This is a genomic window from Streptomyces sp. AC512_CC834 (assembly GCF_019049325.1).
Lineage (GTDB): Bacteria > Actinomycetota > Actinomycetes > Streptomycetales > Streptomycetaceae > Streptomyces.
On record NZ_JAGMUO010000097.1, the window covers coordinates 974,356 to 1,019,605 of the forward strand.

Consider the following 45,250-nt stretch of genomic DNA (forward strand, 5'->3'; position numbering starts at 1 on the left):
AGGTCGGTGTGGCGCTGCGGGTCCGGGATGCGCAGGCCGTCGGCGACCCGGGTGAGCGTCGCCGGGGTGCGGGTCTGCAGGTGCAGTTCGACCCCGGGCAGGACGGCGAGCACCGGCAGGTAGGCCTTGCGCGCGATGTCGCCGAGTCCGATGCAGCCGACCTTCACGGGGTGTGCTCCTCTAACGCTCGTCTAACTTTCGTCGACCTGGGTCCGCTGGGAAGCATACGGGGGCTGCGGGGGCCGCCAGTCGGCGATGCCGTCGAAGCTCCGCAGGAACAGGGCGGGTCCGGCCTTGGACAGTACGGAGATCGCGGCGTTGCGGGCCGCGATGCCGGCGCGGTTGCTCATCAGGTTGAGGCGGGCGACCTTGACGGCCTGGCGGGTGACGGCGGTGGTCCTGGGCTGCCGGGCGGCGGTGTAGGCGGCGAGGTCCTGGCTGTGGTGGGCGAGCACGACCGCGTCCTCGATGGCCTGGTTGCCGCCCTGGCCGAGGTTGGGCGGCATGGCGTGCGCGGCGTCCCCGAGGAGGGCGACCCGGCCGCGGTGGTGGGCCGGCAGCGGCTCGGCGATCTGGTGCACGTCGTGGCGCAGGACGTCCTCGGGGCGGGCGGCGGCGAGGACTTCGGGGATCGGGTCGTGCCAGTCGCCGTAGCGGTGCAGCAGTTCCGCCTTCTCGTCGGCCGCGTGCCCGCCCGCCGGTGTGACGGCGGCGGCGTACGCGTAGACCCTGCCGTCCTTGAGGGGGTGCGTGCCCCAGATGCGGCCCCGGCCCCAGGTCTCGTGGGAGGCGAACTCGACGCCGGGCAGGGGGATCACCAGCCGCCAGGTGGTGAAGCCGGAGTAGACGGGTCCCGGGTGATCCGGGAACAGGGTGCGGCGTACGGCGGAGTGGATGCCGTCGGCCGCGACGACCAGGTCGGCCTCCAGCTCGCCGCCCGGGGTGCGGACCCTGGCCGGGCGGTCGTGGTCGCCGGGGTCGGCGAGCATCGCGTCGGCGGATGTGCGGACCGCGTCCGGAGGCAGCAGTCCGGCCAGTCGGTCGATGAGGGTCGACCGGTGCAGCAGGACCAGCGGACCGCCGAACCGTGCCGCGGCGGCTTCGGCGCTTGACCGGGAGAGCCAGCGCCCGCCGGGAGTGCGCAGTCCCCCGTCGCCCTGCCAGGCGGCGAGGTCGCGGATCTCGTCGCCGAGGCCGATGACGTCCAGGGCGCGCAGGGCGTTGGGCGACAGGGAGATGGCGGCGCCGATCGGCCGGAGCGAGGGGGCGCGCTCCAGGACGGTGACCCGCAGACCGCTCTGGTGCAGGGCGGCCGCCGCGGTCAGGCCGCCGATGCCGCCGCCGATCACGACGGCCCGCTTCGTCCGTGTCATGACTCTCCTCACCCTCCTCGCCCATCCCGCTCATCTCGTCCACCTGGACGTTCACTCGGCTTCACTACAGCCGTAGTAGGAGCTTGCCGCCGACTGTACTACAGCCGTAGTCCGGCGGGTAGGTTGATCCCATGTCCCCACGTACCGCGCCGCCCGGGCCCCCAGCGGGCGCCTCGCGCGCCGACCTCGTCGCCGACGCGGCCCTGTCCCTGCTCGCCGAGCGCGGGATGCGCGGGCTGACGCACCGGGCGGTCGACGAGGCGGCCGGGCTCCCCCAGGGCTCCACGTCCAACCTCGCGCGCACCCGGCTGGCGCTGCTGGAACTGGCGGTGCGGCGCCTGGCCGACCGGGAGGCGCGGGTACTGGCGCTGCACGAGATGCCGGACCCGCGGGCCGGCCTCGACGCCCTGGTGGACGCGCTGGCACTGGCGACGCACCGCGCCCTGACCCGCAACCGCGCGCTGACGCTGGCCCGGTACGAACTGGCGCTCGAGGCCACGCGACGCCCCGAGCTGCGGGCCCACTTCGACGCGGCGGGCGCCCGCTTCCGGGAGCAGCTCGGAGCCCTCGTCACCGCGATGGGCTCGGCCGACCCGGGCCGGCACGTGCTCTCGCTGGTCGCCTGGGCGGACGGGCTGATGTTCAGTTGCGTGGCCGGGACCTTCCACGCCGAGGCGCCGGGCCTCGCGGAGGTCCGGTCGGGACTGCGGGAGATCCTGGACGGCATGCTCGGCGGCCCGCCGCACCGCTGAAACCCCCTGGTGGGACGAGCCGGTCCGGGCGAGGATACGGGCATGACGACCGAACGCCGCGAACCCGCCGTCGACGCCGACGAACGCACCATGCTGGAGGGCTGGGTGGACTATCACCGCCAGACCCTCGCGTGGAAGTGCGAAGGACTCGCCGACGAGCAGCTCAGGACGGCCGCCGTGGCACCGTCCACGTTGTCCCTGATGGGGCTGGTGCGGCACATGGCGGAGGTGGAACGGAGCTGGTACCGGCGGGTGCTGGCGGACGAGGACGCGGGCCCCATGCACTACTCCGACGAGGACCCGGACGGAGATTTCCGGGTGAGCGGGTCGGACACCTGGCAGGAGGTCCACGCCGCCTGGCAGGCCGAGATCGAGGCGGCCCGGCGCAACGCGGCGGGTGTGCCCCTGGGAGAACCGACCCGGGGGAAGCACCTGCGCACCGGTGAGCGCTTCACCCTGCGCTGGATCCACACCCACATGATCGAGGAGTACGCGCGTCACAACGGGCACGCGGACCTGATCCGCGAGCGCCTGGACGGAGCCACGGGCGACTGACGTCACCTCCGGTGGTCCACGGCCCTCCGTACGGGGCCGGAGATCACCCGTGCGGGGCAACCTCCGCTTGTCCGGCGCCGGGGAAGGCGCCCGACCCAGCAGAGTGGCGCGGGTGCATCGAACGACGACCACCGCAACGCTTCTGGTGACCGTGGCAGTCTCGGCCCTGACCGGGTGTACGACGGTCAGGGGCCCGGCCGTGGCCGACCCCTCGGCGGCCGGCGCCCGCTCGTCCGCGCCGCACCCCGACGGCCCGGCCGAGCCCCGGGTCGTACAGGCCCCGGCCCGCGAGGCGCTGGAGATGATCGGCCCCTCCCCGGACCCGGACCGCGCCACCGGCGAACCGCGCCGCACGAACCCCCCGGCGACCGCACCCGCCCCGCACGATCCGCCGGCCGCCCGTGCCCGCCCCGAAGAGCGGACCTCCCGCCCCGCGGCACCGGAGCACACGCGTGGGCCCGCGACATCGCGGCCCGAGGTGCCGGACCTGCCGCGCTCGCCCGGCAAGAACGGCAAGACCGGCAAGAACGCCGACGTGTGCTCCCTCGGCAAGGAGTACGGCGGTTGGCGGCCGGGCAGTCCCGAGGCCCGCATCTGCGAGCAGGCGTACGGACGCTGAGCCCTCGCCCCCGGAGGGACCGGTGTTACGGCCGCTGCCGCGGTGGCCGGCCCCACCCCTCGGGCCCGTCGGGTCCGTCGGGTCCGTCCGTGCCGCGACCGGCGTCGTCCATGCGCCGCTCCAGCCGGTCGATCGACGCCCGTACGCCCTCTGCGTAGCGGCCGGGGGCGAGGGACTCGGCCGCGGTGCGGGCGCGCCGCAGGTGTACGCGGGCGGCCTCGCGGTGGCCGAGCCGGTCGTAGTCCGCGGCCAGGTTCAGGTGGAGCGAGGGGCAGAGGGCGCGGGCGGCGGGTGTGCTCCGGTGCCGCTCGGCGAGCCGGTCCTGCGTCAGTTCCTCGGCGGCCGACAACGCCCGCAGGTCCCAGGCCAGTTCGTCCTGTGGATCGTCCTGGGTGTCGGCCAGGTAGTGGGCGAGCGTGCAGCGGTGCAGGGGGTCGCCGTGCTCGCCGATCTCCGCCCACAGGCCCAGGAAGCGGTGCCGGGCCTCCTCGCGGTCGCCCGCGTGATGCAGCATGACGACCTGGCCGATCCGCGTCAGCACGGCATCCGGCGCCGCCTGCTCCTGTCCCTGCGCCACCGCGTCCTCCGTCGTGCCCTCGTCGGCTGTCCCGACGACGCTAACCGCAGGTCCCCGCATTCCCGGTCAGGCGGCACCGGGAAGCGCCCGGGCCGGTCGGTGGCGGACCGGCCCCGGCGGCCTCGGGGTCAGCCCAGGTTCGGGATGGTCCAGTCGATCGGCTCGTGGCCCTGCTTCGCGACCGCCTCGTTGATCTGCGTGAACGGTCGGGAGCCGAAGAACTTCTTCGCCGACAGCGGCGAGGGGTGCGCGCCCTTGACCACCACGTGCCGCGTCTCGTCGATCAGCGGCAGCTTCTTCTGCGCGTAGTTCCCCCACAGCACGAACACCGCCGGGTCGGTCCGGCCGGCCACCGCGCGGATCACCGCGTCGGTGAACAGCTCCCAGCCGCGGGCCTTGTGCGAGTTCGCCTCGCCGGCCCGGACCGTGAGCACCGCGTTGAGCAGCAGGACACCCTGCTTCGCCCACGGCATCAGAAAGCCGTTGTCCGGGACGGGGGTGTCCAGCTCCGCGTGCATCTCCTTGTAGATGTTGCGCAAGGACGGCGGGACCTTCACGCCCGGCCGGACCGAGAAGCACAGCCCGTGCCCCTGGCCCTCGCCGTGGTACGGGTCCTGCCCGAGGACCAGTACCTTCACCCGGTCGTAGGGCGTGGCCTCCAGGGCGGCGAAGACCTCCTCGCGCGGCGGGTAGACGGGGCCGTTCGCCCGCTCCTCCTCGACGAACTCCATCAGCTCCTTGAAGTAGGGCTGCTGAAGCTCGCCGCCCAGCACCTCGCGCCAGGACTCGGGCAGCATGGCGATGTCGGTCACGTCAACTTCCTTACGCTGTGCGGTCGCTTCCAGTCCCGAAGAACCTACCGGCGTCCACTGACAACGCGAGCGCCGACCGGCGCCTGTCGGCGTCTACCAGCTCGTCTTCCGCTGGAGCTGCCACATCATCATGATCGTCGACGGGTCAAGGGCCTGCTCCGCGCCCGAGATGTCCGTGCTGGCGGCCACGTACTGCTTGCCCTGCCACAGCGGCAGCAGCCGTGCGTCGTTCACCATGATCTCCTGCGCCCGCTCGAACTCCCTCTCCACGTTGGCGCGGTCGCTCTCCCGGCGTGAGCGCGGCAGCAGTTCACCGGTGATCTCCGGTGCGAGGTAGGGCGTGCCGAGGGCGTTCTGCTCGCCGACGAAGGGGGCGATGAAGTTCTCCGCGTCCGGGAAGTCCGGGGACCAGCCGCGTCCGAACACCGGGTACTCGCCCTTCTGGTAGCCCTCGACGTACGTCTTCCAGGGACGGCTCTTGAGAGTGACCTCGAAGAGACCCGAGCCGTCGAGCTGTCGCTTGATCTCCTTGAACTCCCGCCCCGTCTCCGAGCCGTAGCGGTCGCTGGTGTACCAGAGGGTGAGCGGGACGGGCTCCGTGATGCCGGCGTCCTCGAGCATCTCGCGGGCCTTGGGGACGCTGGGGTCGCCGTAGTCGTCGAAGAAGCCCGTGGTGTGACCGGTGAGGCCCTTGGGGACCATCGAGTACAGCGGATCGACGGTGTCCCGGTAGATCTTGTGCGCGATCGCCGCCCGGTCGATCACCTGGGCGACGGCCTGGCGCACCTCCTTGCGGCCCGCCCACGGGTCCTCGGGGTTGAAGACGAGATAGCTGATCTCCGTACCGCTGCCCTCGACCAGTTGCAGGCCCTCGTCCTTGCCGTCCTTGCCCTGGAGCGTGATCACGTCGTCGGCGGCGAGGCCGCGGTAGGTCACCTGGATGTCGTCGTCGCGCAGCGCCTCGACCATCCCGGCGGAGTCCTTGAAGTAGCGGATGGTCACCGCCTCGTTGTGGCGTTCGGCGAAGCCCTTGTAGCGGTCGTTGCGCACGAGTTCGGCCCGTTCGCCGTCCTCGTAGGACTCGAGCGTGTACGGGCCGGAGCCGACGACGTCACCGCCCTCGCGCAGGGCGTCCGCCGGGTAGTCGCCGGGGTCGACGATCGACATGGCGGGCGTGGCGAGCACGAACGGGAAGGTGGCGTCGGGCTTGTTGAGGTGGAAGACCACCTCGCGCTCGCTCGGCGCCTGGACCCGTTCGAGGCTGCCGAGCAGACCGGCCGGGCCGCCGTTGACGTTGATGTCCTTGATCCGGTCGATCGAGTACTTGACGGCCCGGGCGTCGAGGGGGTCCCCGTCGGAGAAGGTCAGGCCCTCGCGCAGCTCGCAGCGGTACACCTGGTTGGTGGAGTCGGTGAACGAGCACCGCTCCGCGGCGTCGGGCTCGGGCGCCGTGGCACCGCTGGGGTAGCTCAGCAGCGTCTGGTAGATGTTCCGGAACAGCTCCCAGGAGCCGTCCCAGGAGGCGGCCGGATCCAGGGTGCTGGGGGCGCTGGTCGTGCCCACGACGATCGGTCCCTCGTCCTGCGAACTGTCGGACGACAGGATGCCGCATCCGGTGACCAGCGACGATATGGACACGATGGCCGCCACCCGACGCAGGCCTCGGTTCCGGTTGAACACGCGCACGCTCCTCGATCCGCCGTGCCAAGGGTCGGCAGACCATACCGCAGCGCCACGCCACCTGAACCCCCTTCTGAACAGGGGTTTTGATCATTTGGCGATGACTACGTTGTCATCTTCGGCGTCGTCTCGAAACGCGGACACGGGCGCCGTTTGCGTCAACGGCGCCCGTGTCCGGGGTCGATCTTGAGAGTCGGCTGTGGGCGAGATCAGGCCACGCCGGCGTTGAGGAAGATGCCTCCGTCGACGACGAGCGTCTGACCGGTGACCCAGTCGGACTGCGCCGAGGTGAGGAACGCGGCGGCGCCGCCGATGTCGGAGGGCACGCCGAGCCGGCCCAGCGGGTAGCCCGAGGCGGCCTCCTCCTCGCGGCCCTCGTACAGGGCGGCGGCGAACTTGGTCTTCACGACCGCCGGGGCGATCGCGTTGACCCGCACCTTGGGCGCGAACTCGTGCGCCAGTTGCGCGGTGAGGTTGATCAGCGCGGCCTTGCTGACGCCGTACGCGGCGAGGAAGGGCGAGGGGGAAAGCCCCGCGACGGAGGCGATGTTGACGATCGCGCCGCCGTTGTCCTTCTGCCAGGCGTGCCAGGTGCGCTGGGCGAAGCCGAGCGCCGAGATCACGTTGGTCTCGAAGACCTTGCGCGCGACGTTCAGGTCGAGGTCGGCGATCGGCCCGAACACCGGGTTGGTACCGGCGTTGTTGACGAGGAAGTCGACGCGGCCGAAGGCCTCCATCACGCGCTCGACGGCCACGGCCTGGTGGGCCTCGTCGTGCGCCTTGCCCGCGACGCCGAAGACCCGGTCGGAGCCGAGTCTGTCGACGGCCTCCTTCAGGGCGTCCTCGTTGCGGCCGGTGATGCAGACGCGGTCGCCGCGTGCGACGAGCGCCTCGGCGACGCCGTAGCCGATGCCGCGGCTGGCGCCCGTGACGAGCGCGACCTTGCCGGAGAGTCCGGGCAGTTCAGTCATGTCAGTGTTCCCCAACCGTTCCTGGTCTCCGTGTTCCCTAGTCGAGCGGTCCGCCGGCCACGTACAGCACCTGGCCGGAGACGAAGCCGGCCGCCTCGCCGGTGAAGAAGGCGATGGCGTTGGCGATGTCGTCGGGCTCGCCGACGCGCGCGACCGGGATCTGGGTGGCGGCGGCGGCCTTGAAGTCGTCGAAGCCCATGCCGACGCGGTCGGCGGTGGCCTTGGTCATCTCGGTGGCGATGAAACCGGGGGCGACGGAGTTGGCGGTGACGCCGAACTTGCCCAGTTCCTTGGCCAGGGTCTTGGTGAAGCCCTGGAGACCGGCCTTGGCGGCGGAGTAGTTGACCTGTCCGCGGTTGCCGAGCGCGGAGGAGGAGGACAGGTTGACGATACGGCCGAAGCCGGCGTCCACCATGTGCTTCTGACAGGCCTTCGACATCAGGAAGGCCCCGCGCAGGTGCACGTTCATGACGGTGTCCCAGTCGGACGCGCTCATCTTGAACAGCAGGTTGTCGCGCAGCACGCCCGCGTTGTTGACGAGGATCGTCGGGGCGCCCAGCTCCTCGGCGATCTGCGCGACGGCCGCCTCGACCCGTGCCTCGTCGGAGACGTCGCAGCCGACCGCGATCGCCTTGCCGCCGGCCGCGGTGATCTTCTCGACGGTGTCCTTGCAGGCGGCCTCGTCGAGGTCGATGACGGCGACGGCGCGGCCTTCGGCGGCCAGTCGTACGGCGGTGGCGGCACCGATGCCGCGCGCGGCTCCGGTGACTACGGCGACCCGCTGCTCAGTGGTGGACATTCGCTGCTTCTCCTCGTCCTGGGGATGCGGCCCGTGCGGTGCGTGCGCCCTCGGGTGAGCGACCGCTTAGTACCTTCCGCAGACGTGACGCTAGAAGCCCTGGCACCCGGTGTCAACGGGACACCGGGCCGGTGTGATCCATTACCTGGCCTTCTCCGCGCGACACCGCCCCGCTCGCCCGATCGGCCCACCGCTGCGGGCCACCGGGCTCTCGGGCCCCTAGCGTCGAAGCGCGAGCCACTCGTGGCCGGAAAGGAGGCGTCCATGCGCCGTCACACCGGTGCAGCAGGCATAGCCGTCGCGATCGCCGCGATCGTGCCGCTGGCCGACACCGCACACGCCGAGGGCCCGGAGCCCCGGAGCACCATCCACCAGGAGGCGGCCCAGTCCGCCTTCGCCACCGACCCGGGCACCCCGGAGCCCCTGTCCCCGGACGCCTTGTACCAGGACTCCCCCGACGAGGGGCTGCTCGAACCGGGCGGAGCGGGTCAGGGAGCGTACGAGGAGGATGCGCTCGGCCAGGGGGAATTCAACCCGGACATGTATGACCAGGGCGGATCCGGCCAAGGGGGATTCGAGCAGGACGAATCCGGCCAGGGTGGATTCGAGCAAGGCGGATCCGAGCAAGGCGGATCCGAGCAGGGCGGACTCGACGACGGCCGACTCGACGAAGCGCGCCCCGACGGGGACGGCCTCGGCCAGACCCGGCCGGACGGGGGACGGCCCGAGCAGGGCGGGCTCGACGCGGGCCGGCCCGGCCAGGGCGTGCTCGACGCGGGCCGGCCCGGCCAGGGCGTGCTCGACGAGAGGCGGGAGCCGTACGTGGGTGCTGTGGGTGGTGTGGGTGCTGTCGCCGCGGCACCGCAGCACTGGGCCTCCGACCCGACGATCTCCGCGACCTCCAAGCCGCGTCCCGCCCCCACCACACCGGCCCCGGCGGCCACCACGCCCGCCCCGACCGCCTCCCCGACCGTCATGCCGACGCTCGGCACCCAGGGCGGCGTCGGCGGCGCCTCGGCCACCGGCCCGAGCGGCGAGGACATCGCGATCGGGCTGGGCGGCGTGGCGAGCGCCGCGCTGGCCGCAGGCTATGCGCTGCTGAGGCGGCGCAGGAACGGCTGACGCCCGGCCGAGGCGAACGCCGGAGAAGGACCGCGCCCACCACCGTGGCCGACCGGCCGACCGGCCGACTGCCCGACCGGACCGGCCGACCGGCCGACCGGACCGGCACCACCCGGCTACCGCACCAGTAGCTCGAGGAGCCGTTCCGTCTCGGCCGCCGGGTCGGCCGTGAGGCCGGTGTGGACGGGGCCCGGCCGGACGATGGTCGAGCGGGGTGCGATCAGCCAGCGGAAGCGGCGGCCGGGATCGTCCCCGGCCGCCTGGCCCGCCGCGTCCCCGCCGGCGCACACGCCCTCCACCGCACGCAGCGCCGCGCGCACGCCGGGCAGGTCCACCCGCGGGTCCAGGGCCAGCAGCCTGCCCTCGTCGAGGTGGGTGCGGGCACCGACGTAGGACTTGGCCCGGCAGTAGACGAGCACGCCGGCGTTGACACACTCCCCGCGCTCGACGCGCGGCACGACGCGCACCAGCGCGTACTCGAAGACATGGCGGTCGGTCACCGCTCCCCCTTGACGCGTTCGTGGATCGTGGCGGCCCGCGCGAGCAGGGGCCGGGCGTAGGCCCTGCGGAGGTCGTCGGGCGTGGCGAAGCCGGGCTCGTCGAGCAGCCACACGTCCGGGATCTCGGCGGTGACCTCGGCGAGGAGTTCCCCGGTGACCAGCGGCGCCAGCGCGGCGGCGGCCGAGCGGACGTCCGGCGCGAAGCGCGCGAGGGCGTGGTCGGCGGCGTCGTATGGGCGGGCGGCAGAGGCCTCGGCGGCGGGCCAGTTGTGGTGCCAGATCATGGTCGCGCCGTGGTCGATGAGCCACGTCTCGCCGTGCAGGCGCAGCAGGTTGGGGTTGCGCCAGGACCGGTCGACGTTGTTGACCAGCGCGTCGAACCAGACGATCCGTCCTGCCTCCTCGGCGCTCACCTCGAAGGCGAGCGGGTCGAAACCTAGCGCGCCGGAGAGGAAGTCCATGCCGAGGTTGGTGCCGCCGCTCGACTTGAGCAGCTCCTGTACCTGCTGGTCGGGTTCGCCGAGGCCGAGCACCGGATCGACGTCGACCGTCACGAGGCGCGGCACCCTGAAGCCCAGCCGGCGGGCGAGTTCGCCGCAGACCACCTCGGCGACGAGCGTCTTGCGGCCCTGTCCTGCACCGGTAAATTTCAGGACGTACGTCCCGAAGTCGTCGGCCTCGACGAGTCCCGGCAGCGAGCCGCCCTCACGCAACGGCGTGATGTAGCGGGTCGCGATGACTTCCTTGAGCATCGCCCCAGGTTATCCGGCGTGGTGAGGGAGTGCGGGTGGTGCGCGGTGTCCGGCCGACAGCGAATCGACAGTCGTGTTTTACGCCCGCCCGACCGCCGACCCGACAGCATCTCGGCACGGTCTGAACAGCAGGTGCCAAGGGTCCGTACCTCTCGGCAGATCATCACGCATCCACCCCGGAAGGGAACCCCAGCATGCCCAGCGCATCGTTTCACCCCGCGGCCGGACCGGCCCGTCGTACCGTCGTGGCGGCGGCCGGAGCGGCGGGGCTCACCGCCGTGCTGGCCGCGTGCGGTGGCTCGGACGAGGACGCGTCGAGCGACACCGGCACCGCCCCTTCGTCCCCCGCCTCCGACGAGGCGGGCGGCGGCGGTTCGGGCGGCGGGGAGAACGCCGGGGCCGGCGCCGCGCTCGCGGCGACCGCGGACATCCCCGAGGGCGGCGGGAAGGTCTTCGCCGACCAGAAGGTGGTGGTCACCCAGCCCGCGGCGGGCGAGTTCAAGGCCTTCTCCGCCACCTGCACCCACCAGGGCTGCGCCGTGAAGAGCGTGTCCGACGGTGTCATCAACTGCCCCTGTCACAACAGCAACTTCTCGATCACGGACGGCAGTGTGCAGGGCGGTCCGGCGCCCAAGCCGCTGCCCGCCGTGCAGATCACGGTCAGCGGGGACTCGATCCGGCTGGCCGGATGACCGTGACCGTCCCGCAGCGCCGGGGCCGGAAGATCATGATGACCCCCGGTGAGCTGGACGTCTTCCTCAGCGCCCAGCGCACCTGCCGGGTCGCCACGGTCTCGGCCGACGGCGCCCCGCACGTGAGCACGCTCTGGTTCGTCTGGGACGGCTCCTCGATGTGGCTGTACTCCGTCGTGCGCAGCAGGCGGTGGACGGAGCTGCGGCGCGACCCGCGGGTGGCGATCGTGGTCGACACCGGCGAGGAGTACGAGGAGTTGCGGGGCGCGGAGCTGTCCGGCCGGGTGGAGTTCGTGGGCGAGGCGCCGCGCACCGGGGAGCTGTGCGCCGAACTCGACTTCCCGGAGACGCTGTTCGCCCGCAAGAACTTCGGTCTTCAGGAGATGCCGCACGACGGCAGGCACGCCTGGCTGCGGCTGACGCCGGAGAAGGTCGTCTCCTGGGACTTCCGCAAACTGACGTCACCGTAGTCCGACCGCCCCACCCGGCTCATCCCTCCCGGCTGATCCCGACAGGCTCACCCCACCCGCCCGGCTCACTCCGCCTGACCGACTTGCCGCGCCGTCACCCGTAGCGCGTCCACCGCCGCCCGGATCGACGGGCGGCGGTCGGCGTCCGCGCGCCAGACGACGTACACATGTCGGCGCACCCGCTGTTTCAGCGGCGCGGTGACGACCGCCGCGGGCATCGGATGGCGTCCGAGCAGCGGTGCGATGCACACGCCGAGCCCCGCGGCGACCAGTCCGAGCTGGGTGTGGGTCTCGGCGGCGCGGTGGCCGACGATCGGCTCGATGCCCTTGGAGCGCAGCGTGAACATCAGCCACTCGTGGCAGAACTCGCCCTCGCCCCAAGTGATCCACTCGTCCTCGGCGAACTCGGCGAGGTCCACCTCGTCCCGGCCGGCGAGCCGGTGGTCGGCCGGCATGGCCACGTCGGCGGGGTCGTCCAGGAGCGGCGCCTTGACCAGGCCGTCGGGCAGCGGCATCGGCTTGTTGTACCAGTCGAGCACGACGGCCAGGTCGAGGTCGCCGCGCACCACCCCGTTGACGCCGCGCTCCGGCTCCAGCTCCGAGGAGCGGATGCGCAGCGCGGGGTGCTCGGCGCGCAGGGCGGCTAGCGCTGCGGGGAAGAGTCCGCGGGCGGCCGTCGGGAACGCCGACAGCCTCAGCTCGCCCGCCACCTGTCCGCGCTGCGCCTCCAGGTCGGCCTGGGCCAGCTCGACCTGGGAGAGGATGCGGGCCGCGTGCTCGGCGAGCAGCCGTCCGGCGTCCGTGAGCCGTACGCCCCGTCCGTTCTTGGCGAGGAGCTGCTGGCCGGCCTCGCGTTCCAGCTTGGCCAACTGCTGGGAGACGGCCGAGGTGGTGATGTGCAGGCCGGCGGCGGCACCGCTGACCGATCCGTGCCGGGCGAGGGCGTCGAGGGTACGCAGGCGCTCCAGGTTCAACATGTAAGCAATGCTACGAGATACCGCGTGCGAAATTTCGATTGTGCTACGAAGACGGCTGCCTCATCGTTGCCTGCATGAGCAGCAGCGTCACGTCCTCCACCGCAGCCCGCCGCGTCTTCGACTGGCGGCTGCGCTTCGGGCTCCTCTCCCTCGTCTGGGGTTTCAGCTTCCTTTTCATGAAGGTGGGCACTGATGCCTTCGCCCCGTTCCAGGTCACGCTCGGGCGGCTGGCGTTCGGTACGGCGGTGGTCGCCGCGGCGATGGCGGTGAAGCGGGAGCGGCTCCCGCGCGGGGCGCGGACGTGGGCGCATCTGGCGGTCGCCGGACTGCTGCTCAACTCGCTGCCGTTCTCCCTGTTCGCCTACTCGGAGCTGACGATCCCCTCATCCCTCGCGGGCATCTGCAACGCGACCTCGCCGCTGTGGGGCATGGCCCTGTCGCTGGTCGCCCTGTCCGAGGACCGGCCGACGCGACGCCGGGTGGCCGGCCTCGGCATCGGCTTCCTGGGTGTGCTGACGGTGCTGGGTGTCTGGCAGGGCTTCCACGGCCTCGACGTCACGGGCACGACGCTGGCCCTGCTGGCCTCGCTCAGCTATCCGATCGGCTGGATCTACGTCCGCCGCACGCTGGCCGGCTCCAGCCACTCCCACCTCTCGCTGAGCGGCACCCAGCTAGGACTGGCAACGCTGCAACTGGCCATCGTGACGCCGGTGTTCACCTCGGTACCGACCAGTTTCCCGGTGCTCCCGCTCCTGTCGGTCGCCGCCCTGGGCGTCCTCGGCACGGGGCTCGCCTTCCTGATCCAGTACGACCTGGTCGCCGAGGTCGGCCCGACGACCGCGCAGATGGTCACGTACTTCACCCCGGTGATCGCCACGGCCGCGGGCGTCGCGCTCCTCGGCGAGTCGCTGTCCTGGTCGACACCGGTCGGCGCGGTGATCGTCCTCGCCGGCGCGGCACTGACCCAGTCCCGCCCCAGGACCACCCCGCACAGCACCGTTCCCGACGGGACGGACACCGCGCCTGCGCCGACCCGCCGGGGGCGGGTACGACAGAGGTCGCGGGTCTGAGAACGCCCCGGGCGGGGCCGTGTCCCCGGCTCGCCCGCCGGCCGGCCTTGGGCATCCCGGCACGCACCGGCACCACGCCCAAGACGGTGTCCGGCACACCCCGACCACCTCGACCATCCCGGCCCCCGCCGAGCGGCCGAAACCGACCAACTGGCCCCGACCTCCCCCAGCGCAGGGCCGCTCCCGGACCACCCATCGGCCATTCCGACGCGGGTCGGCTACACCTCGATCCAAGCCGCCGGCACAGGCCACGTCCAAGGCAGTTCCCCACACCCAGACCCCAACCCCACCACACACCCCACACACCCCGACCGACCCCGGTCCTCCCCCAGCGCGCGGACGCCCTCCGGACCGCCCATCGGCCGCGCCCACGGGGGTCGGCAACAGGCGTAGACAGATCGGCCCGGGCGGGCACTGGTCGGCGCGGGGCCGCATCCGAGGCGGTCTCCGGCGTTCCCTCGACCACCGCCGAGCGTCTCACCCTTCCCCACGCGCCCGGTCCCCGTGCGGCCCGCCTCGCCTCGCACGGGCACCGGCACCGGCACACGAGACCGGCATGTCGCCCGATCCCCACCGCCCCGTCGGCGCGCGTGCGGCCCCGGTCGCCGGGCGGGGCCCACGGCGTCGTCGCTACCGGCTCACCGCCCAGGCGGGCCCGGCCAACCCGGCAATCCGCCCTGGCAATGCGCCCTGCCGTTCCGTCCACCGAACGAGCCCGCCGAAGGCGGCCCAGGACCGCCAAGGTGCCCACGCGGGGACGGCGCGTGGGCCGTGGAGAGGGTGCCGGGGGGGGGCACCGATTCCCCGCGTCTCAGACATGGCTCCGCGGCGGTCCCGACCCCGGCCCGACCGCCACCGCGACCGCCTCCGCCAGCGGACCGATGTCGTCCTCCGTCAGTGTCGAGACGGTGATCCGGATGCCGGGCGGGGCGCTCATGCGGAAGCGGGCGCCGGGGGCCACGGCCCAGCCGGCGTGCAGGAGGCGGGCGACGGCGCCGGTCTCGTCCGGCACCTGGATCCACACGTTCATACCGCTGCGCCCGTGCGCGGCGACCCCGTGCCGCGCGAGGGCGCGAAGGAGCGCGTCCCGGCGTCGCCCGTACACCGCCGCCACCGCGCGCGTGTCCACCGCACCGTCCGCCCACAGCAGGGCCACGGCCCGCTGGGTGATGCGGCTGACCCAGCCGGGCCCCAGCCGCTGCCGCCCGCGCACGCGGTCCAGCGTGACGGAGTCCCCGGTGAGCACGGCGAGCCGAAGATCGGGGCCGCAGGCCTTGGCTGCCGAGCGGACGAACGCCCAGCTCCGTGTCGTACCGGCGAGGGAATTCAGGGGGAGGTCCACGATGCGATGGCCGTGGTCGTCCTCGATGAGCAGCGTCTCTGGGTGGTCGCGCAGTACGGATCGCAGGGCACGCGCGCGCGTGGCGCTCACCGCCGCGCCCGTCGGGTTCTGCGCGCGGTCCGTGACCACCAGGGCACGGGCGCCGGACGCGAGGACCCGGCGTACGTCGTCGGGCAGCGGCCCCTGGTCGTCGACGCCGACGGCGACCGTGTGCAGGCCGAGCGCGGGCACCAGGTCGAGGAGACTGCCCCAGCCCGGGTCCTCGACGGCGACGGCGTCGCCGGGCTTGAGATGGGCCGCGAGGATCCGTTCCATCGCGTCCAGCGAGCCGGAGGTCACCGCCACGGGTCCGTCCGGCACACCGTCGGCGTCCAGCTCGGCCCGCGCGACGCGCGCCAGTTCCGGGTCCACGGGCGCGTGCCCGTACAGCACCGGTTCGCGGTCGCCCCGTGCCGCCGCCGCGGCGAACACCGGGCCCAGCGCGGGCAGCAGCGCCGGGGCGGGATTGCCGTCGGACACGTCGCGCACACCCTGGGGCACCTCGACCCGGATGAACTCCCGCCCGGTGGTGGCCGGCTTCGCGCGCACCCGGCTGCCCCGCCGCCCGGCCGTCTCGATGACGCCGCGCTCGCGCAGGGTGCGGTAGGCGGCCGCGACGGTGTTCGGGTTCACCCCGAGCCGCTGCGCCAACTCCCGCATCGGGGGCAGGGGTTGCCCCGGCTCCAGCTCCCCCGAGCCCACCGCACGCTCGACGCTCGCGGAAATCTCCGCTGCGCCCCGCCCTGTGATCCGATACTCTCCTAGCACAAAGAAGATTATGCACTAGTGCAATGGAGAGCGCCATGCAGGGGACCACGCGGACGCAGACACCGTCGCAGTCCGGGGCCGTCTATCCGTCCACCGACCGCACCGTCCCCACCCGCTCGCCCGACCGGGCCTCCTACGACAAGGAGCTGGTGCACTCGATACTCGACGAGGGCTACGTCTGTCATCTCGGCTTCGTCCGCGACGGCGCCCCGGTCGTACTGCCGACGCTGTACGGCCGGGTGGGCGAGCGGCTCTACGTGCACGGCTCGACGGGTTCGCGCCCGCTGCGGATGACGGGCGCGGCCGATCCGGGGCTGCCGGTGTGCCTGACGGTGACGCACGTGGACGCGCTGGTGCTGGCCCGCTCGGCCTTCCACCACTCGATCAACTACCGGTCGGTGGTGGTGCACGGCACCGCGTACGAGGTCACGGACCCGCAGGAGCGGCGCACCGCGCTGGACGCCCTGGTCGACCACGTCGTCCCCGGCCGCTCCCAGGACTCCCGGCCGGCCAACAGGAAGGAGCTGGCCGCCACCGCCGTGATCCGCCTCGACCTGAACGAGGTCTCCGCCAAGCTCCGCACCGGCGGCGTGAACGACGAACCGGAGGACCTCGCCCTCCCGCACTGGGCCGGGCTCGTCCCGCTGCGCAAGGGGTACGACGCCCCGGTCGCCGACCCCGGTCTGGACCCCGGCACCACCCTGCCCGACTACCTGTCGGCCCTGTGATGCTGGTCCACCCCTGGGACGCGCCGGAGGACGACGCCGAGTGGCAGAGCTGGCTCGCGGGGCACGACTTCGGCCAGCTCGCGGTCAACGGCCCGCCCGGCGAACCGCCCCACGTCCAGCCGCTGCACTTCGCCTTCGACGCCACGTGCGGTCCGTACGGCGAGGTGGTCACGCACCTGACACGGCCCAACCCGCTGTGGCCCGCACTGGAGGCGGATCCGGTCGTCCTGCTGAGCGTGGTCGACGACTACGTGTACGTTCCCGGCCCCTGGCAGGCCGCCCCGGACGAGCCGCCCGAACACGGCGTGCCGACCAGCTTCTACGCGGCCGTGCAGCTCCGTTGCCGCGCCCGGGTCGTCGACGACCCGGACGAGAAGGCCGGCCTGCTCAACCGGCAGGTCGGCCACTTCCAGCCGCACGGCGGCTCCGCGCGGGCCGCGGCGGGCGAGGCGCCGTACGGCAGGCTGCTGTCCGGCATCCGCGGGCTGCGGCTGGAGGTGACCGGCGTACGGGCGAAGTTCAAGTACGCCGGCAAGCGCACCGGAGAGGTCCGGGACCGGATCGCCGCCGAGCTGGCCGGGCGGCGCGGCCCGCGTGACGCCGCGGCACGGGAGCATCTCTCGCGGCGCGGCGGACTCCGCCCGAAGCCGTCGGGCTGAGGGCAGCGGACGAAGAGCAGCGGACGCCGGGCGAACGTGTCCGCGTGGGGACGGACCTCTCGACCTCTCGACCTCTCCCCTCGAGAGGCCCCCGCCCTCACGCCGGCGCGGTGCGCGTCCGCGCCTCCCGCGTCTCCGTCACCGCGAGCCCCGCGACCGAGCCGAGCATCAGCAGCGTGCCGGCCAGGGTCGCCGCCGTGAGGTGCTCCCCGAGCAGCAGGACGGCGAGCGCCGCCGCGCTGACCGGCTCGAGCAGCATGATCACGGAGACGGTCGCGGACCGCACGACGGCCGCACCGGCGAAGTAGAGCCCGTAGGCGAGGGCGGTCGGGACGGCCGCGACGTACGCCAGCAGCCACAGGAGCCGGACCGGTTCGGCGGTGTGCGGCACCAGGCCCTCAGCCAGGGCGAGCGGCAGCAGGCACAGGCTCGTGACGGCGAACGCCCCCACGGACGTACTGGCGGCGTCCGCCCCGCCGTCACGTCCCCACCAGCGGGTGAGCAGCGTCATCACCGAGTACCCGGCGGCGGACAGCAGCGCGAGAAGTACGCCCGACAGGCGGACGGTCGCGCTCCCCGGGCCGAGGACGAGCACCACGAGCCCGGCGAGCGCACCGACGACGGCCGCGGCGCCGCCCCGTCCCAGCCGCTCGCCGAGGGCGAGGCGCGCGCCGAGCGCGATCAGCACGGGGCCGGCGCCGAGGGTGACGACAGTGGCGACGGCGAGCCCGGTGGAACGCACCGCGGCGAAGTACGCGGTCTGGAACACCGCGAGACCGAGACCGGTGACGAGAGCCCGCCACGCCTTGCGTGCGAACGGCTCACGTACGGCCCTGCGCCCGCGCGGGCGCAGCGGACGGGCGGCGAGCAGCAGGACGAGCCCGACCGCGCAGCGCCAGAACGACAGCGCGACGGGCCCCATGTCGCTCGCTCGGTAGACCAGTGAGGCGGCGGCACCGGCGGTGCCCCAGGCGACACCGGCGACGATCAGATACAGGAGGCCACGCCCGACGGGCAGGCCGGAGACGGCATTCGACACGATTTCTCTCCGCAGACGCGCACGGGGCGCGGAAGTTCGAAGCGGCCCCGGAACGAACGAGCGGGGGCGCGGGGACTCACGTCTGCGGGCAGCACCGTCCGGCCCGGCGGCAGTGTGCCGGGCTCGTCGCGGAAGCCCGCCTCAGGCGGCCGGAGGCGGGAGGACGAGTGCGTCGGAGTGCATGATCGGCACCTTAGGCCGACGTTCCCCGGCTCGACAACTCCCTTTCGGGCCCTCCGCCGGCCACGGGGTTGGCGGAGCCCTTCGCCGGCGCCGACGACTGGGCGATGAAGGCGCCGGCCAGCACCACGACGCCGCCGATGATCTGCGGGGCGGAGAGGTGCTCGCCGAGCAGCACCCAGGCGAGCACGGTCGCGATGACCGCTTCGAGGCACGCCACGACTCCGGCGACCTGCGGAGACAGCCGGCGCACGGAGACCACACCGGTGACGTAGGCGAGGACCGTGGCGAGGAGCACGATCCAGGCCAGCAGCAGGGCGGCGGCGACGGGGGTGCCGTCCATGGGGACGCTGTCGGCGAGGACCGACCACTCCATCGACCAGGGCCGGGCGACGACGGTGAGTACGGCGGCCCCGACGAGCAGGCCGTGAGCGATGACGCCGAGCGGGTCGGGCGCCTCGTCACCGGCGTCGGCGCCCTGGTCGGACAGGACGAAGTAGCCGACCTGGCAGCAGGCGGCGCCGAGCGCGAGCAGCAGTCCGAGGGCGTCGAAGCGCAGCCCCGACCAGACCTCGACGACGCAGGCGAGCCCGCCGACCGCCAGGACGACGCCGAGCGCGGCGGCGCGCGTGACCGGCCGCCGCTGCACGAACCGCACCCAGCCGAGCACCAGGGCGGGTGCCAGGTACTCGACGAGCAGCGCGACGCCCACGGGGATCCGGGAGATGGCGGCGAAGTAGCAGGCCTGCACACCGGCCACGGCGAGCAGCCCGAACCCGGCGAGCAGTCCGGGGCGGCGGCGCAGCAGCGCGCGGTGGCGCACGGCGAGCGGCAGCATCACCAGAGCCGCGCCGGCCACGCGCAGCCAGACGACGTGGAGCGGATCGAGTCCGGCCTCGATCAGCGGCTTGGCCGCGACTCCGGAGCCTCCGAAGGCGACCGCGGAGGCGAGTGCCAGACCGAGACCGGTGCCCTTGCCGCGGTTGCCGCGAGCGCTGTCAGACGTATGCACCGGCACATGATGACAGGGGACGACATGACCGTCACCCCCAATGACACCTGTCTCACCGACTGGACGCCCGGTACCGACGCCGACGAGAAGCCGAGCCGGGGGCGGCCTCGGCGCTAGGGCCAGGGCCGGGACAACGCCGGGGGCCCGCGCCAGAGCCCGGGGCCGGGGGCGGACCGGGGCCGAGGGACGGACCGGGACCGGATGCTGTTGGCGAATCCTGTGGCGGTCGGTGTTTGGACAGTCTGTCCCGGCAGAAGCGCAACTTCGGCGGCGTGTCGCCGGAACAAACTATCCAATCATGAGGCCCGGACCACGGGGCCGACGGCTGTCCGACCGATTCGCCAACAGCGCCGGGACCGGGACCGGCTCAGGGTGCCGGGGCGGGCCGAAGCAGAGGGCCGCGCCAGAGCCCGGGGCCCGGGGGCGGGCCGCAGCCTAGAGCCGGACCAGGTCCGGGGCCGAGACCGGGAGCCGAGGGCGGGCCGAAGCCGAGGGCCAGACCGGGACCGGGGGACCGGAGCCGGGGGCCGGCTCAGGGGGTCGGCTCGAAGTGGCTCTCCACGCGCGCGAGCACCGTGTGCGGCTCGACGGCCGCGCGGGCCAGCACCTCGACGGCGCGCGCCTGCGGGTCCGCGACCAGGGCGGCGAGCAGGTCGACGCCGCAGGCCCGGGCCACCCCGCGCCGGGCGGCGCGTGCGCAGGCGGCCTCCATGGCCGCCGCGGCCAGCGGCGAGAACCCTGCGACGCCGGGCACGACGGGCACGGCGCCGGAGTCCTCGACGGAGCTCTGCCAGCGCAGCCCGTAGCCGATGCTGCGCTGCACGAGATAGCCGAGCAGCCGGGCGATCCGGGGCCCGTCCCCGAGCAGCGCACGCGCCTCGGCGTCGCACTCCAGGAGCGAGTGCAGCAGATGGGCCGTGTCGATCTGCCGGTCCCCGTCCCGCACCGCCCGGCGACGGGCACCGGAGACCGCCGATGCCAGTTCCGCGCTGAACCGGTCATCGAGGTCGGTGCCTTCCGGGCGCCGGCCGCCTTGCTCGCCGGCCGACTGCCGGGGGATACGGGGTTGCACATCACCCAGCTCATCAGTCCCAAGGGGCCGGGTCATCCCCGAAGGGAAGCATTTCGCCGTCCCACACAGAGTGGACCCGCCCGACCGGAATCTCCTCCTTGCGGATGAGATCAAGCCGTTTCGGCCCACCAGGCGCGCGCCGCCTTGCCGCGCGCCCACCGGGGCAACCGAAACGGACCCTCGCGGGTCGAACAAGGACATGAGGAGCAGGTGCTGGCTCGTGGCGCTGCCCGCCGTCGACGGCAGGCAGTACGTGTACCGGGTGGACGCCCCGGCGGAGGCGCTGCTCGCCGACCTGTTCTGGGAGGCGTGGCACTGCCACGACGAGAGCGCCTTCCCGCGCGCGTGGGATCTCTTCGACGCGGCGGTGATACGGCGGGTCGACTGAGCGCGCCCCACGCGAAGACCCTCCATGCGAAGGGCGTCCAAGGGCATCCATACGAAGGCCCTCAACGCGAAGGTGCCCCGTGGATCTCTCCACGGGGCACCTCACTGTCAGTCCTCGTCGGCGAGGATCAGGTACAGCTTCTTGCGGGCGTCACCGATGACGGCGAGCGCCTTCTCCCGCTGTTCCTTGCTGCCGGTCTTCCAGACCTGGCCGAAGGCCTCCATCAGTCCGAACCCGGCCTGCCGGATGTCGTTCAGAGCCTCCCAGTCGACGCCCCGCGAGGCCTCTTCCCAGGGAGCCTCCGGGCCTTCCTCGGCCGCGGTCCGGCCCGCCTCGGTGAGCGCGAACAGCTTCTTGCCGCCCTCGCTCTCGCTGGCGATCAGGCCCTCGTCCTCCAGTAGCTGGAGGGTGGGGTACACCGACCCGGGGCTGGGCTTCCACGCCCCGCCGCTGCGCTCGGCGATCTCCTGGATCATCTCGTAGCCGTGCATCGGCCGGTCCTTCAGGAGGGCAAGGATCGACGCCCGTACGTCGCCACGCCGTGCCCTTCCCCTGGGCCCACCACGCCCTCGGCCGCCCCAGGGGCCGCCGTGACCGAAGCCCGGCCCGAAGGGGCCGCCGGGGCCCCCGGGGCCACCGCCGGGACCGCCCGGCCCGAAGGGGCCGAAAGCCGCACGCCGGCCGTCGAAGCCACCGCGGCCGAAGGGGCCGCCCTCTCCGTGGCCGTGTCCACCGTGTCCACGCTCGTATCCGTGGGTACGCATCGCCATCACTCCATTCAGTCGTTGATCTGTCGCGATGCCTCAACGATATATCGGAACGTATCGCATGGCAACCCCCTGCCGAACGGGACACCCGCTCCCGCTCGGTCCGGAAAGATCCTTTATCCGGTACTCGAAACAAGGCGGGCGCCCTACAGTGAGGCGGCGATGACACTCCTACACGCTCATGACTACGGGGGCGACGGCCCCCAACTGGTGCTTCTGCACGGCCACGCCCGGTCGCTCACCGACTGGGACGCCTCGGCCTCCCTGCTCACCGCCGGACACCGGGTCCTCGCCCTCGACCTGCCCGGACACGGCCGCTCTCCGAGCGCCTCCCCCTGGACCGTTCCCACCGTGGTGGGGCACATCGCGGACACCCTCGAGGCGCACGGCGTGCCGGAGGCCGTCGTGGTGGGCCACTCCCTCGGCGGCCTGATCGCGGTCGAGTACGCCCGCGCCAGGGCCCGCGCCGCCGTCAACCTCGACGGCTTCTGGTGGGGGCGCGAGCGACCGGGCGCGGAGCAACTGGCCGAGGGCCTGCTGGCGTCGGCCGGGGCGATCGCCCCGTCGGGGTACATCGAGGAGCGGGTCGAGAACTCCGCCCCGTTCGGGGTTCCCGCCGACCGTGCGGAGGCCGCCGCCCGCAGGGCCGCCCGCCCGTTGCCCGACGGCAGGTGGCAGACGCTGCCTGAGCGGGCGGAGGCGCTGGAGATCTTCGACGAGCTCCACCGGCTCGGCGCGCTCGGTGTCACCTCGTGGCTGGAGGGGGTCGACCGTCCACTGCTGCTGGTGCAGGCGGGCCGGCGGCCGCCGGCCCCGCCCGGCATGGAGTGGTTCGACGAGTTCAGCGCCCGGTTCGCGCGAGAGGTCTCAGACGAACTGGCCGCGCTCGCCCGCACCCGGCCGACGCTCGCGGTCAGCCGTGTCGACGCCACTCACGTCATGCACATGGAGGCCCCGGAGGCGGTGGCGTCGCTGGTCACCGGATTCGTCCGAGGACTGCCCGACTGAGCATCCCGGCCGGGTGACCGACTGAGGATCCCCGCCGGGTGACCGACTGAGGATCCCCGCCGGGCCGGCGAGGCGGGGGCGGGCCCGACCGAGGGATCCCGCCCCCGAATCCGGTCCAGAGCTCGGGAATTGGCCTTGGTCCACGGCCCGGGCAGGCGTCTAGCGTCGGGGCATGCGCATCCGAATCGTCGACGCCTTCACCGACCGGCCCTTCGCCGGCAATCCCGCAGGGGTCCTGCTTCTCGACGCCTTCCCGGAGGACGACCGGCTCCGGCGGGTCGCCCTGGAGGTCAACCACGCCGAGACCGCGTTCGCCCACCGCCTGCCCGCGGGCGGCGAGGCCGACTGGGCGCTGCGCTGGTTCACACCGGTTGCCGAGGTCGCGATGTGCGGCCACGCCACGCTCGCCACCGCCCACGTCCTGCACACCACGGGCGCCCACGAGGGGCCGGTGCGGTTCGCCACCCTCAGCGGCGTACTCGTCGCGACGCCCCGCGAGGACGGCTCGGTCACCCTGGACTTCCCGACCGCGCCGCTCACCCCGGTCGAGGCCCCGGCGGGCGTCGCCGAGGCGCTGGGCGCCGAGCCCCACGCCGTCCTGGACACCGGTCCGCACACCGGGGACCTGTTGGTCGAGGTCGCCGACGAGAAGACCGTGCGCGGGCTGACGCCGGACCACAAGGCGCTGGCGGCCCACTCCGGGCGCGGCGTCATCGCCACCGCCCGGGCCGAGGACCCCGCCCGCGGCTACGACTACGTCTCCCGCTGCTTCTTCCCGGGCGTCGGCATCGACGAGGACGCCGTCACCGGCAGCGCCCACACGGCGCTTGCGCCCTTCTGGTCCGAGCGCCTCGGCCGCCCCGACCTCACCGGGCTCCAGGCCTCGCCCCGTTCCGGGCGGGTGCGCACGCAACTGCGCGGCGGGCGCACGCTGCTGAGCGGGCACGCGGTGACGGTGATCGACGGCGAGCTGCTGGCCTGACACGGCACAGGAACGCGGCACAGGAACACGACACGGGAACGCGCTGTGGCGCACGTGGCGCACGTGGCGCACCTGGCGCACCTGGCGCGCCCGCGCGTTCACGCCGTCGGCAGCCAGTCCACCTTCCCGGCCAGCAGCCCGTAGCCGACGAAGGCCCCGATGTCGAGCAGCGAGTGCGCCACCACCAGCGGGCCCACCCGCCCCCAACGGCGGTACAGGTAGACGAACACGACGCCCATCACCATGTTGCCGACGAAGCCGCCGATGCCCTGGTAGAGGTGGTACGACCCGCGCAGCACCGAACTGGCCGCCATCGACGCGCCCCTGCTCCAGCCGAGCCGGTCGAGCCGGCGCAGCAGGTAGCCGACGACGATGACCTCCTCCAGGACGGAGTTCTGCACCGCCGAGAGGATCAGTACGGGGTACTTCCACCACACGTCGGGCAGGGCCTCGGGCACCACGGTGAGGTTGAAGCCGAGGCCGCGGGCGGCCAGGTAGAAGGCGATGCCGGTGCTGCCGATGACGGCGGCGACGGCGGCTCCGCGGCCCAGGTCGGGCCACGGGCGGCTGCGGTCGAACCCGAGAGCGCGCAGCCCGCTGCCCTCGCGCAGCAGGAAGTGCGCCACCAGGGCGACCGGGACGAGGGCCGTGGTGATCCCGAAGAGCTGCCAGGCCAGGTCCAGCCAGGGACGCCCGGGCGCCGCGGAGGCGTTGAGGGTGGCCGCCTGGTCCTTGAGCCCGCCGGGCCGGGTGACCGAGCCGATGAAGCTGATGAGGGCGGACACCCCGCTCGCGCCGAGCGAGAGCGCCAGGACGAGCAGCGTCTCGTCACGCAGGATCCGCCGCGTAAGCCGCTCCTCCGCCCATGGCTCCTCGCCGAGTCGCTTCTGAGGGAACGAATCGTCCACCGGGCCCGCCTCCGCCATGCACACCTGCCTCTAGCTGGGACGTCACAGCTTGCCCGATCAGTATGGGGCGGCGCGCGGCGGGGCCGGACCCGGCGAAGGCGGACCCGGCAAAGGAGGACCCGGCTGCCGTCAGCTCACCGGCACCGGCTCCGATCCCGGCTCCGGTTCCGGCTCCGGCAGGCCCACCGGCCACAGGTGCACGGGATCGCCCACGCGCATGAGTTCGACGTAGCGGCGGGTCGTGGCGGCCAGCGCGGCCTCCCGGGACAGGCCCGCCTCCAGCCCCCGGTGGAACGTGGCAGCCTGCCAGGACGCGCCGTTGACCCGGCGCCGGCACCGCTCCTCGATCACACCGAGATACAGGTCCCGGTCCGCGGGCTCCACACCCCACGCGTCGAGACCGGCTTCGGCGAGCGGCAGCAGTTCGTCGCGTACGAGGACGGCGGCGTCGACCTCGGTGGTACCGCCGAGGCGGCCGCGCCGGGGCCACTCGAAGCGGGCGTCGATGCCGTGGCGGCACGCGGCCTCGAAGTTGGCGGCGGCGGCCTCGAACGGCAGCCGGGTCCACACCGGCCGGGGCTCCTCGGCGAGCGCGCGCACGACGCCGTAGTAGAAGGCCGCGTTGGCGATGACGTCGGTGACGGTGGGGCCCGCGGGCAGGACCCGGTTCTCCACGCGCAGGTGCGGGACGCCGTCGGCGATGTCGTAGACGGGGCGGTTCCAGCGGTAGACGGTGCCGTTGTGCAGGACGAGTTCGGAGAGCGAGGGCACGCCGCCCGCGTCCAGGACCTCCAGCGGGTCCTCCTCGTCGCAGATCGGCAGCAGCGCCGGGAAGTAACGCCGGTTCTCCTCGAACAGGTCGTAGGCCGAGGTCACCCACCGCTCGCCGAACCAGGTGCGCGGCCGCACGCCCTGGGCCTGCAGCTCGGGCGGGCGGGTGTCGGTGGACTGCTGGAACAGCGGGGGCCGCGACTCGCGCCACAGTTCGCGGCCGAACAGGAAGGGCGCGTTGGCGCCGAGGGCGATCTGCGCGGCGGTGACCGCCTGGGCCGCGTTCCACACGTCGGCGAAGCGGTCCGGGGTGACCTGGAGGTGCAGTTGCACCGAGGTGCAGGCGGCCTCGGGGGCGATGGACTTGGAGGTGCAGGTCAGGCGCTCGACGCCCTCGATGTCGAGGGTGAAGTCCTCGCCGCGGGCGGCCACGATCTGTTCGTTGAGCAGTGCGTAGCGGTCGACGGCGGAGAGATTGGAGGAGACGAGGTCGTCCCGGTCGAGCGTCGGCAGAATGCCGATCATCGCGATTCCCGCGTCCACCTCGCCCGCCTTGCGATCCGCATATGCCAACGATGTACGGATCTCCTCGGCGAGCCGGTCGAATACCCGGCCGCCCAGGCGGTGGGGAGCTATGTTGACTTCCAGGTTGAACATGGCGAGTTCTGTTTGGAAGTCGCGACTGGCGATGCGCTCGAGGACTTGCGCATTCAACATTTTCGGCATCCCGTCGGCACCGACGAGATTCAATTCGATCTCCAGCCCCATCAGGTTCTTCGGGCGGTCGAACCGCTTCTCCGCCAGAAGTCGCTCCAGGCCCGTCAGGCACCGCTGGAGCTTCTCGCGGTAGCGCTGGCGATCGGACAGGTCGAACTGACCTGCCACGACCTTCTCCCCCATGGAAGAGTCCCTTCTCGGAGCGACGAGTGGAAGATCCGGCCGCCGGTGGCCGGCGGCCGGCGGCCGGTCGGGTGGGATGATGATGCCCAGCCGAAGCGATCGATAACGTCCCCGCACCGGCCAGGCACCCGCTACGCTGTGCCGATGTGACCGGTGGCACATTCACCGGGCATGGCACGTCGAGCAGTTTCCCGGGCCGACAACTCGTGAAAAACGCCGACGACAATTGGCCGACCGCTCGGTGAACATTCCCCGAGGTCACCGTCGTACACCCGGTTCGAAATCCGGAGGATTCCCGCATATCGGCGGCCGAATTCAACCTTGTACCGGTTACCGGAATCGGCTAGCCGAAACACAGTCTGAACACATGTCGTATAAACTCCGCGGACGAGGCAGCGGACCGGCGCCCGCGGTCAAGGATCCTGCCGTCGAGCTGACGCGCGGCAGGCCTCACCCACTTCTCGGTTCCAGGACCCGGCCCCTGCCTCCCCAGCCCCGTGAGCCGACAGCGTCGTCCGCCCCGCTCCGCCCTCGCGCCACTGTGCCTTCGAATGAGAGGCGACCCATCATGCCCCTGCGTGTCTCCCCGGCCCCCGCGCCGGCCCTGCGCTCCGTCCTCACCGCCCTCTCCTCGCCCACCGCGGTCCGAGAGGCCAGGACTCCCGCCCTGCTCGGCGCCCAGGGACCCGCCACGCCCGAACTGCCGCTGCCCGTGCACGTCCTCGACCGGATCACGGCGGAGGGCGTGACGGCGACACGGCTGACCGGGTGGCGGTTCCACATCCGGTGCGGAGACCGGGCGGTGGCGGCGGCGGAGACCATGCTGACCCCCGACGGCTGGGCGTTCTCGCACTTCTTCGAGGGCCCCTACGTCGCCTCGACCGAGCGCGCGCTGCGGCAGGCCGAGTCGGTGACGCAGTCCTACCAGCCGCGTCTGCTGTCGGTTCCCGAGCTGTACATGCTCACGCTGTGGCTGCACGGCGACTGCACCGCGGACGCCGCCGCCGGGCAGCCCGCGGCCACCGACCTGCTGGTGCCGCTGGCGCCGGCGCCTCCCGGCATCGCGGCCCACCGGCCGCACCGGGTGGCCGAACTGCTGCCGGTCCTCACGCACCGGCTGGCGCCGACGCGGCTGCTGGGCTCTCCCGCCTGACCTGCCCCGCTCTCCCCCCACCCGCGCGGACTAGCCCCATTCGGCCATGCCGAACCATCCGAAGTGACAGTGCAGTTGGGCTGAACCGTCCGCGCGGGTGATGCGTCATCAACCTGTGAGAAGCGGTGCTGCCAAATACCTGCGGATCGACGCCCGTGGGGCAACACTGGGTTCGGACCGACTTATACAACGGGGGGGGCGGCCATGAACGACGTTTCACGCCGCGGAACAGACAAGACAGCGCACTCACCCATCACGACAGACCGAGAGACCCCACCCATGTGTCAGCACCAGCCACCGTGCCCCTCAGCCGTCTCCGCCGACCGGGAGTCCGCCCGGCTCGTGGCGCACCACCCGGAGCAGGGGTGGAGCCTGCTGTGCAACGGTGTCGTCCTCTTCGAGGACACCGGTGAGCTACTGCCGGACGGTCGGGTCATCGCCCCGCACCGCCCTGTCGGCGCGGGTCTGATCACCGCTGCCTGACCACCGCCGCCCGACCACCGACCGGACGGTGTGACGCCGCTCCGCCCGGTGCATCACGGGGCCGGCCCGCAGCCACGGCTGCGCACCGGCCCCCACGCGTGTCCGGAGTCGGTCACTCCCCGTAGCTCCGCCGGTCCCACGTGGTGACGAGCCGGTTTCCGGGCCCGGATCTCCTTCCCCCGAGCGCCGGGTTTCCGGAAGACTCCTCAAAGTTTCACGGTCCGCGGCGACGGAGGTGGGGGAAGTGGCAGCAGACGGGGCCCGGACCAGGACGGCTTCCGGTGGCCGGGGCAGGGTCACGATCACGGACATCGCCCGTCGCGCGGGGGTTTCGGTGCCGACCGTGTCCCGGGTCGTGAACGGCCGGTCGGACGTGTCGCCCGGAACCCGGGCGCGGGTGGAGGAGTTGCTGCGCCGGCACGGCTACCGCAAGCGCACCGCCTCTCCCGGCCACCGGGCCGCCCTGATCGACCTGGTCTTCAACGACCTGGACAGTCCCTGGGCCGTGGAGATCATCCGAGGCGTCGAGGAAGTGGCCCACGCCGCCGGGGCGGGCACCGTGGTGTCCGCGATCCACGGGCGTTCGGGCGACGCCCGTCAGTGGATGCGCAATCTGCGGGCCCGGGCCTCCGACGGCGTCGTGCTCGTCACCTCCGCCCTCGACCCGGTCCTCCACCAGGAGCTGCGCATCCTCGGTGTGCCCCTGGTCGTCGTCGACCCGGCGGGCTCCCCCGCACTGGACGTGCCCACCGTCGGCGCCGCCAACCGGTCCGGCGGCATGGCGGCCACCGAGCATCTGCTGGCGCTGGGACACCGCAGGATCGGCCTGGTCACCGGGCCACCGCGGCTGCTGTGCTCGCGGGCCCGCCTCGACGGCTACCGAGCCGCTCTGGAAGGAGCCGGCGTCGGCGTGGACGAGTCCCTGATCGTCCCCGGCGACTTCCGCCACGAGTCCGGCTTCGCGGGCTGCGAAGCCCTGCTCGGCCTCCCCACCCCTCCGACCGCCGTCTTCGCGGCCAGCGACCAGATGGCGCTCGGCGCGATCGAGGCGCTGCGCCGGCGTGGGCTGAGGGTGCCGCAGGACCTGAGCGTCGTCGGCTTCGACGACCTTCCGGAGGTCCGCTGGTCGGCGCCGCCGCTGACGACGGTGCGCCAGCCGCTCGCCGACATGGGCAAGGTGGCCGCGCGCACGGTGCTCCGCCCGACCCGCGACAAGCGGCCGGACTCGTCACGGGTCGAGCTGGGCACGGAACTGATCCTCCGCTCCAGCACGGCGCCCCCGCCCGGCTCCGCGGCACTCTCCCGCTGAGCCCGCGCCCTACGCCTCCCGCCCGAGCCTGCGGCGCGGCGAGCGCACCACGACCTTCCCCCAACTGATCGCACCCGCGATCTCCACCCTGAGCACCACGGGCGCCCCGGTGTCGACCGTCCGCGACGTCTTGACCTCGGCGAAGCTCGTCACCAGTGAGTCGGTGTCCACCACGATGCCGGGCCGGGTCACGAGCTTCAGCGCCCCGGCCTGCATGTCGAGGTCGATGCGGAGGGTGCCGTGGGTGATCACGGCTCGGGCGAGGTCGAGCGTCACCTCGCCCCAGGCCGACCGGATCTCCATCCGCCGCGGCACCACCCAGCCCTCGCCCCGCCGGGTGGACGCCCCCTCCTGCTCGATGCGGACGACGTCCTTGGCCGCGGCGGCGGGGATCGGGGTCCGGTCCGGCACGACGGGCAGGTCGGCGGTGAGGGCGGCCAGCTCGCCCTGCGTGCGCGCGGTGAGTGCCGCGCCCACCCGCTCGTCCAGCTCCTCAGCGGTGAGCCGGCCGTCGCCCGCGGCGGCGCTCAGTATGTCCACGGCTCTGTCCCGGTCCGTGTGCGAGGCCCGGAGTGCGGGCGTCCCGCCGTCCTGCGAGGGCTGCACCGACATAGCTCGACCCCGATCTCCCCGGGGCGTCGTGCGACCACCCCACCACTGCGGCAGACTAACGCTATATCGCGTTATACCCAACGGCCAACCCCGCGTCCACCGTTCCCCTCCCCCGGCCTATCGTGACCGGCATGCAGTCCTACACGATCGGCCAGGCGGCGCGGCTGCTCGGCGTCAGCCCGGACACCGCCCGCCGCTGGGCCGACGCGGGCCGGTTCGCCACCCAACGCGACGAGGGCGGGCGGCGCGTCGTCGACGGGCGCGACCTGGCCGCCTTCTCGGTCGAACTCGCCCGCTCCGGTGGCGCCGACGCGGAGACCCCGTACACCTCGGTCCGCAACGCCTTCCCGGGGATCGTGATCGCGATCAAGCTCGGCGACGTCGCCGCCCAGGTCGAGATCCAGGCGGGCCCGCACCGGCTCGTCTCCCTGCTGACCCGGGAGGCGGTGGAGGAACTCGGCCTGGAGGTCGGCATGGAGGCCACCGCCCGGGTGAAGTCGACGAATGTCCATATCGACAGAACCTGACCGGCCACCAGACCTGACCGGCCACCCGACGCGACCGGCCACCCCAACGCGACCGACGTGACCGACGCGACCGGATCCGCGCGTGCCTCACCGATGTCGGCGAGGGTCAAAGCGACGCAGACACGCGCGTACCCGACACAAGGCATCCGCCGGGCTACGGTGCCCTCATGAGCCTGAGCATCCGCAACCAACTCCCCGGCACCGTCACCGCCGTCACCCCGGGCGAGGCCATGGCGACGGTCGGGGTCCGCCTCTTCGGCGGCCAGGACCTCACCGCGGCGATCACCCGGGACGCCGCCGAGGACCTGGCTCTCGCCACCGGCACCGCCGTCCGGGCCCTGGTGAAGTCCACGGAGGTCGCCCTGGCCACCGGGCTCGCCGAGGGCCTGTCCATCCGCAACCGGCTGCCCGGTACGGTCACCGCCCTCACCGCCGGCGCCGCGATGGCCTCCGTGGCGGTCGCCGTCGAGGGCGCCGAGCTGACCGCAGCCATCACCAGGGAGGCCGCCGACGACCTGGGCCTGGCCGTCGGCGTTCCGGTCGTCGCGCTGATCAAGGCGACCGAGGTGTCCCTCGTGACCGCCTGACACGCCGAGAGGCTCCGTCCGGGCCTGCGCCTGCACGGAGCCTCTCTCATACGGAGCTCAGTCCTCCCTTACGGGACTCAGTCCTCGTACGCGTCCAGCGGCGGGCAGGAGCAGACGAGGTTCCGGTCGCCGAAGGCCTGGTCGACGCGGCGCACCGGCGGCCAGTACTTGTCGGCGGCGGACACCCCGGCCGGGAAGACGGCCTCCTCGCGGGTGTACGCGTGGTCCCACTCGCCGCCCAGCGCACCGGCGGTGTGCGGCGCGTTGCGCAACGGGTTGTCGTCCTCGGACCAGGTGCCGGAACCGACCTTCTCGATCTCCGCGCGGATGGCGATCATCGCCTCGCAGAACCGGTCCAGCTCGGCCAGGTCCTCGGACTCGGTCGGCTCGATCATCAGCGTGCCGGCCACCGGGAAGGACATCGTCGGCGCGTGGAAGCCGTAGTCGATCAGGCGCTTGGCGACGTCGTCGACGCTCACCCCGGCCGCCTTGGTCAGCGGGCGCAGATCGATGATGCACTCGTGCGCGACAAGACCGCCGGGGCCGTTGTAGAGCACCGGGAAGTACGGTTCCAGGCGCTTGGCGATGTAGTTGGCGGACAGCACGGCCACCTGCGTGGCGCGCTTGAGTCCCTCGCCGCCCATCAGCCGGACGTACGACCACGAGATCGGCAGGATGCCGGCCGAGCCCCACGGCGCCGCCGAGATCGGGCCGACACCGGTCTGCGGACCGGCCGCGGGCTGCAGCGGGTGGTTGGGCAGGTACGGCGCGAGGTGCGACCGTACGGCCACGGGGCCGACGCCGGGACCGCCGCCGCCGTGCGGGATGCAGAACGTCTTGTGCAGGTTCAGGTGGGAGACGTCGCCGCCGAAGTGGCCGGGCTTGGCGAGGCCGACCAGGGCGTTGAGGTTGGCGCCGTCCACGTAGACCTGGCCGCCCGCGTCGTGCACCTGGGCGCAGATGTCCGCGACGTGTTCCTCGAACACGCCGTGCGTGGAGGGGTAGGTGATCATCAGCACGGCCAGCTCGTCGCGGTGCTTCTCGATCTTGGCGCGCAGGTCCTCGACGTCGATCTCGCCGTCCTCGGCGGTCTTGACGACGACGACCTTCATGCCGGCCATCACGGCGCTCGCGGCGTTGGTGCCGTGTGCGGAGGACGGGATGAGGCAGACGGTGCGCTGCTCGTCGCCGTTGGCCCGGTGGTAGCCGCGTACGGCCAGCAGGCCCGCGAACTCGCCCTGCGACCCGGCGTTCGGCTGGAGCGACACCTTGTCGTACCCGGTGACCTCGGCGAGCCGCTCCTCCAGCTCACGGATGAGGGTCAGGTAGCCCTGGGCCTGCTCGGCGGGCGCGAAGGGGTGCAGCGCGCCGAACTCGGGCCAGGTGACCGGCTCCATCTCGGTGGTCGCGTTGAGCTTCATCGTGCAGGAGCCCAGCGGGATCATGCCGCGGTCCAGTGCGTAGTCCCGGTCGGCGAGGCGGCGCAGGTAGCGCAGCATCGCGGTCTCGGAGCGGTGCTGGTGGAAGACGGGGTGGGTCAGGAAGTCGTCGGTGCGCAGCAGCGCCTCGGGCAGCGTCTCCCCGGTCTCCGCGTCCAGCGACTCGATGTCGCCCTCCACGCCGAAGGCGTGCCACACGCCGCCGACCTGGGCGCGCGTGGTGGTCTCGTCGCACGCGAACGACACGTGGTCGGCGTCGACGAGCCTGAGGTTGACGCCGTTCTCGCGCGCGGCGTGGACGACCTCGGCGGCCCTGCCCGGCACCCGCGCGGTGACCGTGTCGAAGTAGGCGCCGTGGACGATCTCGACGCCGTCGGCGGCGAGGCCCGCGGCGGTGACGGAGGCGTAGCGGTGGGTGCGCCGGGCGATGGCCCGCAGCCCCTCGGGACCGTGGTACACGGCGTACATGCCGGCCATGACGGCGAGCAGCACCTGCGCGGTGCAGATGTTGCTGGTGGCCTTCTCGCGGCGGATGTGCTGCTCGCGGGTCTGCAGGGCCAGTCGGTAGGCCTTGTTCCCGTCGGCGTCCACGGAGACGCCGACCAGGCGGCCGGGCAGGCTGCGGGCGAACTTCTCGCGCACCGCCATGTAGCCGGCGTGCGGCCCGCCGAAGCCCATCGGCACGCCGAAGCGCTGGGTGGTGCCGACGGCGATGTCCGCGCCCAGCTCGCCGGGCGAGGTGAGCAGCGTGAGGGCGAGCAGGTCGGCGGAGACGGTGACGAGCGCGCCGAGTTCGTGCGCCCGGTCGACCACCGGCTTGATGTCACGGACGGCGCCGGAGGCGCCCGGGTACTGGATCAGTACGCCGTTGATCTCCCGCTCGGCCACCTCGGCCGGGATCCCGTCGCTCAGGTCGGCGACGACGACCTCGACGCCGGTGGGCTCCGCGCGGGTCCGTATCACGGCGACGGTCTGCGGCAGGGCGTCCGCGTCGACCAGGAAGAGGCCCTTCTTGTTCTTGCCCATGCGCCGGGAGAGGGCCATCGCCTCGGCGGCGGCGGTTGCCTCGTCGAGCAGCGAGGCACCGGAGGTGGGCAGGCCGGTCAGCTCGGCGACCATCGTCTGGAAGTTCAGCAGGGCCTCGAGGCGGCCCTGGGAGATCTCCGGCTGGTAGGGCGTGTACGCCGTGTACCAGGAGGGGTTCTCCATGACGTTGCGCAGGATGACCGGCGGGGTGAAGGTGCCGTAGTAGCCGAGGCCGATCATGGAGTCGAGGACCTGATTGCGGTCGGCCAGGGAACGCAGCTCGGCCAGCACCTCGGCCTCGGAGCGCGCCCCCGGCAGGTCCAGCGCGTCGGCGTTCTTGATCACATCCGGCACCGCGGCGGCCGTCAGCTCGTCGAGCGAACCGTAACCGACCTGCGCGAGCATCTTGGCCCGGGCCTCGTGGTCGGGGCCGATGTGGCGCTGCTCGAACGGCATTGCCTGTTCGAGTTCGGAGAGCGGAGTGCGATGGGCGGTCATTGCGGAGGCCTCCTGGTCTGACGACCTTCGAGGGGCACCACGGCGCGGGTACCCGGACGGCCTCCCCCTCTGTCATCTCAACCTGAGAGCTTCACCGGGCGAGCCAGCAGGCCCTCCCGGCTTTCACCGTCGGTGAGAGCGGAAGCCGTCGACACCCGCCCTGCTTTCCAGAGTGACCTCGTCCGTGCGGTACGTGAGCCTGAGAGATTCCGGGGAGGATTTGCTCCTTCGGCGCCTCCGATGGTGTCCGGAGGACTCTCCCGCGCGGGGTCAGCAGCCGTTTGCCAGCGTACCAGCGAGGTCGCCGCACGGGCTTCGAGTGGCCGAGCGGCCACATGTGCCCTTTTGTAGTAGTTACGGATGATTAGGCGGCTGGTGTGCGACCCCAGTCCGGCCCAGTGGTGCGATCAAGTGGAGGGCCCCGTGCGTACTGACATCGATCCGCGGAACCTGATCGGCCGCAAGGCGTTCGACCGCGACGGCACCAGGATCGGCACCGTGGACGAGGTCTACCTCGACGATGCCACCGGCGTCCCCGAGTGGGCGGCCATACGAACGGGTCTCTTCAGCAGGGACGCCTTCGTCCCCCTGGAGCCCAGCGAGCTGGTCGACGGCACCCTGCGCGTGCCCTTCGACCGGGCTCTGATCAAGGAGGCGCCCGACTTCGGCGTCGGCCGCCACCTCTCGCCGGAACAGGAACTCCAGCTCTACCACCACTACGGCCTGGACGTGGCGGCCCCTCCCCCGCTCCCCGACCACGACTTCGGCAAGCTGGCCGGCAAGGGCAACGAGGACAACTGACACTCCGCCGCTCCTCCGCCACCCACCACTCACCACTCACCACCAGGCACTAGGCAACCGGCCTTGCGGGTCCGGTCTCCCCGGATCTTCGTGCCATGGGCGCGACCAGCGGCAGCGGATCCGCCGGGGTCAGCTCCGGGTCGTCCACCGGAAAGGTCCGCACTCGGCCGGTCTGCGAGTACGGCGTCTCGAACCGCACGGTGACCCGCCCTATACCGCTGCCCTGCACCCACCCGTGCCCGTGCTCCGTGTGCCGCACGTCGTGCCCCGAAGGCCACCGGCGCTCGGTGGGTGACGGCTGGGGCTCCTCGGCGGGCTCGGCCTCGGGCTCCGCGGCCGGTTCCTCGGCCCGGTCTCCCGCCGCCTGCGCGAACAGGTCCTCCTGTGTGTAGTCGGCGAGCCCGCTGACACCCACCCCGAGCAGCCGCACACCGCCCGTGGTGTCCACCGAGTCCAGCAGCCGGGCGGCGGCCTCCCGCACCACCCCCGGGTCGTCGGTGGGTCCGCGCAGCGTCTCGGAGCGCGTCAGCGTGGAGAAGTCGTATCTGCGCACCTTGAGCACGATGGTCCGCCCGGACAGACCGGACCCGCGCAGCCGCCGCACGCACCGGTCCGCCAGCCGCCCCACCTCGACGCCGACGCGCACCCGGTCGTGGATGTCCACGTCGTAGGTGTCCTCGACCGACACCGACTTGGTCTCCCGCTCGGCCACCACGGACCGCTCGTCACGGGCCAGCGCCATGGCGTACAGCGCGTGGCCGTGCGCCTTGCCCAGCAGCCGCACCAGCTCGTCCTCGCCCGCCTCGGCGATCTCGCCGACGGTGGTGATCCCCGCCCGCCGCAGGTGGTCTCCCGTGGCCGGTCCCACCCCGGGCAGCGTCCGCACGGTCATCGGCTCCAGCATGGCCCGCTCCGTCCCCGGCGGGATCAGGACCAGTCCGTCGGGCTTGGCCTCCTCCGAGGCGATCTTGGCGAGCATCTTGGAGGCGGCCAGCCCCACCGACCCGGTGAGGCCGGTGACGGTGCGGATGTCCCTGCGCAGCTTCGCCCCGGCCAGCCGCGCCGACGCCGCGTCCCAGGCCGTCCCGCCGGCCTCCAGGTCAACGAAGGCCTCGTCCAGGCTCAGCGGCTCCACCAGCGGCGACAGCTCCCCCAGCAGCCGCATCACCTGCTCGCTGATCGACCGGTAGAGCTCGAAGCGGGGAACGAGGTAGGCGGCGTGGGGCGCGAGCCGACGGGCCTGGCCCATGGGCATCGCGGAGTGCACACCGAACACCCGCGCCTCGTACGAGCAGGTGGCGACCACGCCGCGTGGTCCGAGGCCGCCCACGACGACGGCCTTCCCGCGCAGGCTCGGCTTGGACGCCTGCTCCACCGAGGCGAAGAAGGCATCCATGTCGAGATGCAGGATCGTGGGCGCGGTTCTCACATCTCCGATGCTGCCCTACGCCACTGACAATGCCGCCGCTCACCGGCCCGACGGCGCCCGCCGGCGGGGCGACGTGTCAGACCGCTCTGTTCCGCCGCGCGGCCAGCTCGTCCGCCGGATTGTGCCCGACCAGGGTCTCCCCCGTGTCGATCCGCTCCCCGTGGAGCTGGGACAGGGCGCTCTCCACGTCCCGCCACACCACGCCGACCGCGATACCGAAGATGCCCTGACCGCCCTGGAGCAGGGCGTGCACCTCGTCGGGCGAGGTGCACTCGTAGACGGTGGCGCCGTCGCTCATCAGCGTCGTCCGCTCCAGGTCGCAGAAGCCGCGCTCCCTCAGATGCTGGACGGCGGTGCGGATGTTCTGCAGTGACACCCCGGTGTCGAGGAAGCGCTTGACGATCTTCAGCACGACCACGTCGCGGAAGCTGTACAAGCGCTGCGTACCGGATCCGTGCGCGGGCCGCACGCTGGGCTCGACGAGGCCCGTGCGGGCCCAGTAGTCGAGTTGCCGGTAGGTGATACCGGCGGCCGCGCAGGCCGTCGGCCCGCGATAGCCGATCTGCTCGGACGCCATGGACGTCGCCCCTCCGCTGGTCGGCACCGCTGCCGGTCGCTGCAGACCGGGATCGGCCGCGCCACCGTGCTGGGGATGGCCCCCGCTCGCGCGGAGCCGAGAGCCCGGGGGAGGGTACGGACCGCCTGCCCCGAAGCTGTGCCCGGGGCCACCCCCAGCCGTACCGTCGCCGCTGATTCTCACGCCGACCTCCGTCCTTGACCTGCCTCCTCGAAGGTAGGCAGTCACCAAGGGTGCGTCAACGATCGCCACACTCGGCACGCCGAGTGATAATCACCCTACGAGTGGTTTCCCGTGCCCTGTCCCGGGGAAAGGCTAGCCGAATGTGTCCGGACGGGGGCCGTGCGGCGCCCCGGCCCACATCGGCCCGCGCGTCTCACTGGTTGCTGGTCCCGAAGTCCTCGGGCGAGATCTGGTCGAGGAACTCGCGGAACTTCTCCACCTCGTCCTCCTGCTCGTCCGGGATGGCGATGCCGGCGTCGTCGAGGACCGTGTCACTGCCGTAGATCGGTGTACCGGTGCGCAGGGCCAGCGCTATGGCGTCGGACGGCCTGGCACTGACCTCGACCCCGCTCGCGAAGACCAGCTCGGCGTAGAAGACCCCGTCGCGCAGGTCGGTGATGCGTACTTCGCTGAGCTCCTGGCCGACGGCTTCCAGCACGTCCTTGAACAGGTCGTGGGTCAGCGGCCGTGCGGGAGCCATGCCCTGCTGGGCGAAGGCGATCGCCGTCGCCTCCCCCGGTCCGATCCAGATGGGAAGGTAACGGTCGCCGCCCACCTCGCGCAGCAGCACGATCGGTTGGTTGGAGGGCATCTCGACCCGGACACCTACGACATCGAGCTCGTTCACACAGCAACCCTAGGCCGTGCCCGGGACGTTTGGGTAGTCGGGCCGGGATCGGGTGGGCGATCCGGGTCTGCGGACCCGTCCCGTTCAGGGCAGCCGCACGCCGAGGGCGCTCTGCACCAGCGCCGCGTGCAGTTGCACCGCCAGTCCCGCCAGCTCCTTGGTACGGGCCTGTGCATGTGCCCTGGTCTGGGGGTTGCGGTGACGCTTCAGCGGGGCCACCACCTGGTCCACGAGCCCGGCATCCCGGTCGGCGGCGGCCTTCATCACCCGCAGGTGCCGCGGTTCGATCCCGAACCGCCCCAGCTCCACCACCAGCGACGCCACGGTGACCGTCTCGGCGTCGTACGCCCCGTCGGGCAGCGGAGCGAGGAGTCCGTACGACTCCCACTCCTTCAGTTCCTCCTCGTCGACACCGGCCGCGGCGAGCAGTTCGTCCCGCCCGATCCTGGCCACCGTCGGGCTCTCGGCGGGCTCCGGCACGGCCTCCCCGGCACGCTGGCGGCCGACCCTCGGCAGGGCCACGGCCTCGCCGCGCTCCACGGCGTCCAGGTGCTCACGGATCACCTTGAGGGGCAGATAGTGGTCCCGCTGCATGCGCAGCACCTCGGCGAGGCGCTCGACGTCGTGCGCGCCGAACTTGCGGTACCCGGCCGGGGTCCGCCGCGGCTCGACGAGGCCCTCCGACTCCAGGAAGCGGATCTTGGAGATGGTGATGTCGGGGAACTCGTCACGCAGCGCGTTCAGCACTGTGCCGATGCTCATCAGCCCACTGTCCGTGGCGGCGGCGCCTTGCCCGGCACCGCCGCTCGGTGTTTGAAGCATGGACCTTCCCTGGAGGTTCCCCGGGCGGAAGGCCCGGGGGCGGGTCAGTAACCCCGCTGGCTCGCGTAGAACACCAGCCGGTACTTGCCGATCTGCACCTCGTCACCGTTGGCCAGGGCGACCTGGTCGATGCGCTCCCGGTTGACGTACGTGCCGTTCAGGCTGCCGACGTCGGCGACCGTGAACGAACCGTCCGGACTGCGTCGGAACTCCACGTGCCGGCGCGAGACCGTCACGTCGTCCAGGAAGATGTCGCTCTGCGGGTGACGCCCCGAGGTGGTCAGCTCGCCGTCCAGCAGGAAGCGGCTGCCCGAGTTCGGACCGCGGCGCACCACCAGGAGCGCGGAGCCGAGCGGCAGCGCGTCCACCGCCGCCTGCGCCTCGGGAGAGAGCGCCGGCATCGCCGTCTGACCGGTGGCCTCGGCGTCGTACGCCTCGAGACCGGAGATGGAGATCGTGGAGGTCGTCTCGGACGCACGCTCCGGCACCGCCCCGGCACGCAGCGGCGCTCCGCAGTTGGAGCAGAAGCGGCTGTTCTCCGCGTTGCGGTTACCGCACCTCGTACACACCAGGGCCGACATGGACGGATCCTCCTGCCGCGGCTGCCCCGCCGGGGCGTTCGACGCGTACGGGCCGGGGGGAAACCCTCCACCCGTACCTGAGGCTGACGGTTGGCCGAAACCTATGCCGCCGGACTGTGCGGGGTCAACAGACGGCGCGCCCTGACCACCGGGAATGTCACCGCCCGGACCAGTCACCTGGTCCCGGAACATCGGGCGTCGGCCCTCCGCGTCGGGCTGTGCGCGATGGCGAGCGGTCGCGTTGTCGCTGCCCTCTCGCGCGCTCTTGCCGAACAACTTCGCAAACAACTTCACGGGCGATTCCCCTTGACCGAAACAGACCCGCCCGTGGGGCAGGACGAACCCTTACCGAACGTACTGGTCGACCCGGACACCTTCACAACGTCCGTCTCCACCAGACAGTTTCCACCACGCACCACCCAATCGGTGCGCCGACCCCCCGCAACCTCATGCCCTCGCCGGACGCCCACCATGCACCGCCGGTTCACTGGGAGGACGACCGAGCGTAGTCAGGCCGCTTCGCCGCTCGCAAGGCGTCCACGACGATCTTGCTCGACCGCTCAACAGTAACGGTGGCCTGTTCCTTCTCCAGAGTCTGCACCACGCCTCCAGGAATGTTGAGAGCCGGTTCGAGGTCCTGCGGCTCGCCGATGACCTGGAAACGATAGGGCGCTTTGATCTTGTTCCCGTCGACGCTCACGGACTTGTCGGAGTCCGCGAGGTACGTACCGGCGACGACCCGTACCCCGTTCACCTGGATCGCCTCCGCGCCCGCCGCGCGCAGCTCCTGGATCGCGTCGAGCAGCATGTCCGCCTCGACCGTCCCCTTCGTGTCCTCGATCGTCACCGTGATGCCGGGCCCCTGCGCGGCCACGGTGCCCGCGAGGATGCCCAGTTGCCGCTCCTTCTCCAGCGTCTGTTTGCGGGCCTCCTCCGCCTGGTCGGAGCTGTTCTCCAGCTCGTCGCGCTGCTTCTCGAGGCCCTGCTTCTCGTCTTCAAGACGCTGAGTACGGTCGTCCAGTTCATCGAGGATGCGGACCAGATCCTCCTGCCGGGCGCCACGCAGCGCGCTGTCGCTGTCACTGTTGGACGCCACCTGGACCGCGAGCCCGAAACCCAGCCCGAACAGGAGCAGGGCGACGATGAGTTGCGCCCGCGTGAGGCGCGGCGGCCACAGCCCCTTCAGGAGTCGCGTCCTGCCGGTCGGCTCCGGCTCCGGCTGTCCCTCACCCGGGGCGCCGCCCTCGGGGGTGACCGGGGCGTCCGCGGCCGGGGACTCCGACGCCGGCACTTCGCCGGGCAGCTCCTTGCGGAGCCTGTTCGCGGGCTGCTCGTCGTGGTCGCTCATCGGCCTCACGCCCGGAAGACGTGGCGTCGGATCGCCGCGGCGTTGGAGAAGATGCGGATGCCGAGGACGACCACGACACCGGTGGAAAGCTGGGCACCGACGCCCAGCTTGTCGCCGAGGAACACGATCAGTGCGGCCACGACCACGTTCGACAGGAACGACACCACGAAGACCTTGTCGTCGAAGATGCCGTCGAGCATGGCCCGCAGACCACCGAAGACGGCGTCCAGCGCCGCCACGACGGCGATCGGCAGATACGGCTCCACGGCCGCCGGCACCTCGGGCCGGACCAGCAATCCGGCCACGACTCCCACGACGAGGCCCAGTACGGCGATCACGATGTGCCCTTCTCGGTTATCGGCTGTGCTGTACGTACGATCACGCTCGGTGCGGCCGCCAGCTCGAGGTCGTCCGCGACGGAGATGGCGGTCCGGATCCCGTAGTTCTCCTGGAGCGCATGCAGGTAGAGCCCGTCGGCGCTGTCCTGGAACGTGCTGCTCAGCCGCTCGCCGTCCCCCACCGCGAGCACCGTGTACGGCGGCACCAGCGGCCTGTTGTCGACCAGTATCGCGTCACCGGCGGCCCGGATCGCCGACAGCGCGGTCAGCCGCTGCCCGTTGATGGAGATCGCCTCGGCGCCCGACTCCCACAGCCCGTTGACCACGCGCTGCATGTCCCGGTCCCGCACCCGGCCCGTGTCGGAGAACCCGGACGTGCCGCGCGGCTGCCCGTCACCGCCCGTGCCCACGTCCTTGGCGTCGTTGACCACGAGCTTCACGCCCGGACCGTGTACCTCCACCGCGCCCGACAGGATGCCCACCAGGTCGGAGCGATCACTGTCGCCGCTCTTCTCCAGTGCCTCGCGCCGCCGCGTGTTCACGTCGTCGCGCAGTTCGTCGATGCTCTTCTCGAGCTTGTCCGCCGCCGAGGTCTCCCCCTCTATGCGGTCGACGAGTTCTTCACGTTCCTTGGCGACGACCGGAGCGGCGACCCGCGCCTGGGCCGCGCCGACCGTCACGACCAGGGCCGCCAGCACGAGGCCGACCGCCAGTCCGAGCTTGGCCCGGAGGGTCCTGGGCATTCCGCCGCTGCCGTCGGCCTTCTTCCGCTCGGCGGCCTCGGCGTATCCGTCGTCGAGGCTGTGATCCATGACATTGGTCAGCAACGACATGGACGCGTCCAGGCGCGCGGGCCGCGTGGATGTGCTCCGAACGGGGGGTGGCTGCGGCATGCCGCACATCGTCGCACGCCACCGCCACTACCTCCGAACGGCCCCACCGGCGTGCCGGACAGGCCCCCTTGGGGACACTTGTCCGGCACGCACGCGTGCGGTGTGTTCTACCGGCCCGCGCTGTCCACCACCGCGGACCACTCGTCGAGCAGCGCCTGCGCGGAGGCGTCGTCGGGGCCCTCGGCCCACAGGTGGGTGACGGCCTCGGCCGGGTCGGGCAGCACCATGACCCAGCGCCCGTCGGTCTCCACCACCCGCACACCGTCCGTCGTGTCCACGGAGCGGTCCCCGGCCGCCTCGACGACCCGCCGCATCACCAGGCCCTTGACGGCCCACGGGGTGGCCAGATCACGCTTGAGGACGTGCGCCCGCGGAATCCGCGCGTCGATCTGGCTCAGCGTGAGCTGCGTGCGCGCGACAAGCCCGATCAACCTCACGAAGGCCGCCGTGCCGTCGTAGACGCTACTGAACTCCGGGACGATGAAGCCGCCCTTGCCGTCACCGCCGAAGATCGCCCCTTCCTCGCCGCCGACCCGCGTCAGGTCGTCGGGAGAGGTGGTCGTCCACTCGACCTGGGTGCCGTGGTACGCCGCCACCTGCTCGGCGATCCTGGTGGTCGTCACGGGCAGGGCGACCCGCCCGCTGCGCCGCTCGGCCGCGATCAGGTCCAGCATCACCAGCAGCGCCCGGTCGTCCTCGATGATGCGACCCTTCTCGTCGACGAGCGAGAGCCGCTCACCGACCGGGTCGAACCGCACACCGAACGCGGCCCGCGAGGACGCGACGATCTCTCCGAGGCGCACCAGGCCCGAGCGCCGGATGTCGGCCGACTCGGTCGGCCTGGACTCGTCGAGACCGGGATTGATGGTCAGCGAGTCGACGCCCAGCTTCCCCAGCAGACTGGGCAGCACCAGCCCCGCGCTGCCGTTGGAGGCGTCCACGACGACCTTGAGCCCGGACTCGGCGATCCCCGTGATGTCGACGTTGCGCAGCAGCGACCCGGTGTACGAGTCGAACACGCTGGACGGGAAGTGCAGGTCCCCGATCTCTCCGGGGAACGCCCGCCGGTACTCCTGCCGCGCGAACACCCGGTCCAGCTTGCGCTGGCTCCCCTGTGACAGGTCGGCGCCCTGTCCGTCGAAGAACATGATGTCGACGGAGTCCGGCACCCCCAGCGTGGTGCGGATCATGATCCCGCCGGCACTCCCCCGCGCGGTCTGCTGCCGCGCGACGGGCAGCGGTACGTTCTCCAGGTCGCGTACGTCGATGGCGCTGGCCTGGAGCGCGGAGATCACCGCCCGCTTCAGCGCACGGGCACCACGGGAGTGGTCGCGGGCCGTGGTGACGGTGGAGCCCTTCTTGAGGGTCGTCGCGTAGGCACCGGCCAGCCGGACGGCCAGTTCCGGTGTGATCTCCACGTTCAGGATGCCGGACACACCCCGGGCGCCGAACAGGTGCGCCTGGCCCCGGGACTCCCAGATGACGGAGGTGTTGACGAAGGCACCGGCCTCGATGGTCTTGAACGGGTAGACCCGCACGTTGCCCTGGATGATCGATTCTTCGCCGACCAGGCACTCGTCGCCGATGACGGCGCCGTCCTCGATCCGCGCGGCGCGCATGATGTCGGTGTTCTTGCCGACGACACAGCCCCGCAGATTGCTGTGCGGCCCGACGTACACGTTGTCGGCGACGACGGCCTTGTGCAGGAAGGCCCCGGTCTTGACGACGACGTTGGAGCCGACGACCGTGTGCTCCCGGATCTCGGCGCCGGCCTCGACCTTGGCGTAGTCGCCGATGTACAGGGGCCCCCGCAGTACGGCGTCGGGATGCACCTCGGCGCCCTCGGCCACCCAGACGCCGGGCGAGATCTCGAAGCCGTCGATGTCGACGTCGACCTTGCGCTCCAGAACGTCGGCCTGGGCCTTCACATAGCTCTCGTGCGTACCGACGTCCTCCCAGTAGCCCTCGGCGACATAGCCGTAGATGGGCTTGCCTTCCTTCATTAGCTGCGGGAAGACGTCTCCGGACCAGTCCACGGGCACATCGGGGTCGACGTAGTCGAAGACCTCGGGCTCCATGACATAGATCCCGGTGTTCACCGTGTCCGAGAAGACCTGTCCCCAGGTCGGCTTCTCCAGGAAGCGTTCGACCTTGCCCTCTTCGTCGACGATGGTGATGCCGAATTCCAGGGGGTTGGGCACGCGCGTCAGGCACACGGTGACGAGCGCGCCCTTTTCCTTGTGGAAATTGATCAGGTCGGTGAGGTCGAAGTCGGTCAGGGCATCGCCGGAAATGACGAGGAAGGCATCGTCCTTCAACGCCTCTTCGGCGTTCTTGACGCTTCCGGCAGTACCGAGTGGCTTCTCCTCATTGGCATACGTGAGCTCCATTCCGAGCTCTTCGCCGTCACCGAAGTAGTTCTTGACCAGCGAGGCCAGAAACTGGACGGTGACCACGGTCTCGTTGAGCCCATGCCTTTTGAGCAACCGAAGAACGTGCTCCATGATCGGCCGGTTGACCACCGGCAGGAGCGGCTTGGGCATGCTCGAGGTCATGGGACGAAGGCGCGTGCCTTCGCCTCCAGCCATCACGACGGCCTTCATGTCGGAAGCGTCCTCCTCTGAGAGACGACGGTTTGGCCGACTTCACCCGTCCAGGGTCCCGCACTTTCCCAGCGCGGGCCATCCGGCCACTGAGGCCGCACAATCAGCGAGTTCAATCGGCTGCGGCGTCCGCACGAACCAGGCGGCGGACCTGCACCACGTAGAGAACACCTGCCCACCAGTACAGGGTTGTACCCCATCCGGCGAACGCCCATCCGAAAACAGCGGCGAGTGACGCGATCCACCCGCTTCCGTCACTGAGCAGAAGCAGGGGGAACGCGTACATGAGGTTGAAGGTGGCGGCCTTGCCCAGGAAGTTCACCTGCGGCGGCGGATAGCCGTGGCGCCGGAGGATGCCCACCATCACCAGCAGCATGGCTTCCCGGGCAAGCAGTACAAGGGTCAACCAGAGCGGGAGAATCTCACGCCAGGTGAGGCCCACCAGCGTCGAAAGAATGTAAAGGCGGTCGGCCGCGGGGTCCAGGAACCGGCCGAGACTGCTGATCTGGTTCCAGCGCCGCGCGAGCTTTCCATCCAGGTAGTCGCTGATCCCGCTCAGGGCCAGCACCAACAGCGCCCAGCCGTCGCTCTGCGGGCCACCGAACTCGGGCCTGAGGATGAGCCACAGGAAGAGCGGCACGCCGGCGAGGCGCGCCATGCTCAGGATGTTCGGGATGGTGAGGACCCGGTCGGTCTGCACGCGGGTCTCCTGGACCTCCACGCGGGGGCCTCCTGGGGTGAAACGAGCCGATGATGCTCCCTGACCCTACCTCAACGCAAAAAAGCTCTGGCTCTCGGGCTGCATGCCCAAGAGCCAGAGCTCTAAAAGGAGTTCGGCGGCGTCCTACTCTCCCACAGGGTCCCCCCTGCAGTACCATCGGCGCTGTAAGGCTTAGCTTCCGGGTTCGAAATGTAACCGGGCGTTTCCCCTACGCTATGACCACCGAAACACTATGAAACAGACAACCAGCCGCCCCCATGGCCATAGGGGCGGGTTGTTCGTGGTTTCAGAACCAACACAGTGGACGCGAGCAACTGAGGACAAGCCCTCGGCCTATTAGTACCGGTCACCTCCACACCTCACGGTGCT

At 71.9% G+C, this 45,250-nt stretch carries 47 protein-coding genes, 1 rRNA gene and 1 riboswitch (1 of these 49 cut by a window edge); of the genes, 18 read left to right on the plus strand and 30 right to left on the minus strand.

From position 1 onward, the window contains the following. Together KUM40_RS32045 and KUM40_RS32050 are read right to left on the minus strand one after the other, a co-directional pair. Positions 1 to 167 carry the start of a Gfo/Idh/MocA family protein gene (locus tag KUM40_RS32045; protein WP_217169731.1) on the minus strand. The gene continues 739 nt to the left of window position 1, outside the view, so only the first 167 of its 906 coding nucleotides appear in the window; it begins with the start codon at positions 165 to 167; the stop codon falls past the left edge of the window. Positions 168 to 191: 24 nt separating this feature from the next. Next, positions 192 to 1,373 (minus strand): FAD-dependent monooxygenase, encoded by a 1,182-nt coding sequence (locus tag KUM40_RS32050; protein WP_217169733.1) that lies wholly within the window; start codon positions 1,371 to 1,373, stop codon positions 192 to 194. Between the two features lie 131 nt (positions 1,374 to 1,504). Between KUM40_RS32050 and KUM40_RS32055 the strand changes: the two genes are divergently transcribed. From KUM40_RS32055 to KUM40_RS32065, 3 genes are all read left to right on the plus strand, one after another. Further along, positions 1,505 to 2,125: a TetR/AcrR family transcriptional regulator gene (locus KUM40_RS32055; RefSeq protein WP_217169734.1), complete on the plus strand. Its 621-nt coding sequence runs from the start codon at positions 1,505 to 1,507 to the stop codon at positions 2,123 to 2,125. Positions 2,126 to 2,167: 42 nt separating this feature from the next. After that, complete coding sequence (locus KUM40_RS32060; RefSeq protein WP_217169736.1) at positions 2,168 to 2,680, plus strand: DinB family protein; 513 nt, start codon at positions 2,168 to 2,170, stop codon at positions 2,678 to 2,680. 103 nt (positions 2,681 to 2,783) lie between these two features. Continuing rightward, entirely contained in the window at positions 2,784 to 3,299 is a 516-nt protein-coding gene (locus KUM40_RS32065; RefSeq protein ID WP_217169738.1) for a hypothetical protein, read from the plus strand. Between the two features lie 25 nt (positions 3,300 to 3,324). Here KUM40_RS32065 and KUM40_RS32070 read toward each other — a convergent pair whose 3' ends face one another. The 5 genes from KUM40_RS32070 to fabG all read right to left on the minus strand — a co-directional run bounded on the left by KUM40_RS32070 (position 3,325) and on the right by fabG (position 8,138). Then, positions 3,325 to 3,876: a hypothetical protein gene (locus KUM40_RS32070; RefSeq protein ID WP_217169739.1), complete on the minus strand. Its 552-nt coding sequence runs from the start codon at positions 3,874 to 3,876 to the stop codon at positions 3,325 to 3,327. A 128-nt stretch (positions 3,877 to 4,004) separates the two neighbouring features. After that, a complete protein-coding gene (ung, locus tag KUM40_RS32075) occupies positions 4,005 to 4,688 on the minus strand; it encodes a uracil-DNA glycosylase (protein WP_217169741.1) in 684 nt (227 codons plus the stop codon). A gap of 93 nt (positions 4,689 to 4,781) precedes the next feature. Continuing rightward, a complete protein-coding gene (locus KUM40_RS32080; protein WP_217169743.1) occupies positions 4,782 to 6,368 on the minus strand; it encodes an ABC transporter substrate-binding protein in 1,587 nt (528 codons plus the stop codon). Between the two features lie 209 nt (positions 6,369 to 6,577). Further along, a complete protein-coding gene (locus KUM40_RS32085) occupies positions 6,578 to 7,339 on the minus strand; it encodes an SDR family oxidoreductase (protein ID WP_217169744.1) in 762 nt (253 codons plus the stop codon). 37 nt (positions 7,340 to 7,376) lie between these two features. Further along, positions 7,377 to 8,138, minus strand: coding sequence for a 3-oxoacyl-ACP reductase FabG (gene fabG, locus KUM40_RS32090; protein WP_217169745.1), 762 nt, complete (start codon positions 8,136 to 8,138; stop codon positions 7,377 to 7,379). A gap of 264 nt (positions 8,139 to 8,402) precedes the next feature. On the opposite strand from fabG, the gene KUM40_RS32095 reads away from it, so the two are divergent. Then, complete coding sequence (locus KUM40_RS32095) at positions 8,403 to 9,260, plus strand: hypothetical protein (RefSeq protein WP_217169746.1); 858 nt, start codon at positions 8,403 to 8,405, stop codon at positions 9,258 to 9,260. A 116-nt stretch (positions 9,261 to 9,376) separates the two neighbouring features. Here KUM40_RS32095 and KUM40_RS32100 read toward each other — a convergent pair whose 3' ends face one another. After that, positions 9,377 to 9,760 carry a DUF3037 domain-containing protein gene (locus KUM40_RS32100; protein ID WP_217169747.1) on the minus strand — a complete coding sequence of 128 codons (384 nt, stop codon included), beginning with the start codon at positions 9,758 to 9,760 and terminating at the stop codon, positions 9,377 to 9,379. After that, positions 9,757 to 10,512 carry a HipA family kinase gene (locus KUM40_RS32105; protein WP_217169748.1) on the minus strand — a complete coding sequence of 252 codons (756 nt, stop codon included), beginning with the start codon at positions 10,510 to 10,512 and terminating at the stop codon, positions 9,757 to 9,759. Before KUM40_RS32105 ends, KUM40_RS32100 begins: the two co-directional genes overlap by 4 nt. Positions 10,513 to 10,706: 194 nt before the next feature. Between KUM40_RS32105 and KUM40_RS32110 the strand changes: the two genes are divergently transcribed. Both KUM40_RS32110 and KUM40_RS32115 read left to right on the plus strand, forming a co-directional pair. Beyond that, positions 10,707 to 11,204, plus strand: coding sequence for a Rieske (2Fe-2S) protein (locus tag KUM40_RS32110; RefSeq protein ID WP_217169749.1), 498 nt, complete (start codon positions 10,707 to 10,709; stop codon positions 11,202 to 11,204). Between the two features lie 2 nt (positions 11,205 to 11,206). Further along, on the plus strand, positions 11,207 to 11,674 hold the full coding sequence (locus KUM40_RS32115; protein ID WP_217169846.1) for a pyridoxamine 5'-phosphate oxidase family protein: 468 nt from the start codon (positions 11,207 to 11,209) through the stop codon (positions 11,672 to 11,674). Between the two features lie 65 nt (positions 11,675 to 11,739). Here the strand turns inward: KUM40_RS32115 and KUM40_RS32120 are convergent, their stop codons facing one another. Then, on the minus strand, positions 11,740 to 12,651 hold the full coding sequence (locus KUM40_RS32120) for a LysR family transcriptional regulator (RefSeq protein ID WP_217169750.1): 912 nt from the start codon (positions 12,649 to 12,651) through the stop codon (positions 11,740 to 11,742). 74 nt (positions 12,652 to 12,725) lie between these two features. On the opposite strand from KUM40_RS32120, the gene KUM40_RS32125 reads away from it, so the two are divergent. Beyond that, positions 12,726 to 13,721 carry a DMT family transporter gene (locus tag KUM40_RS32125; RefSeq protein WP_217169751.1) on the plus strand — a complete coding sequence of 332 codons (996 nt, stop codon included), beginning with the start codon at positions 12,726 to 12,728 and terminating at the stop codon, positions 13,719 to 13,721. Between the two features lie 811 nt (positions 13,722 to 14,532). On the opposite strand, the gene KUM40_RS32130 is transcribed toward KUM40_RS32125, so the two are convergent. Beyond that, positions 14,533 to 15,870, minus strand: a complete 1,338-nt coding sequence (locus KUM40_RS32130; RefSeq protein ID WP_217169752.1) for an aminotransferase class I/II-fold pyridoxal phosphate-dependent enzyme — start codon at positions 15,868 to 15,870, stop codon at positions 14,533 to 14,535. A gap of 35 nt (positions 15,871 to 15,905) precedes the next feature. On the opposite strand from KUM40_RS32130, the gene KUM40_RS32135 reads away from it, so the two are divergent. Continuing rightward, positions 15,906 to 16,598, plus strand: coding sequence for a pyridoxamine 5'-phosphate oxidase family protein (locus KUM40_RS32135; protein WP_217169753.1), 693 nt, complete (start codon positions 15,906 to 15,908; stop codon positions 16,596 to 16,598). After that, on the plus strand, positions 16,598 to 17,257 hold the full coding sequence (locus KUM40_RS32140; RefSeq protein WP_217169754.1) for an FMN-binding negative transcriptional regulator: 660 nt from the start codon (positions 16,598 to 16,600) through the stop codon (positions 17,255 to 17,257). Before KUM40_RS32135 ends, KUM40_RS32140 begins: the two co-directional genes overlap by 1 nt. A gap of 97 nt (positions 17,258 to 17,354) precedes the next feature. On the opposite strand, the gene KUM40_RS32145 is transcribed toward KUM40_RS32140, so the two are convergent. The 3 genes from KUM40_RS32145 to KUM40_RS32155 all read right to left on the minus strand — a co-directional run bounded on the left by KUM40_RS32145 (position 17,355) and on the right by KUM40_RS32155 (position 20,560). Then, positions 17,355 to 18,296, minus strand: a complete 942-nt coding sequence (locus tag KUM40_RS32145; RefSeq protein ID WP_217169755.1) for a DMT family transporter — start codon at positions 18,294 to 18,296, stop codon at positions 17,355 to 17,357. 193 nt (positions 18,297 to 18,489) lie between these two features. After that, positions 18,490 to 19,494: a DMT family transporter gene (locus KUM40_RS32150; RefSeq protein ID WP_217169756.1), complete on the minus strand. Its 1,005-nt coding sequence runs from the start codon at positions 19,492 to 19,494 to the stop codon at positions 18,490 to 18,492. Between the two features lie 526 nt (positions 19,495 to 20,020). Beyond that, complete coding sequence (locus KUM40_RS32155) at positions 20,021 to 20,560, minus strand: Clp protease N-terminal domain-containing protein (RefSeq protein ID WP_217169757.1); 540 nt, start codon at positions 20,558 to 20,560, stop codon at positions 20,021 to 20,023. Between the two features lie 220 nt (positions 20,561 to 20,780). Here KUM40_RS32155 and KUM40_RS32160 point away from each other — a divergent pair, with 220 nt between their 5' ends. Continuing rightward, positions 20,781 to 20,948, plus strand: a complete 168-nt coding sequence (locus KUM40_RS32160) for a hypothetical protein (protein ID WP_217169758.1) — start codon at positions 20,781 to 20,783, stop codon at positions 20,946 to 20,948. 107 nt (positions 20,949 to 21,055) lie between these two features. Here KUM40_RS32160 and KUM40_RS32165 read toward each other — a convergent pair whose 3' ends face one another. Beyond that, entirely contained in the window at positions 21,056 to 21,712 is a 657-nt protein-coding gene (locus KUM40_RS32165; RefSeq protein ID WP_217169759.1) for a PadR family transcriptional regulator, read from the minus strand. Between the two features lie 165 nt (positions 21,713 to 21,877). Here KUM40_RS32165 and KUM40_RS32170 point away from each other — a divergent pair, with 165 nt between their 5' ends. Further along, a complete protein-coding gene (locus tag KUM40_RS32170; RefSeq protein WP_217169760.1) occupies positions 21,878 to 22,723 on the plus strand; it encodes an alpha/beta fold hydrolase in 846 nt (281 codons plus the stop codon). A gap of 172 nt (positions 22,724 to 22,895) precedes the next feature. Further along, a complete protein-coding gene (locus KUM40_RS32175) occupies positions 22,896 to 23,705 on the plus strand; it encodes a PhzF family phenazine biosynthesis protein (protein ID WP_217169761.1) in 810 nt (269 codons plus the stop codon). Between the two features lie 98 nt (positions 23,706 to 23,803). Here KUM40_RS32175 and KUM40_RS32180 read toward each other — a convergent pair whose 3' ends face one another. Both KUM40_RS32180 and KUM40_RS32185 read right to left on the minus strand, forming a co-directional pair. Next, the gene (locus tag KUM40_RS32180; RefSeq protein WP_217169762.1) at positions 23,804 to 24,631 is read right to left on the minus strand and encodes a CPBP family intramembrane glutamic endopeptidase; all 828 of its coding nucleotides are present in this window, start codon (positions 24,629 to 24,631) and stop codon (positions 23,804 to 23,806) included. 111 nt (positions 24,632 to 24,742) lie between these two features. Beyond that, positions 24,743 to 26,284 carry a glutamate-cysteine ligase family protein gene (locus KUM40_RS32185; protein ID WP_217169763.1) on the minus strand — a complete coding sequence of 514 codons (1,542 nt, stop codon included), beginning with the start codon at positions 26,282 to 26,284 and terminating at the stop codon, positions 24,743 to 24,745. A 568-nt stretch (positions 26,285 to 26,852) separates the two neighbouring features. Between KUM40_RS32185 and KUM40_RS32190 the strand changes: the two genes are divergently transcribed. From KUM40_RS32190 to KUM40_RS32200, 3 genes are all read left to right on the plus strand, one after another. Next, entirely contained in the window at positions 26,853 to 27,437 is a 585-nt protein-coding gene (locus tag KUM40_RS32190) for a hypothetical protein (RefSeq protein WP_217169764.1), read from the plus strand. A 279-nt stretch (positions 27,438 to 27,716) separates the two neighbouring features. Continuing rightward, entirely contained in the window at positions 27,717 to 27,920 is a 204-nt protein-coding gene (locus KUM40_RS32195; RefSeq protein WP_217169765.1) for a DUF5999 family protein, read from the plus strand. Between the two features lie 244 nt (positions 27,921 to 28,164). After that, the gene (locus tag KUM40_RS32200) at positions 28,165 to 29,229 is read left to right on the plus strand and encodes a LacI family DNA-binding transcriptional regulator (RefSeq protein ID WP_217169766.1); all 1,065 of its coding nucleotides are present in this window, start codon (positions 28,165 to 28,167) and stop codon (positions 29,227 to 29,229) included. Between the two features lie 9 nt (positions 29,230 to 29,238). Here KUM40_RS32200 and KUM40_RS32205 read toward each other — a convergent pair whose 3' ends face one another. Next, positions 29,239 to 29,841 carry a DUF1707 domain-containing protein gene (locus KUM40_RS32205; protein WP_217169767.1) on the minus strand — a complete coding sequence of 201 codons (603 nt, stop codon included), beginning with the start codon at positions 29,839 to 29,841 and terminating at the stop codon, positions 29,239 to 29,241. A gap of 131 nt (positions 29,842 to 29,972) precedes the next feature. Here KUM40_RS32205 and KUM40_RS32210 point away from each other — a divergent pair, with 131 nt between their 5' ends. Together KUM40_RS32210 and KUM40_RS32215 are read left to right on the plus strand one after the other, a co-directional pair. After that, on the plus strand, positions 29,973 to 30,368 hold the full coding sequence (locus tag KUM40_RS32210; RefSeq protein WP_217169768.1) for a molybdopterin-binding protein: 396 nt from the start codon (positions 29,973 to 29,975) through the stop codon (positions 30,366 to 30,368). A gap of 167 nt (positions 30,369 to 30,535) precedes the next feature. After that, positions 30,536 to 30,955, plus strand: coding sequence for a molybdopterin-binding protein (locus KUM40_RS32215; RefSeq protein WP_217169769.1), 420 nt, complete (start codon positions 30,536 to 30,538; stop codon positions 30,953 to 30,955). 77 nt (positions 30,956 to 31,032) lie between these two features. Here KUM40_RS32215 and gcvP read toward each other — a convergent pair whose 3' ends face one another. After that, positions 31,033 to 33,918, minus strand: coding sequence for an aminomethyl-transferring glycine dehydrogenase (gcvP, locus tag KUM40_RS32220; RefSeq protein WP_217169770.1), 2,886 nt, complete (start codon positions 33,916 to 33,918; stop codon positions 31,033 to 31,035). Positions 33,919 to 34,095: 177 nt separating this feature from the next. Next, positions 34,096 to 34,191, minus strand: a riboswitch (glycine riboswitch). Between the two features lie 150 nt (positions 34,192 to 34,341). Between gcvP and KUM40_RS32225 the strand changes: the two genes are divergently transcribed. Then, on the plus strand, positions 34,342 to 34,719 hold the full coding sequence (locus KUM40_RS32225; protein WP_217169771.1) for a PRC-barrel domain-containing protein: 378 nt from the start codon (positions 34,342 to 34,344) through the stop codon (positions 34,717 to 34,719). Between the two features lie 49 nt (positions 34,720 to 34,768). Here the strand turns inward: KUM40_RS32225 and KUM40_RS32230 are convergent, their stop codons facing one another. The 11 genes from KUM40_RS32230 to rrf form a co-directional block, all read right to left on the minus strand. Then, entirely contained in the window at positions 34,769 to 36,148 is a 1,380-nt protein-coding gene (locus KUM40_RS32230) for a DNA polymerase IV (protein ID WP_217169772.1), read from the minus strand. A gap of 76 nt (positions 36,149 to 36,224) precedes the next feature. After that, the gene (locus KUM40_RS32235) at positions 36,225 to 36,908 is read right to left on the minus strand and encodes a MerR family transcriptional regulator (protein ID WP_217169773.1); all 684 of its coding nucleotides are present in this window, start codon (positions 36,906 to 36,908) and stop codon (positions 36,225 to 36,227) included. 193 nt (positions 36,909 to 37,101) lie between these two features. Further along, the gene (locus KUM40_RS32240; RefSeq protein WP_003977444.1) at positions 37,102 to 37,575 is read right to left on the minus strand and encodes a bifunctional nuclease family protein; all 474 of its coding nucleotides are present in this window, start codon (positions 37,573 to 37,575) and stop codon (positions 37,102 to 37,104) included. An 84-nt stretch (positions 37,576 to 37,659) separates the two neighbouring features. Further along, the gene (locus tag KUM40_RS32245; RefSeq protein ID WP_217169774.1) at positions 37,660 to 38,397 is read right to left on the minus strand and encodes a MerR family transcriptional regulator; all 738 of its coding nucleotides are present in this window, start codon (positions 38,395 to 38,397) and stop codon (positions 37,660 to 37,662) included. Between the two features lie 44 nt (positions 38,398 to 38,441). Next, on the minus strand, positions 38,442 to 38,978 hold the full coding sequence (locus KUM40_RS42250) for an FHA domain-containing protein (RefSeq protein WP_302180914.1): 537 nt from the start codon (positions 38,976 to 38,978) through the stop codon (positions 38,442 to 38,444). A gap of 484 nt (positions 38,979 to 39,462) precedes the next feature. Continuing rightward, positions 39,463 to 40,326, minus strand: a complete 864-nt coding sequence (locus KUM40_RS32255; RefSeq protein WP_217169776.1) for a DUF881 domain-containing protein — start codon at positions 40,324 to 40,326, stop codon at positions 39,463 to 39,465. Between the two features lie 5 nt (positions 40,327 to 40,331). Beyond that, positions 40,332 to 40,664 carry a small basic family protein gene (locus KUM40_RS32260; protein WP_003977440.1) on the minus strand — a complete coding sequence of 111 codons (333 nt, stop codon included), beginning with the start codon at positions 40,662 to 40,664 and terminating at the stop codon, positions 40,332 to 40,334. Next, on the minus strand, positions 40,661 to 41,497 hold the full coding sequence (locus KUM40_RS32265; RefSeq protein WP_217169777.1) for a DUF881 domain-containing protein: 837 nt from the start codon (positions 41,495 to 41,497) through the stop codon (positions 40,661 to 40,663). Before KUM40_RS32265 ends, KUM40_RS32260 begins: the two co-directional genes overlap by 4 nt. Positions 41,498 to 41,664: 167 nt before the next feature. Continuing rightward, positions 41,665 to 44,160 (minus strand): mannose-1-phosphate guanyltransferase, encoded by a 2,496-nt coding sequence (locus KUM40_RS32270; RefSeq protein WP_217169778.1) that lies wholly within the window; start codon positions 44,158 to 44,160, stop codon positions 41,665 to 41,667. 112 nt (positions 44,161 to 44,272) lie between these two features. Further along, positions 44,273 to 44,881: a CDP-alcohol phosphatidyltransferase family protein gene (locus KUM40_RS32275; protein WP_217169779.1), complete on the minus strand. Its 609-nt coding sequence runs from the start codon at positions 44,879 to 44,881 to the stop codon at positions 44,273 to 44,275. 110 nt (positions 44,882 to 44,991) lie between these two features. Then, a 5S ribosomal RNA gene (gene rrf, locus KUM40_RS32280) occupies positions 44,992 to 45,108 on the minus strand. Positions 45,109 to 45,250 lie beyond the last annotated feature (142 nt).

What these genes read in the sequence shown, in the direction of transcription:
- KUM40_RS32125 (WP_217169751.1), top strand. Translation starts at nt 12,726, where the DNA reads ATGAGCAGCAGCGTCACGTCCTCCACCGCAGCCCGCCGCGTCTTCGAC.
- KUM40_RS32215 (WP_217169769.1), top strand. Translation starts at nt 30,536, where the DNA reads ATGAGCCTGAGCATCCGCAACCAACTCCCCGGCACCGTCACCGCCGTC.
- KUM40_RS32120 (WP_217169750.1), bottom strand. Translation starts at nt 12,651, where the DNA reads ATGTTGAACCTGGAGCGCCTGCGTACCCTCGACGCCCTCGCCCGGCAC.
- KUM40_RS32085 (WP_217169744.1), bottom strand. Translation starts at nt 7,339, where the DNA reads ATGACTGAACTGCCCGGACTCTCCGGCAAGGTCGCGCTCGTCACGGGC.
- gcvP (WP_217169770.1), bottom strand. Translation starts at nt 33,918, where the DNA reads ATGACCGCCCATCGCACTCCGCTCTCCGAACTCGAACAGGCAATGCCG.
- KUM40_RS32255 (WP_217169776.1), bottom strand. Translation starts at nt 40,326, where the DNA reads ATGAGCGACCACGACGAGCAGCCCGCGAACAGGCTCCGCAAGGAGCTG.
- KUM40_RS32105 (WP_217169748.1), bottom strand. Translation starts at nt 10,512, where the DNA reads ATGCTCAAGGAAGTCATCGCGACCCGCTACATCACGCCGTTGCGTGAG.
- KUM40_RS32175 (WP_217169761.1), top strand. Translation starts at nt 22,896, where the DNA reads ATGCGCATCCGAATCGTCGACGCCTTCACCGACCGGCCCTTCGCCGGC.
- KUM40_RS32135 (WP_217169753.1), top strand. Translation starts at nt 15,906, where the DNA reads ATGCAGGGGACCACGCGGACGCAGACACCGTCGCAGTCCGGGGCCGTC.
- KUM40_RS32170 (WP_217169760.1), top strand. Translation starts at nt 21,878, where the DNA reads ATGACACTCCTACACGCTCATGACTACGGGGGCGACGGCCCCCAACTG.
- KUM40_RS42250 (WP_302180914.1), bottom strand. Translation starts at nt 38,978, where the DNA reads ATGTCGGCCCTGGTGTGTACGAGGTGCGGTAACCGCAACGCGGAGAAC.
- KUM40_RS32165 (WP_217169759.1), bottom strand. Translation starts at nt 21,712, where the DNA reads ATGCGTACCCACGGATACGAGCGTGGACACGGTGGACACGGCCACGGA.
- KUM40_RS32210 (WP_217169768.1), top strand. Translation starts at nt 29,973, where the DNA reads ATGCAGTCCTACACGATCGGCCAGGCGGCGCGGCTGCTCGGCGTCAGC.
- fabG (WP_217169745.1), bottom strand. Translation starts at nt 8,138, where the DNA reads ATGTCCACCACTGAGCAGCGGGTCGCCGTAGTCACCGGAGCCGCGCGC.
- KUM40_RS32060 (WP_217169736.1), top strand. Translation starts at nt 2,168, where the DNA reads ATGACGACCGAACGCCGCGAACCCGCCGTCGACGCCGACGAACGCACC.
- KUM40_RS32050 (WP_217169733.1), bottom strand. Translation starts at nt 1,373, where the DNA reads ATGACACGGACGAAGCGGGCCGTCGTGATCGGCGGCGGCATCGGCGGC.
- KUM40_RS32180 (WP_217169762.1), bottom strand. Translation starts at nt 24,631, where the DNA reads ATGGCGGAGGCGGGCCCGGTGGACGATTCGTTCCCTCAGAAGCGACTC.
- KUM40_RS32190 (WP_217169764.1), top strand. Translation starts at nt 26,853, where the DNA reads ATGCCCCTGCGTGTCTCCCCGGCCCCCGCGCCGGCCCTGCGCTCCGTC.
- KUM40_RS32245 (WP_217169774.1), bottom strand. Translation starts at nt 38,397, where the DNA reads ATGCTTCAAACACCGAGCGGCGGTGCCGGGCAAGGCGCCGCCGCCACG.
- KUM40_RS32095 (WP_217169746.1), top strand. Translation starts at nt 8,403, where the DNA reads ATGCGCCGTCACACCGGTGCAGCAGGCATAGCCGTCGCGATCGCCGCG.
- KUM40_RS32265 (WP_217169777.1), bottom strand. Translation starts at nt 41,497, where the DNA reads ATGTCGTTGCTGACCAATGTCATGGATCACAGCCTCGACGACGGATAC.
- KUM40_RS32185 (WP_217169763.1), bottom strand. Translation starts at nt 26,284, where the DNA reads ATGGGGGAGAAGGTCGTGGCAGGTCAGTTCGACCTGTCCGATCGCCAG.
- KUM40_RS32205 (WP_217169767.1), bottom strand. Translation starts at nt 29,841, where the DNA reads ATGTCGGTGCAGCCCTCGCAGGACGGCGGGACGCCCGCACTCCGGGCC.
- KUM40_RS32055 (WP_217169734.1), top strand. Translation starts at nt 1,505, where the DNA reads ATGTCCCCACGTACCGCGCCGCCCGGGCCCCCAGCGGGCGCCTCGCGC.
- KUM40_RS32195 (WP_217169765.1), top strand. Translation starts at nt 27,717, where the DNA reads ATGTGTCAGCACCAGCCACCGTGCCCCTCAGCCGTCTCCGCCGACCGG.
- KUM40_RS32110 (WP_217169749.1), top strand. Translation starts at nt 10,707, where the DNA reads ATGCCCAGCGCATCGTTTCACCCCGCGGCCGGACCGGCCCGTCGTACC.
- KUM40_RS32270 (WP_217169778.1), bottom strand. Translation starts at nt 44,160, where the DNA reads ATGAAGGCCGTCGTGATGGCTGGAGGCGAAGGCACGCGCCTTCGTCCC.
- KUM40_RS32140 (WP_217169754.1), top strand. Translation starts at nt 16,598, where the DNA reads ATGCTGGTCCACCCCTGGGACGCGCCGGAGGACGACGCCGAGTGGCAG.